The organism is Pseudovibrio sp. FO-BEG1 (assembly GCF_000236645.1).
Lineage (GTDB): Bacteria > Pseudomonadota > Alphaproteobacteria > Rhizobiales > Stappiaceae > Pseudovibrio.
This window is the reverse complement of the sequence record NC_016642.1, coordinates 3,053,101-3,110,771: the sequence shown is the minus strand read 5'-3', so window position 1 is coordinate 3,110,771 and position 57,671 is coordinate 3,053,101. Positions and strand designations below refer to the sequence as shown.

49 protein-coding genes (2 of these 49 only partly in view) are annotated in these 57,671 nt (G+C 53.2%); 25 read left to right on the top strand and 24 right to left on the bottom strand.

Going from position 1 to position 57,671, the window contains the following annotated elements:
- From PSE_RS14160 to PSE_RS14145, 4 genes are all read right to left on the bottom strand, one after another.
- On the bottom strand, window positions 1-1,510 hold the beginning of the coding sequence (locus tag PSE_RS14160) for a LysM peptidoglycan-binding domain-containing protein (protein WP_014285482.1). Its footprint begins 10,235 nt before the window's first position; only the first 1,510 of its 11,745 coding nucleotides appear in the window; the start codon lies at window positions 1,508-1,510; the stop codon falls past the left edge of the window.
- Between the two features lie 32 nt (window positions 1,511-1,542).
- Window positions 1,543-5,151, bottom strand: coding sequence for a hypothetical protein (locus PSE_RS14155; protein ID WP_014285481.1), 3,609 nt, complete (start codon window positions 5,149-5,151; stop codon window positions 1,543-1,545).
- Between the two features lie 383 nt (window positions 5,152-5,534).
- Entirely contained in the window at window positions 5,535-7,721 is a 2,187-nt protein-coding gene (locus PSE_RS14150; RefSeq protein WP_014285479.1) for a xanthine dehydrogenase family protein molybdopterin-binding subunit, read from the bottom strand.
- Between the two features lies 1 nt (window position 7,722).
- Window positions 7,723-8,184, bottom strand: coding sequence for a (2Fe-2S)-binding protein (locus PSE_RS14145; RefSeq protein ID WP_008546695.1), 462 nt, complete (start codon window positions 8,182-8,184; stop codon window positions 7,723-7,725).
- Between the two features lie 268 nt (window positions 8,185-8,452).
- Here PSE_RS14145 and PSE_RS14140 point away from each other — a divergent pair, with 268 nt between their 5' ends.
- Both PSE_RS14140 and PSE_RS14135 read left to right on the top strand, forming a co-directional pair.
- Window positions 8,453-9,478, top strand: coding sequence for an AraC family transcriptional regulator (locus PSE_RS14140; RefSeq protein WP_014285477.1), 1,026 nt, complete (start codon window positions 8,453-8,455; stop codon window positions 9,476-9,478).
- Between the two features lie 63 nt (window positions 9,479-9,541).
- Window positions 9,542-10,069: an AAA family ATPase gene (locus PSE_RS14135; RefSeq protein WP_014285476.1), complete on the top strand. Its 528-nt coding sequence runs from the start codon at window positions 9,542-9,544 to the stop codon at window positions 10,067-10,069.
- 10 nt (window positions 10,070-10,079) lie between these two features.
- Here PSE_RS14135 and PSE_RS14130 read toward each other — a convergent pair whose 3' ends face one another.
- On the bottom strand, window positions 10,080-10,985 hold the full coding sequence (locus PSE_RS14130) for a LysR family transcriptional regulator (protein WP_014285475.1): 906 nt from the start codon (window positions 10,983-10,985) through the stop codon (window positions 10,080-10,082).
- 102 nt (window positions 10,986-11,087) lie between these two features.
- Here PSE_RS14130 and PSE_RS14125 point away from each other — a divergent pair, with 102 nt between their 5' ends.
- The 6 genes from PSE_RS14125 to PSE_RS14100 all read left to right on the top strand — a co-directional run bounded on the left by PSE_RS14125 (window position 11,088) and on the right by PSE_RS14100 (window position 17,029).
- Window positions 11,088-11,447: a VOC family protein gene (locus PSE_RS14125; RefSeq protein WP_014285474.1), complete on the top strand. Its 360-nt coding sequence runs from the start codon at window positions 11,088-11,090 to the stop codon at window positions 11,445-11,447.
- Window positions 11,444-12,319, top strand: a complete 876-nt coding sequence (locus PSE_RS14120) for an SDR family oxidoreductase (protein ID WP_014285473.1) — start codon at window positions 11,444-11,446, stop codon at window positions 12,317-12,319. Before PSE_RS14125 ends, PSE_RS14120 begins: the two co-directional genes overlap by 4 nt.
- 157 nt (window positions 12,320-12,476) lie before the next feature.
- Window positions 12,477-13,145, top strand: coding sequence for a response regulator transcription factor (locus PSE_RS14115; protein WP_014285472.1), 669 nt, complete (start codon window positions 12,477-12,479; stop codon window positions 13,143-13,145).
- A complete protein-coding gene (locus tag PSE_RS14110) occupies window positions 13,142-14,452 on the top strand; it encodes an ATP-binding protein (RefSeq protein ID WP_014285471.1) in 1,311 nt (436 codons plus the stop codon). The genes PSE_RS14115 and PSE_RS14110 overlap by 4 nt, the downstream gene beginning before the upstream one ends.
- Window positions 14,453-14,656: 204 nt before the next feature.
- Window positions 14,657-15,976: a ferric reductase-like transmembrane domain-containing protein gene (locus PSE_RS14105; protein ID WP_014285470.1), complete on the top strand. Its 1,320-nt coding sequence runs from the start codon at window positions 14,657-14,659 to the stop codon at window positions 15,974-15,976.
- 180 nt (window positions 15,977-16,156) lie between these two features.
- Window positions 16,157-17,029 carry a DUF1989 domain-containing protein gene (locus tag PSE_RS14100; RefSeq protein WP_014285469.1) on the top strand — a complete coding sequence of 291 codons (873 nt, stop codon included), beginning with the start codon at window positions 16,157-16,159 and terminating at the stop codon, window positions 17,027-17,029.
- Window positions 17,030-17,061: 32 nt separating this feature from the next.
- Here the strand turns inward: PSE_RS14100 and PSE_RS14095 are convergent, their stop codons facing one another.
- Window positions 17,062-18,048 carry a zinc-dependent alcohol dehydrogenase family protein gene (locus PSE_RS14095; protein ID WP_014285468.1) on the bottom strand — a complete coding sequence of 329 codons (987 nt, stop codon included), beginning with the start codon at window positions 18,046-18,048 and terminating at the stop codon, window positions 17,062-17,064.
- Window positions 18,049-18,349: 301 nt separating this feature from the next.
- Here PSE_RS14095 and PSE_RS14090 point away from each other — a divergent pair, with 301 nt between their 5' ends.
- From PSE_RS14090 to queF, 5 genes are all read left to right on the top strand, one after another.
- Window positions 18,350-21,082 (top strand): hypothetical protein, encoded by a 2,733-nt coding sequence (locus PSE_RS14090; protein WP_014285467.1) that lies wholly within the window; start codon window positions 18,350-18,352, stop codon window positions 21,080-21,082.
- Between the two features lie 221 nt (window positions 21,083-21,303).
- Entirely contained in the window at window positions 21,304-22,002 is a 699-nt protein-coding gene (queC, locus tag PSE_RS14085; protein ID WP_014285466.1) for a 7-cyano-7-deazaguanine synthase QueC, read from the top strand.
- Window positions 22,002-22,358 carry a 6-carboxytetrahydropterin synthase QueD gene (queD, locus tag PSE_RS14080; RefSeq protein WP_008547248.1) on the top strand — a complete coding sequence of 119 codons (357 nt, stop codon included), beginning with the start codon at window positions 22,002-22,004 and terminating at the stop codon, window positions 22,356-22,358. Before queC ends, queD begins: the two co-directional genes overlap by 1 nt.
- Complete coding sequence (queE, locus tag PSE_RS14075) at window positions 22,355-23,077, top strand: 7-carboxy-7-deazaguanine synthase QueE (protein ID WP_041768507.1); 723 nt, start codon at window positions 22,355-22,357, stop codon at window positions 23,075-23,077. Before queD ends, queE begins: the two co-directional genes overlap by 4 nt.
- A gap of 41 nt (window positions 23,078-23,118) precedes the next feature.
- A complete protein-coding gene (queF, locus tag PSE_RS14070; protein WP_014285463.1) occupies window positions 23,119-23,586 on the top strand; it encodes a preQ(1) synthase in 468 nt (155 codons plus the stop codon).
- Window positions 23,587-23,683: 97 nt separating this feature from the next.
- Here the strand turns inward: queF and rbsK are convergent, their stop codons facing one another.
- The 17 genes from rbsK to PSE_RS13985 form a co-directional block, all read right to left on the bottom strand.
- Window positions 23,684-24,607 (bottom strand): ribokinase, encoded by a 924-nt coding sequence (rbsK, locus tag PSE_RS14065; protein ID WP_014285462.1) that lies wholly within the window; start codon window positions 24,605-24,607, stop codon window positions 23,684-23,686.
- Between the two features lie 9 nt (window positions 24,608-24,616).
- The gene (locus PSE_RS14060; protein WP_014285461.1) at window positions 24,617-25,612 is read right to left on the bottom strand and encodes a LacI family DNA-binding transcriptional regulator; all 996 of its coding nucleotides are present in this window, start codon (window positions 25,610-25,612) and stop codon (window positions 24,617-24,619) included.
- A gap of 69 nt (window positions 25,613-25,681) precedes the next feature.
- The gene (gene rbsB, locus PSE_RS14055) at window positions 25,682-26,563 is read right to left on the bottom strand and encodes a ribose ABC transporter substrate-binding protein RbsB (RefSeq protein WP_014285460.1); all 882 of its coding nucleotides are present in this window, start codon (window positions 26,561-26,563) and stop codon (window positions 25,682-25,684) included.
- Between the two features lie 29 nt (window positions 26,564-26,592).
- Window positions 26,593-27,537, bottom strand: a complete 945-nt coding sequence (gene rbsC, locus PSE_RS14050; protein ID WP_008546773.1) for a ribose ABC transporter permease — start codon at window positions 27,535-27,537, stop codon at window positions 26,593-26,595.
- Window positions 27,538-27,542: 5 nt separating this feature from the next.
- Complete coding sequence (locus PSE_RS14045) at window positions 27,543-29,036, bottom strand: sugar ABC transporter ATP-binding protein (RefSeq protein WP_008547234.1); 1,494 nt, start codon at window positions 29,034-29,036, stop codon at window positions 27,543-27,545.
- 43 nt (window positions 29,037-29,079) lie between these two features.
- Complete coding sequence (gene rbsD, locus PSE_RS14040; RefSeq protein ID WP_014285459.1) at window positions 29,080-29,499, bottom strand: D-ribose pyranase; 420 nt, start codon at window positions 29,497-29,499, stop codon at window positions 29,080-29,082.
- A gap of 378 nt (window positions 29,500-29,877) precedes the next feature.
- Complete coding sequence (gene kduI, locus PSE_RS14035; RefSeq protein WP_014285458.1) at window positions 29,878-30,714, bottom strand: 5-dehydro-4-deoxy-D-glucuronate isomerase; 837 nt, start codon at window positions 30,712-30,714, stop codon at window positions 29,878-29,880.
- A gap of 91 nt (window positions 30,715-30,805) precedes the next feature.
- Window positions 30,806-31,564: a 2-dehydro-3-deoxy-D-gluconate 5-dehydrogenase KduD gene (gene kduD / locus PSE_RS14030; protein ID WP_014285457.1), complete on the bottom strand. Its 759-nt coding sequence runs from the start codon at window positions 31,562-31,564 to the stop codon at window positions 30,806-30,808.
- A gap of 11 nt (window positions 31,565-31,575) precedes the next feature.
- Window positions 31,576-32,961: a glycoside hydrolase family 28 protein gene (locus PSE_RS14025; protein ID WP_014285456.1), complete on the bottom strand. Its 1,386-nt coding sequence runs from the start codon at window positions 32,959-32,961 to the stop codon at window positions 31,576-31,578.
- Window positions 32,951-34,042, bottom strand: coding sequence for a glycoside hydrolase family 105 protein (locus PSE_RS14020; protein WP_014285455.1), 1,092 nt, complete (start codon window positions 34,040-34,042; stop codon window positions 32,951-32,953). The genes PSE_RS14025 and PSE_RS14020 overlap by 11 nt, the downstream gene beginning before the upstream one ends.
- On the bottom strand, window positions 34,035-36,548 hold the full coding sequence (locus PSE_RS14015) for a hypothetical protein (RefSeq protein WP_014285454.1): 2,514 nt from the start codon (window positions 36,546-36,548) through the stop codon (window positions 34,035-34,037). Before PSE_RS14015 ends, PSE_RS14020 begins: the two co-directional genes overlap by 8 nt.
- Window positions 36,549-36,585: 37 nt before the next feature.
- Entirely contained in the window at window positions 36,586-37,821 is a 1,236-nt protein-coding gene (locus tag PSE_RS14010; protein ID WP_014285453.1) for an HAD family hydrolase, read from the bottom strand.
- Window positions 37,811-38,851 (bottom strand): ABC transporter ATP-binding protein, encoded by a 1,041-nt coding sequence (locus tag PSE_RS14005; protein ID WP_014285452.1) that lies wholly within the window; start codon window positions 38,849-38,851, stop codon window positions 37,811-37,813. Before PSE_RS14005 ends, PSE_RS14010 begins: the two co-directional genes overlap by 11 nt.
- A gap of 13 nt (window positions 38,852-38,864) precedes the next feature.
- Window positions 38,865-39,863: an ABC transporter ATP-binding protein gene (locus tag PSE_RS14000; RefSeq protein ID WP_008546906.1), complete on the bottom strand. Its 999-nt coding sequence runs from the start codon at window positions 39,861-39,863 to the stop codon at window positions 38,865-38,867.
- Between the two features lie 12 nt (window positions 39,864-39,875).
- The gene (locus PSE_RS13995; protein WP_014285451.1) at window positions 39,876-41,018 is read right to left on the bottom strand and encodes an ABC transporter permease; all 1,143 of its coding nucleotides are present in this window, start codon (window positions 41,016-41,018) and stop codon (window positions 39,876-39,878) included.
- A 6-nt stretch (window positions 41,019-41,024) separates the two neighbouring features.
- The gene (locus tag PSE_RS13990; protein WP_008546926.1) at window positions 41,025-42,011 is read right to left on the bottom strand and encodes an ABC transporter permease; all 987 of its coding nucleotides are present in this window, start codon (window positions 42,009-42,011) and stop codon (window positions 41,025-41,027) included.
- A gap of 97 nt (window positions 42,012-42,108) precedes the next feature.
- The gene (locus PSE_RS13985) at window positions 42,109-44,010 is read right to left on the bottom strand and encodes an ABC transporter substrate-binding protein (RefSeq protein ID WP_014285450.1); all 1,902 of its coding nucleotides are present in this window, start codon (window positions 44,008-44,010) and stop codon (window positions 42,109-42,111) included.
- A gap of 459 nt (window positions 44,011-44,469) precedes the next feature.
- Here PSE_RS13985 and PSE_RS13980 point away from each other — a divergent pair, with 459 nt between their 5' ends.
- From PSE_RS13980 to PSE_RS13965, 4 genes are all read left to right on the top strand, one after another.
- Window positions 44,470-45,516 (top strand): LacI family DNA-binding transcriptional regulator, encoded by a 1,047-nt coding sequence (locus tag PSE_RS13980; protein WP_014285449.1) that lies wholly within the window; start codon window positions 44,470-44,472, stop codon window positions 45,514-45,516.
- Between the two features lie 365 nt (window positions 45,517-45,881).
- Window positions 45,882-47,267, top strand: coding sequence for a cytochrome P450 (locus PSE_RS13975; RefSeq protein WP_008547119.1), 1,386 nt, complete (start codon window positions 45,882-45,884; stop codon window positions 47,265-47,267).
- A 29-nt stretch (window positions 47,268-47,296) separates the two neighbouring features.
- Complete coding sequence (locus PSE_RS13970; protein ID WP_014285448.1) at window positions 47,297-48,472, top strand: hypothetical protein; 1,176 nt, start codon at window positions 47,297-47,299, stop codon at window positions 48,470-48,472.
- 219 nt (window positions 48,473-48,691) lie between these two features.
- Entirely contained in the window at window positions 48,692-49,561 is an 870-nt protein-coding gene (locus PSE_RS13965) for a hypothetical protein (protein ID WP_014285447.1), read from the top strand.
- Here PSE_RS13965 and PSE_RS13960 read toward each other — a convergent pair.
- Window positions 49,515-50,273: a protein kinase gene (locus PSE_RS13960; protein WP_256378182.1), complete on the bottom strand. Its 759-nt coding sequence runs from the start codon at window positions 50,271-50,273 to the stop codon at window positions 49,515-49,517. The two genes, PSE_RS13965 and PSE_RS13960, sit on opposite strands and share 47 nt — an antisense overlap.
- A gap of 251 nt (window positions 50,274-50,524) precedes the next feature.
- Between PSE_RS13960 and tssA the strand changes: the two genes are divergently transcribed.
- The 8 genes from tssA to tssG all read left to right on the top strand — a co-directional run.
- Entirely contained in the window at window positions 50,525-51,571 is a 1,047-nt protein-coding gene (tssA, locus tag PSE_RS13955; protein WP_014285446.1) for a type VI secretion system protein TssA, read from the top strand.
- Window positions 51,572-51,613: 42 nt separating this feature from the next.
- Entirely contained in the window at window positions 51,614-52,147 is a 534-nt protein-coding gene (gene tssB / locus PSE_RS13950) for a type VI secretion system contractile sheath small subunit (RefSeq protein ID WP_037035899.1), read from the top strand.
- Window positions 52,140-53,645, top strand: a complete 1,506-nt coding sequence (tssC, locus tag PSE_RS13945) for a type VI secretion system contractile sheath large subunit (RefSeq protein WP_008546363.1) — start codon at window positions 52,140-52,142, stop codon at window positions 53,643-53,645. The genes tssB and tssC overlap by 8 nt, the downstream gene beginning before the upstream one ends.
- A 133-nt stretch (window positions 53,646-53,778) precedes the next feature.
- Window positions 53,779-54,309, top strand: a complete 531-nt coding sequence (locus PSE_RS13940) for a type VI secretion system tube protein Hcp (RefSeq protein ID WP_014285444.1) — start codon at window positions 53,779-53,781, stop codon at window positions 54,307-54,309.
- Window positions 54,310-54,392: 83 nt separating this feature from the next.
- Window positions 54,393-55,244, top strand: coding sequence for a type VI secretion system accessory protein TagJ (locus PSE_RS13935; protein WP_014285443.1), 852 nt, complete (start codon window positions 54,393-54,395; stop codon window positions 55,242-55,244).
- Window positions 55,237-55,743: a type VI secretion system baseplate subunit TssE gene (gene tssE, locus PSE_RS13930; RefSeq protein ID WP_014285442.1), complete on the top strand. Its 507-nt coding sequence runs from the start codon at window positions 55,237-55,239 to the stop codon at window positions 55,741-55,743. Before PSE_RS13935 ends, tssE begins: the two co-directional genes overlap by 8 nt.
- A 1-nt stretch (window position 55,744) precedes the next feature.
- On the top strand, window positions 55,745-57,622 hold the full coding sequence (gene tssF, locus PSE_RS13925; RefSeq protein WP_008546297.1) for a type VI secretion system baseplate subunit TssF: 1,878 nt from the start codon (window positions 55,745-55,747) through the stop codon (window positions 57,620-57,622).
- A protein-coding gene (tssG, locus tag PSE_RS13920; RefSeq protein ID WP_014285441.1) for a type VI secretion system baseplate subunit TssG crosses the window boundary here: on the top strand, window positions 57,619-57,671 show its 5' portion. The gene runs 1,114 nt beyond the window's last position; only the first 53 of its 1,167 coding nucleotides appear in the window; its start codon is at window positions 57,619-57,621; its stop codon lies off the right edge, out of view. The genes tssF and tssG overlap by 4 nt, the downstream gene beginning before the upstream one ends.

The window sequence follows — 57,671 nt, the reverse complement described above, 5'->3', positions numbered from 1 at the left end:
CAAGCTCGTTTGGCGGCATGGAGGCTTTGAAGCCGTCTTGAAACGCAGAAAGACCCAGGGCGATTTGGTTCTTGGAAATATCGAGCAGCGCTGCGGTTGTTGGTGATGTGCTGCTGGCTGCCTTTCCGCTGCCGTTTCCAAATGTGCTGGGGTACGGGTTTACTGTGAAATCCGTCAGCTTGAAGAATGGCTTACCCAGATTTACCGCTAGGTTAGAGGTCTTGGTGCCTTGCAGAACGCCGGGCAAAGTGGCTACGGCATACAGATGATTGATCGCTTCCGGCGGCAAGCCTTGCAATGTGGTGACGACAGTTGAACCGGGCTTCAACTTGCTCAGGAACGCTTTACCAGCCGCGCCGGATAGATCCTTGTTCAAATAGATCCCGGTGCCTGAGCCTGAGGTATTTCGGAAAAGTTGCTGCGCTTTGCAGTAAGCACTCACATTCTTTGTCAGCGCATCCTGATTGCTCGTTGTGCTTTGAATAGGCGCGTTTTTTTCTGGGAAATAGTGCTCCAGTGTTTGCCATGTGGAGCTGGAGAGGTCATCCAGAATGGCGATGACAACTGGCTTTTTTGAAAATGCCTTTTGCTTTTGCAGTAGAGTGGCGGCCGCGATCAGCTCGAAGGCGATCCCTTCTGTACTGCCAACCAGAGAGGTTTTGTTTCTTGAGGAGCTGGGCAAGCTGGCGACTGGTAGAAACTCAATGCCGCTTTGTGCTGACTTTCCAATGGCATTTGTGATGTTCGGAGCAGCACTTAGGGCCTTTTTATTGACCTTCGGGATTTTCTGAAGCGCTGTCCAGTTGGGTTTGGCGGACAGATCCTGTTTGAAGCTGCGATAGGCGAACTGATCACCCTGCAGGACGAGCTGGTCATCCAGATTTATGGAGCGCTTCAGGCCCGGAAGGATGATTTTGGAGTTGCTTGTGCTGTTTTCGGCAGTCCAGAGATAGGGTTGCAGCAGGACGAAGTAATCGCATTTTACCGCTGTTGCGATGCTTGTGTTGTCGATGTTGGGAATGTCGCCACCACCGCACAGGCAGAGAGGCATTTTGCCAGTCAGGCCGCGCACCTGGCGATGGGTGATCTTGCCGACTGTTGTTTCTTCATAGGCGAAGAATGTGATTGTGATGCCGTTTAATGTGTATGGGGCGCGGGTTACTGGATCAAAACCGGGGAGCAGTTCGGCAAGTTCCTGCAGCAGTGTTTTCTGGGCGCTGTTGTAGATCAGCTCGACATCTACCTGAAATCCATACGAAATCATTGTGCGGAGCATGTTGATTGTGTTTGCGACACTGCCGGATCTCTCATCCTGCCAAACGAAATACCGTAGCTTCTTGCCCTTCAGAACTCCTGTGAGTTTAGCGATGATACTGCTGGAGAGTGAGGTGTTCAGGTCATCGGCAGCAGACATGAATTGCTGGATGAGGTTGGTGAGGTCGGAAGACAGGGCTTCGTCCTGCGGTAGGACGGCGGGCTCGAAGGGTTCGATTGGGCTGTGCTCGTTCATCTTCCTGCACCACTGATGGTTGACGTTTCAGGCTATTTCTTTGCGGGTGTTTTGCAGTTTTCGGGCGGCTCGTTGTTGTAGACCGCGTACCAGGCCAGACCTGTAGTCTCATCAGAGCTCTTGCTGTTCTCATCAGGATCAGAGAACAGATAGAAAGACGTGGCACCGCTTGGCGGGATCTTGGCGAGGCCGAGGAACTTCAGGGCGATCTCATTGAGAACAAACATATATTGCTTGTCTGAATCGCTCTCATGCTCCTTGGGCTTGTTCGTATAGAGCAGCTGAATTGGGCCGTAGGACATGGACAGAACGTTCTGCAGGCTGATGAGCGATGCGCCGTTGGAGGAGCCCGGCATATGGATGGCGCTCTGGGATTTGTAGTTTTTGCCAGTTGAATCGGGTGACCACGCGAGCAGGAAATCTGCGGAAAGGCCCAGTTTGCCAGCAAGATCACCTGCGGTGCCGAGGCTAACTTCGAACTGCAAAGCATTCCAATCTTTTGAGAGGCCCTGCTGATTTGCGTTGGTGATGACGTCCAGATAACCCAGAGAAGCTGGCGTTCTGTCTGAACTGGTTGAGCTGACAAAACCTTTCAATTGCAATGGCATGGTATCGACCAGACTGCCGCTGCGCGGGGTGCTGTTTTTGGTGTCGAATGTCAGTTGGTCGCTGACCCAGATGATCTTTTGGCTTTCATAGGGATTGGTTTGAGAGAAGCTCATTTGCAGGGCCAGATTGCCAAAACCGAGACCTGTTTGCGTTGATATCTGCCCCTTCTCCGTTCCATAGGAAAACAGGTCAACCATTTGATCTTTATCCGCTTTCAGGATTGCAAAATCGAGAAAACCCGTAAATGCGAAGCGGATAAGTGGTTCGGTTTGGGTTTCCTGTTCCTTGTCGTGACCAGTGATGGTGTTCATTCTGGCGGAAGTGAACTCGGTTTGCTGGAGGATATTGTTGTCGACTTTGAAGAGGTAAGGCTGCGGGGCGGCCATGGTGTATGATGGGTGGCCGTTGTTGTCCTGATAGCTGGCTTTCATGATCAGGGATTTGTACTGACTACCCTTGGGCTTGGCTTTGCCTGCGGGGATAACCGGCTGCGTGCTGATGACCTCACTGCCGAATACCTTGTTCAGAGAGAGCTGAGCGAAGGAGGAGAACTTTTTGATGGCAGAGTTCTCAAAGAGTACTTTCAGGGAGAGCAGGATGAAATCGTAGGTACGGGTCGCGGAGGGAACAACTGGCTCCGGGCTTGCCGCCCCCTTTGGCACCACGAGGTCGGGGTCCTCATAGTAAATCAAGCCAAACACCGAGCTTTGCTTCTTTATTGCGATCTTCTCACCATCCGTCCCGGCCTTGATCTGGTTGATGCGGATGGCGAGGTGATGGGCATAAAACTTTGCCGGATCACGCACACCTGCGACGATCCCAGCGAGCTGCTCAGGTGGTGATTTGATACGCGCGCGTAGCATAAGCACACCAGTCCAGTTGGGATCGGCGGCCAGTTGATTGAAGTCCTCGAAGTACTCTGTGGCGGGATTATCTTGTGCGGCCTTGAAGTAGTCCTGCAGCCAGGAGGAGAGGTTGACCAGCTGGGCTGGGTTTGGTGTGGTGTCTCGTTTTGTGGTTGGCGCGGCGAAGGTTTCCTTTTGGGTCCATTTTTGCGGGTTGGAGATCAGGTTGTCTTTGGGATCACCCTTTGGATCGTAGAGTGGACCTCGAATACCTTTTATGATCAATATGTTGGCGTAGTCACCGAAGTCAGGAGAGTTGCCGACGTCGGCTTCTATCTGCCAGTCTTCGATGTCGAGGGTGTTGAGGAATGTTTTCCCCGCCTCTCCCAGTTCTGAGGGATTGGCAGCGACCAGAAAAAGCTGATTGGTTTGAAAGGCTTCGATCAGCTTTGGGCTTAACTCTTTAAAGGCGAACTCAGAACTTGTCGGCGTTTTGATCTGCGCGAGTTTGACCTCTTTCCAGTGGTTTGCGTCCGTTGGTGATTGCAGCGTTGCAATGACGCCGAGCGGGGTCGTTAAAGTGGCTTCAGCTTCTGTGCCTTGTGCCTCCGATGCGCTGGTGTTGGATTGGCCGTTGGTAAGTGCGGCGATCACCTTTCGCCGTGTGGGGGCAATGATGCTCTTCTCAAAGAGCGCCACATCACATTGAGAATACGTGGGATCGCCCTCATCCGTGCCGCTATATGGGAACATGGGGAACGCTAGCGTATCAGCTGGAGGCAAGGTGTAGGCAGGGTTGACAGTACCCAGCAAGCTTTTGTTTTCCTGCCAGATTTCATCATCGTACCCATGCAGGGCGCTACCGTGAGGCTGGGCGACGTATGTGATTGGGTCCCCTGCACTCTCTGCATCAGATCCAGCTGGAAAGACCTCCACATAGGATGTTTTGTAGCTTCCTTTCAGAGGAGCCCCTTTGGGGGCTGGGCGGCCTGTTGGGGAGGATTTGGGCAAGGGGAAGACAGGTGCATAGGCGGGCTGGTTTGGGATGAAACGCAGCCGAGCGGCGGATGCAAGGTCCTCATCATTCCCCAGCACTTCCAGAAACTCGGTTCCGCCGAGGCCGCACATGATGCGGGCTTTGGTTGTTCCCTCTCCGGCTGGGGCGCAGACGAGGAAATCTCCAAGAGGGCTGGCGATAAAGCTATGAAGTGTCGAGGGTTCTTCATAGCTGGGCGTGAGGATTATACCTGCCGGATTGCCTGTGCTTTCAAAGCTATCCCCGGTGATCGCCGTCAGGGCAACGGTGGCGCCATAGGTGGTTCGGTAGAAGCTGTTGAGGGTTGGGCCATGACCCGTTTCAGCCTCCGGGCGGAAGTAGAAAGCGCAACGGTTGGGATCGCTGCGGTTATGGGTGGGGTAGATATTCAACGCATCGGTGACGTCCACCACCAGCCGCATGGGGAGCGGTTCGCGTGCGCCGTTGTCGCCAGTTCCCAAGGCAAAGCGCTGGCCATTGAGACCGGTTTTGGTGTTGGGATCGCTTGCAACCCATTGAAATCCCAAATTCCATTGGTCGTGCAGCGCATTCCGATCAAAATCAGCATCAAAGACGATGGCCCCGCGATCCGGGCCAGAGCAGCGGATGTCTGCTTTGCTTACGGACCCTGTGTCGGGGCTCAGATATCCCCCCAACTGAATAGCGGCTTCTGAGAGCTGCAAGTTCTCTTCATCCTCGGAGACCTTGATATAGGCGGCGGAGTAGAACTCGATGGTGAGGTTTGGGGCGAGTGGGTAAGAGAGACTGCTTGTTGTCTCGGTACCAGTGGTGTTGATGGAGAAAAACGCTGGGCGTTGGTGCTGATAGCCTTCGGGAATGGGAAGCGGTGTAGAGGCTCTGGGCAGCCACATGAAACCGCGTGGGACGCGCATAGCTTCAAGGTATTCATGCAAACCGGAAACCAGCGTTTGCTGCTGGTCTTTTTTATGTGCGCAGTCCAATGGGTCTGGGCAGTAGATGAATGAACCTGAGTAAGCTTTGTTGGTGAGTGCGTCTTTTAGCGAGATGCGTTTGGGAAGTTTTACTTTGCGGGAAGCTATCTTACTGACAACAAAAGCGAAACCACCGGCATTATCGCCCGTATTTGGCGCCAGATAGAGGCTTTTGCAGGCCTGTTGATCAAAATCCATTGTGCAGCTCCCAAAAGCCTTGTCCATTACGGTATTAAGGACAGAAATCGGGAGCATTGCCCCACGCGTTTAAGGGGAACATGGAGAGCAGTCAGCTTTCAAACTGCGACAATTAACGGTTCACAATGTGAGCTGAAGAGGTTTCATGGGTTGAGTGAAATCATTTCTCACAAAATGAATGGTCGCTGATTTATTTGAAGAAACGGGATCAACAGATGCACAGCTCACATTTTGTGTTTTGTGAGGTGAAGAATGATCAGGCTGGCGTTTGCGTTGCTATGTGCGCAACTTGCGTTGATCTGCGTTTTTTACGTTTTTTCTGCGCTGAAATGCAAAAGGCGGGCCCAAACACCTTGAGCCCGCCTTTCCTGATTGTTTTGGCTTTACGCGAAGGTGACGCCAGCCTTGTTCATTGGTAACTCGGTCACACGTGGGCCCTTTGCAGCGATGGCGTTTGCCAGTGCCGGAGCAGATGGTGGTGTGCCCGGTTCACCGACACCGGTTGGGGCCTCAGTGGAGAGGACAATGTGAGTTTCGATCTCGCCGATATCCCCGATGCGGAGTGGTTCGTAGTCCGGGAAGTTTTGTTGGATAACTTCTCCGTCCTCCAGCGTGATTTCATCGCGCATGGCGTGGCCGAGGCCGTAGCCGATACCGCCTTCCATCTGTGCCTTGATCACGTCCGGGTTGACCGGGATGCCGCAATCGACAGCGCAGGTGACTTTTTCGATCTTCACGCCGTTTTCAGTATCGCCGGAAGTCTCGACCACTTCTGCTACATAGCTACCAAAGGATTTGTGTACCGCGACGCCCTGAGCACGTCCGTCTGCTGCCTTGCCCCAGCCCGCTTTTTCAGCGGCCAGTTTCAGAACGCCGGTCAGGCGTTTTTGATCTGCCGTGTCGCCCGCCAAATGCGCGAGGCGGAACTCGACCGGATCACGGCCAGCAGCAACGGCTGCAGCGTCCATCATGCTTTCCATCACATAGGCGGTGTGGGTGTGACCCACGGAGCGCCACCAGAGCACGGTTGTTGCAAGTTTGATGTCTGTCAGACCGGCGAACATGCCTGGGATGGAGTACGCCGTTGGTGTGACACCCTCTACAGAGAGGTGATCTACACCATCATGAACGGAGAACGCCTCAAACGGTGTGCCTTTGGAGATGGATTGGCCTGCGACGCGGTGATCCCAGCCGACGATGTTGCCGTCAGCATCCAGACCAACGCGGACTTTGTGTGCGAAGGCCGGGCGGTAGTAGCCACCGGTGATGTCATCTTCGCGAGACCAGACCAGTTTCACCGGACGGGTGCGATCGGTCATAACGAAGGCCAGTGCGGCTTCCACTTGATAATCCACCGTTGGTGTTGCCCGGCGACCGAAGGAGCCCCCTGCGAACATGGTTTTGATCTGCACCTTTTCCATTGGCAGTTGGAAGATCTGAGCCAGAGCTGCGTGCGGTGATGTTGGCATCTGTGCGCCATCATGCAGGATCACGCCGCCATCTTCCGTCGCTTCAATGGTACAGGTCAGCGGTTCCATTGGAGCATGCGCCAGCAGTGGGAAGTAGAAGGTCTCTTCCACCACCTTGTCGGCTTTGTCGATGTCACTGGCAATTTCAGCCTGATCGTTTTTGGTCAGGTTGTACTCCGGTGCCGTGTTTACCGCGGCCATCAGCTCTTTGTAGACATCTTCAGAACTGCGACGCTCAGCGACGGTGTTGTCGAAGGTGACGTCGAGTGCTTCGCGGGCCTGCAGAGCTGCCCAGGTGTTTTCGGCATAAACCGCAACGCCAGCTTTGTTTGGCAGAGTGGCTGCACGGATAAAGCCTTTGACGTCCTTGGCTGCGCTGTCATCAAAGGAAGCGACCGTACCACCGCGGCGGGTTGGGCGCTTGATGACCACGACCATCTGATTGTCGAGCTGCAAGTCCATGGCGTACATGGCGGTGCCGTTGATCTTTGGCGGCGTGTCCTTACGGCGGACATTGGCGTTGCCGATCAGCTTGAACTCGGATGGATCTTTCAGGCGTGGTTCTTCAGGGGCTGTCAGCGTGCTTGCGGCTGCAACGAACTCGCCAATTGGCGCTTTGTTGCCTGCCCCAGAGATCACGCCATCTTCCAGCTTGAGCTGTGCGACCGGCACATCCCACGCATGAGAAGCGGCCTGAAGCAGAACTTCACGGGCTGCAGCGCCCGCTTTGCGGTACTGCTGGAAGCTGTTGAACATGGCGGTGGAGCCGCCAGTGCCCTGAATAGGACCAAATGCGGTGTTGTTGTAAAGCTTCGGGTTGGACGGCGCGAACTCATACTCAATCGCATCCATGCTGACGCCCAGCTCTTCGGCAATCAGGGTGGTGAGGCCGGTTGCCGGTCCCTGCCCTTTTTCGAAGTGCTTGACGATGGCGGTGACGGTACCGTCAGCTGCAATCTTCACGAACGGGTTGAGCATGGTGGTGTCAGCTGCACTGCCAGCGGCCATGGCGCCGGATGGTGCAACACCGATGACGAGAACGGCTGCGGTAGAGGCTGCTGCGCCTTTGAGGAAGCCACGACGAGAGGTCAAAACGCTCATATCAAGCCTCCATGATTTCTGATGCACGAACGATGGCAGCACGGATGCGCTGGTAAGTAGCGCAGCGACAGGCGTTGCCATCCATGTAATCGTCAATTTCTTCCAGTGTTGGCTTGGCGTTTTCGCTGAGAAGACCAACGGCGGACATGATCTGGCCGGACTGGCAGTAACCGCACTGAACCACATCAAGTTCCGTCCAGGCCTGCTGAACTGCCTGAGCCGGGGTGGACTTCAGGCCCTCGATTGTGGTGATCTCTGCGTCTTCAACATCTTCAATAAAGGTTTGGCAGGAGCGAACCGGTTCGCCATCCATGTGAACGGTGCACGCCCCGCAGGAGGCAACACCACACCCGAATTTTGTGCCGGTGAGCTTGAGTTCGTCGCGGATCACCCACAGAAGCGGGGTGCCCGGTTCGGCTTCAACACTATGAGTCTGGCCATTGAGTTTTAAAGAAATTGCCATCAAAAAATTTCCTTTTTTGATCCGTAGCGGTTGGCTGGGTTCAGCAATAATCTCAGGCACTTTTGAATGGGGCAGTGTTATGTGCGCGTGCGCTTTTTCTGCTTTTTACGCCTGAAACGAATGATCGGTATTAATCCCTAGCATCGGCTCTGCTGGCTTTCATTAGCGGATCACGCCAAAATAGTGCCAAATCACGCCAAAGTACTGCCATTTCGCGCCACTATTGAATTTAGCACTGGCTTAGCTAGCAAAATTTCGAGATGAAAGAGTGGCAACAATCAATAAGACCGAGCCGAACATGACGAAACACGCACACCTTTACCCTGGCGCTGCCATGATGGCGCAAGTGATCCAATATCTTGATCTGCCTGTGGACCGGGTGATGCGTCGTGCCGGCGTTTCCATTGAGCAGCTTGGCCCGACGGCCAAGGGCATCACGCAGGCGCAGTATTTCGCACTTTGGGAGGCTCTTTATCAGGAGTATGGCGGCAATGATCTTGCAGTAAAGCTGGGCAGCACGGTCAAGCAAGGCTCGTTTGTGCCGCACCTGTTTGCGTTTTCCTGCAGCCCCAACATTGAGGAAGGCGTGAAGCGTCTGGCGCTGTTCAAACCGCTGATTGCGCCTATCCGATTGGAGGTGGAGCGGACGGACAGTACGGTCTCCATCCTGTTCACCTCCTCGGATCCAACTGAGCCTTTTCCGGAGATTCTGGCACAGTTTGAGATTTTGTATTTCACCAATTGCAGCCGCACGTTCACCGGGGAGCCGATTGTGCCGCTGAGTGTGGGCGGTCCGGTAGGTAAGCTGGACTGGTCTGCGGTTGAGGCGGAGTGCGGCGTGAAAGCCACCCCTGCTCCCGTGGCGCACATTACCCTTTCACTGGAGGACGCGACCCGCCCGCTGATCACACAGATGGAAGGCATGTGGGATACGTTTGAGGATGGCTTGCGCCAGAAGCTAAAAAGCTCCGGTTCTTCCGATGAAATGTCTCGCCGTGTGAAGAATGCCCTGCTGGAAAGTCTGCCTGCGGGTCAGAACACCATTGAAGTGATCAGCCAGCGCCTGAATGCCAGCAAGCGGACGTTGCAGCGCAAGCTGAAGGAAGAAGGCAAGAGCTTTCAGGATATCCTGAGTGAGACCCGCTCCGAGCTTTCCCAGCACTATCTGGTGCGCAGCGATCTGAGCATTCCAGAGATTTCCTATCTGCTGGGCTACAAAGATACGGGTTCGTTTTTCCGGGCGTTTCAGAGCTGGACAGGCAAGACGCCGATGGAAGTGCGCGGGATCGCCTGAGGCCAATCCGCACAGAGGTTGTGAGGAAAGCCTCGTGAAACCTTAGGCTGTTAAGAGCCTGCCATGGCTATCTTATTCGTATTTTCAGGGCTGCCGGGCGTTGGAAAGACAACACTGGCAAAGGCTCTGGCACCCCGCCTGCAGGCTGTTCATCTTCGTATCGATTCTATTGAGGCTGCGCTCAAGACCTCAGTTCTCGCCATTTCGCCTGCGGAAGACGCCGGATATGTGGTGGCTGCAGCCATTGCCAAAGATAATCTGCTCCTTGGCAACAACGTGATTGCGGATGCGGTGAACCCGATTGAGATCACCCGCAACATCTGGATGGAAGCCGCGCTGGGCGCCAGAGTGAAAGCCATGAACATCGAAGTGATCTGCTCTGATGAAGCGGAGCACAAGACACGCGTTGAGAACCGGCCCAACGACATTTCCGCCATGACCTTGCCCACATGGGATGCGGTGAAGCGGCGGCGCTATGAGCCATGGAAGAAACACCGGCTTGTGATTGATACCTTTGAAAAACCCGTCGATGACAGCGTTGATGAGATTGTCGAAGCCTTCAGCCAACTGGTGCGTTACGGCTCATACTAGGGGTCTGTTCCTAAGAGAATTGCCGGAGTTGGGGCCGGATCCTGTTGATGCAGGCCTCCAGAAACAGCCGTGCGATGCGGGACTGGTTTTCCTTGCCGGTATGCATGGCGTGCAGGTCAATTTCCGGGAATGTCCAGTCCGGCAGAACTTCCACCAGCGCACGTTTTGCCAAGGCGTCCTGACAGAGGATGGACGGCAGCTCCCCTATCCCCAAACCTGCCTTGATGGCGGATTGCATAGCTGCGTAGTCGTTGATGCCGATTTCCGGGGTGAACCTGATCACCCGTTCGTCATTCTTGCGGTTCAGACTCCAGGACACTTCAGGCTTTTGCCAGAAACCAAACCCGATCAGGGCATGTTCTGGCAGCTTATCGGGATGATCTGGCACGCCGTGTTCTGCGATGTAGGTGGGTGATGCCACCAGCACATGGCGATAGGTGGCCAGTTTGGTGAGGGTCAGGCCAGAATCCGGTTTGGGACCGACACGGAACGACAGATCCACATCATCCTCAATGAAATCGAGATTGCGCTCTGAGACAATCATCTGCACCCGGACTTCAGGGTATTGCAGGCGGAACTGGCCGATGACGGGAATGAAGAGTGCTTCGGCCAAATTGGGCGGGATCGTCACTTTGAGGTCGCCGGATAACGCCGACTGGCGCTGTTCGACCACTCTGTCAGCAGCCCTGAAAGCCTCCAGACCCGGCAGGCAGGTTTTGTAGAACTGCTCGCCAATCTCGGTCAGGCGCATGCGGCGCGTGGTGCGTTCCAGCAGTTTGGTGCCAAGCTGCGCTTCCAGCTCTGAGACTTTGCGACTGACCGTAGAAAGAGGCACGTGCAAGTTCTTTGCTGCGGCAGAAAAGCTGCCTGCTTTGGCGACTTCTGCAAAGATGGCGATCGCGTTCAGATCCTGCATTATATTCCCGTATTTGAAAATATGCTTTCCAATTGAGGCGATACTACCAAATATCCAAGAATAGTAAAATAGGTCCACTCACAGGATGAAAGGACTTATGAGATGGAACATCAGGACAAATCCATCAACTACATCGAATTTCCTCTGCTCAAGACTGAGGAGACCAAGAGCTTTTATGGTTCGGTGTTTGGCTGGCTTTTTGAGGATTGGGGACCGAACTACATCAGCTTTTCAGGTGCCGGTGTTGAAGGCGGGTTTAACGGTGAAAGCGGCACACCGGTTCAGGCGCCCGGTGTGCTGGTGGTGCTTTATGCAAAAGATCTTGCTGGCACTTTGGCAACGGTGCGCGAGGCTGGCGGGAAGATCTTACAGGAGATCTATTCCTTCCCCGGTGGGCAGCGGTTTCACTTCGCTGATCCCAATGGCAATGAACTGGCCGTTTGGACGGAGGCGTCGTCATGAGCAACAGCGTTTTGGTCACAGGCGCTAATGGCACCATTGGCACACATCTGCTCAGAGTGTTGCGGTCCACCCCATGGGACGTGCGAGCACTCATTCGCAGTGCTGAGAATGAACGGTTGGTCACCTCGCTGGGCGCCCAGGCGTATTACGGTGACTTTATGGATCAGACTTCGCTTAGTAAGGCCATGGCGGGCGTAGACACGCTTGTACTGATCACCTCGGCCAATCCTGATGCAGCACAACAGGCATCCAATGCGTTGCGGGTGGCCAAAGACTGCGGTGTCCGCAAGGTGGTGCGTGTTTCAGCAATCAAAGCTGCTCTTGATGGGCCAACGGCCAACACGGTGCTTCACGGCGAAACAGAACAGGAGATCATCAGCTCTGGTCTGGACTATCTGATCCTGCGGCCTAACCTTTTCATGCAAAATATGTTTCTGGCTGCTCAAACCATTTCCGAGCAAAACAGCTTTTTCTTTGGAACGGGAGATGCTCAGATGGGGATGGTTGATACCCGCGATGTGGCAGAATGCGCGGCGCAGTGTGTGCTTAGTAATCAGTTCGATGGAAACATTTATGAAGTGACGGGACCACAAAGCATTTCCTACTTTGATGTGGCGCAGGCGTTAAGTATGGAACTGAACCGCACCATTTCCTATATGCCGGTTTCACCGCAGGATGTTTACGAGGGAATCGTTGGTGCCGGTTGGGATGAATGGATCGCCGGGATCTCGCGGGATTATGCGCAGGCCTATCGCAGTGGCTGGGGTGATTTTACCACGGACACGGTGCAGCAGATGTGCGGACACCCGCCGAGAGGCATTGACCGGTTCATACGGGAGGTGTTGTGCGCACAGACGGCTTTGAGCGTTTAGCGTCTAACACAAGCCAGCTCGCCGGCACTTCTCCATTTACCTTGGCATTGTAACAGCCTATGCGGTTTCTTCAGGCACAATTCAGTTTCATGTTTTTTGTAGATGTGAAAGAGTTGAGGCAATTACAGGGTGCACATTACCGTGCTGGAAGGAACACATGCGCGTATTGCTGGTTGAGGACGAGCGGCTGATCGCCGACGCAATCAAAGCGTTTCTGGAACGTCATGAATTTATAGTGGACTGGGTCGATGATGGTCTTTTGGCAGAAGACGCTCTGAGAACCGGAGAGTTCGACCTGGTTATTCTGGATCTGGGCCTGCCCGGTCAGGATGGACTGGAGTTTTTGCGCGCTGTGCGCGATGACAAGGCAGACGTGCCGATTTTGATCCTGTCCGCGCGGGAGACCACCAAGAACCGTATTGATGGCCTCAACCTTGGCGCCGATGATTACTTGACCAAGCCTTTTGACATGGAAGAGCTTCTGGCTCGCTGCCGTGCACTGGTGCGGCGCTCTGTGGGGCGCACGCGCATGTTGTTGCAGCATGGAGCGTTGACGTTGGATCTGGACCAGAAGAAAGCCTGCTACAGCGGCGCTGAGGTGGTGCTGCAGCCCCTCGCCTTTCGTCTGCTGACCATATTGTTGGAGCGGCGGGGCCGTGTGGTTTCCAAATCCGACCTCATGGAAAAACTTTATGGCTGGGAAGAGAATGCGGAGAGCAATGTGCTTGAGGTATATGTCTCGCAGATCCGCCGGAAGACCACGTCCAAGCTGATCCGGACCATTCGCGGGGTGGGCTATATTGTTGATGAGGACATACCGGCATGAAACTTTCGTCGATCCGCAGTCGCATCCTCGTCTTTCTGATCCCGCTTTTGTTCGTGGTCTGGGGCGTCTTTTCCGCCATTGTCTATAATTTGACAGAGGAAGAGCTTTACGAGACCCATGATGCACAGGCCTTTCAGCTTGTCAGCGCGATTGCGCAGCTGGAGGGGGACGCCATTTCTCCCAATCTTCTGGATGATCATCATGAGCTTAATGATTACTTCGTGATCATCCGCGATGGAGACGGCAACGACATTTACAGATCATCCGACAAAATAGAGTTGCCCAAGTACCTGCGGCCCGGTGGGCAGGAAATCGAGTATGATGGCGACAGCTGGGTGGTCTGGAGTTTTCCGGGACTAAAGAGCGACAAGCAGTACATTATCGGCGTTGTGTTTGATGAGGCCCTTGAGCTGGCAGACCAGACGGTGGCCACCGTTTCCATTCCGCTGGCACTGGTGCTGGTTTTTTCTATTATTGCGACGGTGTTCATCGTCAAACGGGGTCTACGCCCCCTCACCGCACTTTCTGAAACGCTGGCGGAGCGAGAGCCGGAGAACCTTGGCAAAATCACCTCAGAGAAGCAGGCGGATGAGCTTGTGCCGATTGTGGACTCTATGAATATGCTGTTTGACCGGATTGACGAGTATCTGGCCCGAGAACAGCGGTTCATTGATGACGCGGCCCATGAAATCCGAACACCGCTGACGGTGGTGAAAGCGCAGTGTCAGGTGATTGAGCGAGACAAGCTGGATGAGCCGACCAAACTGCGGTTTGACAACATCATTGAGGGTGTTGACCGTGCCACCCATCTGGCGGCCAAGCTTCTGGAACACGCACGGGCGGGTCAGGACGCGAAAGAGCTAAAAGAACAAGATCTGCTGCCGGTGCTGCAGGAAAGTCTGGCCCAGCAGGCCCATGCCGCCCATGACAAGAACGTGGAGCTTCAGCTGCTTCAGTCCGAACACGTGGAAGCTGTGGTTGACCCTGAGGATCTGGCGACTGTGCTGAACAACCTGATCGGCAACGCCATCCGCCATACGCCAAGTGACGGGCAAGTGATTGTGGTGCTGGACCGCACTGAAGACCACATTCAGCTGAGCGTGGAAGACAGTGGGCCGGGCGTTCCTGAAGACTACCGTGAGAAGGTGTTTGAGCGGTTCTTCCGCATGCCGGGGCAGTCCAGTTCCGGGGCTGGTCTTGGCCTTTCTATTACGCAAACTCTATGTCGCCGCAATGGGATCGAGATCTCCCTTGGCAAGAGTGAACGCCTTGGCGGAGCAAGTTTTGTGCTCAAGCTGAAAAAGTAGTGTCGCAAACTTCAGGTAGGTTTCAGCTTCCTAGTGATTTTAGGGGGTGCACTCAGAAAGAAACCTACTCCGAGGCTGCGTTTACAAACAACGGCGGAGTTTTTGGGCTATGAAAGGTGCGTGATGTCCCCCAACGATATCAGTCATCTTTCATAGCTCGTTTCTTCTGAGTGCGCATCGTCAATACAGATCGAGCGTACCCGAATGAAACCCTTTGGCCTCTTCTTCATCTTTGCCAGTATCCTGCCTCCTCTGATGATCTTCTCTCAGTTTGGCGGACAGGTTGAGTATGGTGTTTTGCTGAGCCAGTACCTTGGCATGGTCTCCCTGATCTTCATGGGGCTTTTGCAGGTGATGGCAACACGCATGAAAGGTGTTGAGGCTGTGTTTGGGCCGCTCGACCGGGTCTATGTGCTGCACAAATGGCTGGCCATTCTGGCAATTGCTGCTGCTTTTCTTCATGACAGCATTGATGCAGATGCGATTTCCAAGGGTGGTGAGACTGATGGATTGGCCAAAGAGCTGGGTGAGATCGGCTTTTACGGCATTCTGATCCTGGGCCTTGGTTCTCTGGCGACGTTTATTCCCTATAACATCTGGCGCTGGACCCACCGTTTGATCGGCATCTTCTTTGCCCTTGCTGCCGCGCACTTCCTGATGATCCCGAATGTGTTTTCGTGGAGTGATCCGGTTGGGCTTTATGTGGCTGGCTTCTGTTTTGCTGGCATCGCTTCCTTCGCTTACCTGACCTACAAAGGCATGGTCGGTCGCACCAAGACCTATGAGGTGGAAGATGTGCAGATTTACGGGCGCATCACCAGTGTGACCCTGAAGCCGGAAGGCAAGCCTATTTCACATGATGCAGGACAGTTTGCTTACGTTTCTTTTGATCAGGCTGGTATGGGTGAAGTGCACCCTTACACGATTGCCTCAGCACCGCGCGAAGATGGCAAGATCCGGTTCTGTATCTCCGCGCTGGGCGATTACACCTCCCGTGTTCACCAGCTTCAGGTTGGTACCAAAGCACAGCTCAGCAAAGGGTATGGCGGGTTCCGCCGGATGGCATCAAACCGGGATCAGATCTGGATTGCTGGTGGTGTGGGTATCACCCCATTCCTGGCCTGGGCGCAGACGTTGACTGGTGAAGAAACTGGCCAGATCTACCTTTACTACGGCGTGCGCAACCGGCTCGAGAGCCCGTTTGAGGAAGAACTAGAAGAGCTGCAAAACCGTCTGCCGAACCTGCACATCCAGTGGTTTGAGTCGGACATGGGCGAGTACATCGACGGGCGGTTGCTGAAAATTCTGCAGGGTAGTTATTTCGATGTGATGCCGATTGCGTTCTGTGGGCCGGAAGTGATGCGCAAGACCCTGATGCGCGATCTGAAAGCGCTGAAGTATCCGTTACGCCAATTCCATTACGAGGAGTTTCAGATGCGCTCCGGCCTTGGTTTTCGAAAGCTTTTCAGATTTCTGTTTGAGCGCCTCACTCAGTATTCTGGAAAGTTCGCCCCGGCCAAGTAACCTTGGCCATCCTAGAGGATAGCTGCACTGTCTGCCGGTGCAGCTATCTTTTTTTGTGGTGCCGCCCCCTTCGAAAGGTTTAGGACTGAAGGGATCAATGAAATTAAATCAATATATTAATTGAGCTCCGGAGGGTTCAATCAGACCAATAATTCCTACTGGTTTTTAGGACATTGGCTTATGACAAAACTTGCCTCCCGCTCGATCTCTACAGATGTTCCTGCCCCATCTGATGACCGCCGGTCAAAAAATCCGATTGTCTGTTACGAAGTGGACCACCTGCCCGCTTTTGATGCCGAGCTTTACCAGCAGGCCAAGGAGAGCCTGGAAAAGGTGGATGAAGTTGTCGTGCCACCGCGTGATGGGGGCCACTTTCATGTGCCAGCCGGGCATTTTTTCCGCATTGTGAGTGTTGAAGGCCCGCAGGTTGGTGATCTGAACCTCTGGAACGCCAATGATCTGAACGAGCGCTTCTTTAGCGGTAAAACACGCCAACTGCATGCCTCTCACCTTTCCACTGGTGATCGTCTGTGGAGCAACATGCCTTATCTGCGTCCAATGGCAACGATCACGCAGGATACGCTGGACTGGTATGGCTGGGATGAGGATGGCGCTGGTGTCCATGATGTGATTGGCACGCGCTGTGATCCTTACACAAACCACATGCTTAAGAACGTGGATTACAACCACTGCTGCCATTCCAATCTGACCCGCGCTCTGGCCGATGCGCGCGGGTTGTCACTGGATGGGGCTGAGCCGCATGTGCATGATGTGATGAATGTCTTCATGTGCACCGGGTTCACGCGCGACACGCACCAGTATTTCATGAAGGCAAGCCCGGTGCGGCCGGGAGACTTCATCGAATTCTTTGCCGAGATCAATCTGTTGGGTGCGCTTTCCACCTGTCCGGGTGGGGACTGCGGCAGCAGCCATTCCGATGACAAGACACCGTGCTACCCACTTCTGGTGGAGATCTTCAAGCCAGCAGAGGGCTCACTAAAAGGTTGGTCATCTGCGAAACGAAGCGGATATGCGGGTGGGCACAAGGCCTAACCGAACCTGACGAGACTGGTGCAGTCTAGTGCTCATGGGATGAGGACAGCTGCACCGGATAGTCTGCCATGGCGCAGATCTTCCAGCGCCGTGTTGGCGTCCTCCAACCTATAAGGAATGCAGTGGGTTTTCACGCCTGCTTGTTTGGCGATGGGGAAGAACTCCAGTGCATCTTCTCTGGTGAGGTTGGCAACGGAGACAATTTCGCGTTCTTCCCATAGCAGCGAATAAGGCATTTGCGGGATGTCGCTCATATGAATACCGCCACAGACGATCCGCCCACCTTTACGCAGGGCTTTGAGTGCAGCTGGAACGAGCGCTCCGACCGGGGCGAAGATGATCGCGGCGTCCAGCTTTGTGGGTGGGTCTTCTTCAGAGCTTCCAGCCCATGTGGCACCCAGTTCCCGAGCGAAGTCCTGTGCTTGTGTGTCACCGCTTCTGGTGAAGGCGTAGACTTCCCGGCCCTGCCAGATGCAGATTTGCGCGATAATATGGGCGGCGGCACCAAAACCGTAGATGCCGATCTTTGTACCCTCACCTGCTTTCTTCAGTGATCTCCAGCCGATCAATCCAGCACATAACAAAGGTGCGAGCGCGACCGGGTCGGCATCCTCATCCAGCTCAAACGCGTAGTGACGATCGGCGACGGTGTGTGTGGCGAAGCCACCGTCCCGGGTGTAGCCGGTGAAGATGGGATGATCACAAAGGTTCTCCTGATGGTTCTGACAGAACGAGCAACAGCCACAGGTGTGCCCTAGCCATGGAATACCTACTCTCACACCCGGTTTCAGGTCATTGACGCCTGCTCCACAGGCGCACACTCTGCCGACGATTTCGTGGCCGGGGATCAGTGGGAGTTTCGGGTGTTTGAGATCACCATCGACCACGTGCAGGTCTGTCCGGCATACGGCACAGGCTTCTATTTCAACGAGGATTTCGCCCTCTTGCGGTGATGGCGCCGCCTCACGATGTTGCAGGGTGAGCGGTTTTCCGATCTCGGTCAGGACCATGGCTTTCACGCGGCATTCTCCTTTTCGCTCATGGCGATGATTGAGACCAGATTACACGGTCTTGGCTCATGAAAATCCTGCGATCTGAGTGGGGTTACTTTTGGCGTGCCGAGGTGGCCGAAAATAGATCAATAATAAGAGAAAACCGAACCATTTATCACAACGCATATTTCATGAAGGTTCGTCATAACGGTCTGGTGCGCGTGTGCGCGATGTTTGTTGGAGTGGAGCCCTGCGGAGATGCCGGATGCATCTGAACGCGGGTTTTCCTGTTTGACTATCTCTCGTAATTGAGGTGAGTGAACCTTCGATGCCAGAACCTGAAGCCAGAACAACCTCCCCTGAAAATCTGATGAGTTCCACTGAGGAATCCTGGGCGCTGCAGATGTATAAGGTGCTCGGCGAAGAGTTCCCCTTGATGTCACAAGCATTTGCCGATCTTTATGAGGTGGAACGGGAACGAGAGCGGACTGAAGTCGCGGAAGCTACTGCGCGGATGAGTGAACATGACCGTGTTGAGGCAGAAAAAGAAGCCCGCCGCGACGCAGCCCAAACGATGTTCTTTTACGACAGCGAGCGGCTGTATGAGCTCCAAGACGAGCTGAAACTGATGGAAAATAATCCGCTTGATGCCGTTGATATGCCAGATACCCCTGAACCCGGATATAGTGAGGTGATCACCGAGCAAATCGCCGCCTTAAAACTGAGAAAAGAAGAGCTTTTCCTTGACGTGCGTCTCTTTACCGGTCTGGAAGACGAAAAGCAGGCTTTCACAAATGCCAATCAGTTGGTGGGGCTGCTTTTAGACAAAGCGTATACCCAAAGCAGCGTTTACAACTTTGCAGCTTGCGAAGTGACACTTGAAGAAGTGGACAACAAGCTCAAAGACATGAAAAAACTGCTGTTGGATGCGCAAATCCATCCTGCGACCTATGTCATCAGCGAAGAACAGGTCGTGATTGCTCAGGACATCGGGAAGATCAAGGAAACTATCTTTAACCTGCAGGATGCCGGTTACTCCGGTCTGGGTGCCGGTTTACTTTTTGAAATGAATCAGTATCAGGATGTCATTTCACGCGCAGATGATCCTCGCTGGACGGAAGTTCTGTCCGATGCGGACGCTTGCAAAAAAGCCATCCCAGACTTGAGCAAGTCAGCCAAATATATCGAAACCCTGTGCGAGAGTATGTCTACAGCAGGGCCAACAACCGCAGCTTCCGACACGCTTGACGAACTTCGTGATTACCAAAGTGACAGCTCACGCGACCTTACCGCCACCAAGCGCGTAATCGCCAGTTTGAGTGTGAAGGCTGAACGCCGCGAACGGTGGATCAAACATGACGAATGGGCCAGCAAGCATCTGGATTCGCGTACAGAAAAGTATCGAAAACAGCTTGAGAAGTTCGTTGTGTTCGACGCAGATCATCAGGTGGTGACCAAGGAAAGCAAATCAGAAGCACGAGCGCGTGCCGTTGAAACTGAAGGGTTGGACAAAGATGTGATGGCTCAGGTTCCGAAGCGGCCCAGTGGTAAGGATGTGAAAGCCGTTCCCCGTGCAACGATTAATAAGCTTTTGGAGTCCTTGGAATTCTTAGACGAGTTGCGCTCTTCCGGCGTAACCGGGATGGAATCCATCGCCCTTGAGGAGTTCATCAAGACAGAAGACATTCTGGAAGGCATCAACACCAATCCAACAGGATACGATGACCTTCAGACCCGTACCCAAAAAATTCTCGATAAAGTCGCTGACACCAAGACAGGAAAGAAAGCGATCTACTACGTTGAAGCCAAGATGAACCTTGAAGAAGATGTTCGTCTCTTGCGTGAACAAGCGCCGGATATGAACATCAACAAGGCTTTGGGCCGGTGCAACAAGCTGGATGGATCGCGCCTGAAGCCTCTCTTGAGTCAGCTTAATGAGGCAGTCAGTTACAGAACTGTCTTTGACATGAAGCTTGATCCGATTGAAAAGATTTTCAAGCAGATTCCCCCTCTTCTCGCCAAGCTGGGTGCTGCTCGTCCCGAGCTTGCTAAAAAGTTTAAGCGGCTTTTGCAACCAAAACAGGAGAAGGTCTATCACGGTCAGCTGGAAATGGAACTGAAACAAGCCAAGGTCGTTGCCCATAACGCGTCTACCATTGACGACCTGAAAGACGCTATTTCGCAGGTAAACGCAGTCAGAGTTAAAGCTGACAAGTATCTGGCGGAGCTTAAAGCTCGGGTCGTGATTTTTGCAGAAGAAACAGATGGCCCTCACACCACACCTGAGCGGGATGAGTTCTTCAGCAAAATCGAGGCGGACTACAAAGAAGGTGTTCAGCTGGAGATAGACCGGAAGATTGCCAAAGGCAAGTTTAATGAAACGTCCGGTCCGATGAAGAATGAGCTGGAGATGCTCACGGCGAAGGCCAAGAGCTGGAAAGGTGCCAAAGCAGCTTTAAAAGGCTTCCCCCGCATTGATACGGCCAACTATGACCCAACCCGGTTCAAGGATCTGCTGGCGGAAGTGAAACTGCTGGAACAGGAATGCGCGGTGAACTCTTCCTATGAAGAGAACATGGGCCGACTGAACGAGCTGAAAGGCATGTACGATGCGATGCGCGGTGAGCTGACCGGCTTCAGGGAAGACATCGCCAAAGACGTTGTGAAAGCCACCGAGAAGGCCATTGCCCGCATGGAGACAGCGAAGACCTTTGCTGAAGGTGGTTTTATCACCGGTGTGGCTGGCAAGCAGGACGCTGGTGAAAATATCGTTGATACCAGCACTTTGAAGCGGTTCGCTGCGTGCGTTACCAAGCCGATCATACCTGGTGATTTGCGGGCGCAAGCGCAGATCATCGGCGATAAAAAGAAGTCGCTTGAGGAACGCAAGAAAGCCCGCGAAGAGGCTTTGCGCATTGTGAGACCCTTGATGGCGCGTTTGGATGGGGACAAGGCGATCAAGCTGTACCGCCGCCATCCATTCGGTTTGGATAATGACGTCAATGTCTTGCGGCCTGTTTTGGTGCAGCTGGAAGTTAAACTGCTGACGTTGGCAGCGTAGACACGCACTGCTTTTGCGGCTTTTGGATAAGGTCGCAGAAGCAAGCACTCTCAACCCTGAAGTGTTATTTGCATTTATACTCAGCAGGTTATCCATGAGATATATGCAGAGTGCGAAATAGTCCTTTTCCTTGCCCATTTAGTCTGCTAGGTACCGGCTTGCTCAGCAATGAGTGCCGGTCGCAGCCTACCCGGCAACAGCGAAAACAAGGACTAAACCTTATGAAGACTATCGTAATCTGCTCCGGCGGATTGGATTCGGTCACGCTTGCCTACAAGGTTGCGCGTGAACACGAATTGCTTGGCCTCGTCTCTTTTGACTATGGTCAGCGGCACAAGAAAGAGCTGGATTATGCAGCGCATGCTGCAAAACAGCTGGGCGTGCCGCATCATATTCTGGACATGAGCCAGATTGGAGCGCATTTGAGCGGCTCCGCTCTTACAGATGATGTTGATGTTCCTGACGGGCACTATGCCGAAGAGAACATGAAGGTCACTGTGGTTCCCAACCGAAACGCAATCATGCTGTCCATCGGCTTTGGCATTGCGGCTGCGCAGCAGGCCGATGCTGTGGCTGCGGCGGTGCACGGGGGTGATCACTTCATCTACCCGGACTGTCGCCCTGGCTTTATCAAAAGCTTTGAAGCCATGCAGAAGCTGGCTTTGGACGGCTATGCCAATGTGAGCCTTTACACGCCATTTGTAGAAATTTCCAAAGGTGCCATCGTTGCAGAAGGTGCCCGGATCAACGTGCCGTTTGAGGACACGTGGTCTTGCTACAAAGGCGGAGAGAAACACTGCGGGCGGTGCGGCACCTGTGTTGAACGGCGCGAAGCCTTTGACATTGCGGGTGTTGAGGACCCAACGGAATACGCGGATCCGGACTACTGGAAATCCGCGGTGGAACGAGCGGAACCATAATGTACAAAATCACAAAGGAATTTCACTTCTCGGCTTCGCACCAACTCTGCGAAATGCCGGAGGGACATCCTTGCGCGCGTCTGCATGGGCACAACTACATTGTGGTGGTTGAGCTTGCCAGCGAGTTTCTCAATGAATACGGCTTCGTGGTGGACTTCACCGAGCTGAAACCGCTCAAGCGTTTCATTGATGATGAGCTGGACCACCGGCACCTGAACGAGGTGTTCGGGCATGATCAGGTGACTTCCGAGTTTCTGGCCAAGACCATTTACGAGTTCTGCAAAGGCCACTGGACGGAGACCTGCGCAGTACGTGTGAGTGAAACTCCAAAAACGTGGGCGGAATACCGACCATGAGCAAACTCAGTATCAGCGAGATCTTTGGGCCGACCATTCAGGGCGAAGGCGCGTTGATTGGCGAGCCAACCGTTTTTGTGCGGGCTGGTGGCTGTGATTACCGGTGCAGCTGGTGTGACACCCTGCATGCGGTGGACAGCGCCTATCGTCATACCTGGGACCAGATGGACAGTGAGGACGTTTGGAAGAAGGTTGAGGAGCTTTCCTGCGGTCAGCCAATCACCGTTTCTCTTTCTGGCGGCAATCCTGCCATTCAGGACTTCTCAAAGCTGATCGCGCTTGGCAAAGCGAAGGGCTACAAGTTCGCGATTGAGACGCAAGGCTCTGTTGCGCGGGACTGGTTTGCGGATCTGGATACGCTGGTGCTGAGCCCTAAGCCACCTTCTTCTGGTGAAGTCGTGAACTGGGACAAGTTTGACGCTTGTCTGGATGCTGCACTCAACACTGCCACCTGTGTGATCAAAGTGGTGGTGTTTGATGATGTGGACTACGACTGGGCCAAAGACGTTAGTGAGCGCTACCCTTACCTGCCGATGTACCTGCAGCCGGGCAACCACACCCCTCCTCCACCTGAGGATGATGATGCGATCATCGACATGGACGGCATCATGGATCGTATGCACTGGCTGGTGGACAAAACTGTTTCCGATCAATGGTTTAAGCCACGCATTCTGCCGCAGCTGCATGTGCTGCTGTGGGGCAACAAACGCGGCGTTTAACGCAATATTCCTTTGAACCGACAAACGAGTTCGAGAGAGCAATGAGCAAAGACGATATCTATAAAAATCTGACCATGCTGGGCGGTGACACTGTTCAGCCGCAGTCCCCTGAAGAAGCTGTTCTGGAGAAGGTTCCAAACCCTCAGCAGGGTACGCCTTATGCGATCCGCTTTACTGCGCCGGAGTTCACCTCCCTGTGCCCGATCACCAACCAGCCTGACTTTGCGCATCTGGTGATTGATTATGTGCCAGACCAGTGGCTGGTTGAGAGCAAGTCTCTGAAACTGTTCCTGACATCCTTCCGCAACCACGGTGCGTTCCACGAAGACTGCACCGTTTCCATAGGTAAGCGTCTGGTGGACACGCTGAACCCGATCTGGCTGCGTATTGGCGGTTACTGGTATCCGCGTGGTGGTATTCCGATTGATGTGTTCTACCAGACAGGTGAAGAGCCAAAAGGCGTCTGGATTCCAGAACAGAGCGTGCCGACGTATCGCGGTCGCGGCTAAGCAATTTGGTGCGGCGCCTTCTTATCTAGCGAGGCGGCGCATGCAGTATCAGTTGGGGTTGCGAAAAGGCTGCCAACCCCAACTTTGCTTTTTCTGATCAGCCTTTAGAGCCCATTAGGGCTTCAACTTCAGCCAGTGTTGGTGCAGATGTGGCTGCGCCGTGTTTGGTGGTGGAAAGTGCACCGCAAGCAGCTGCGAAGCGGACAGCTTCTGCCAGAGTTTTACCACCAGCCAGCGCATAGGCCAGACCGCCGTTGAAGCAATCACCGGCTGCGACTGTGTCGATCGCGTTCACCTTGAACGGTTCCACGAACCCTTCACTTGTCTCATCTTTAAAGTAGACGCCGCGTGCACCCAGTTTCACGACAGCCGCAGCAACGCCCTGCTCTCTCAGCAGGTTCGCAGCATGGGCTGCTTCTTCTGCGTTGGTTGGGCGGAAGCCTGTGAGGATTTCGGTTTCAGTCTCGTTTGGCGTGACAACATCCACGTTTTGCAGGAAGCCTTCCGGCAGGCCATTGACGGGTGCAGGCGCCGGGTCAAAGATCACTTTGCCGCCAGAGGCACGGACTTTTTTAGCAGCGCTCAGGCAGGCCTCAATTGGGATCTCCAGTTGCAGGAGCAAAATCTGAGCGTGTTCCAAAACATCTGATGTGCGTTTCAGGTCACTTTCATCGATAGCCAAGTTTGCGCCACCAATCACAGTGATACTGTTTTCGGAGTTTGAATCGACACCGATCACAGCGATACCAGTGCCGTGGTCTTCGTGGGTGAGCACATGTTCTGTTGAAACACCCATGTCTTCCAAATGCCGAGCGGCAATGTCTCCAAATCCATCATTGCCGATACGCCCTACCAACTGAGCGCCTCCGCCTAGTTTGGAAACCGCAACTGCCTGATTGCAGCCTTTGCCACCCAGATTGATGGCGTAGCTGTGTCCATGCAGTGTTTCACCCGGCTGTGGCAGCCGGTCAGAACGGGTTGTGATATCAACATTGATGGAACCGACAATGACGATGGACATGAATACTTCCTAGTTAACAACAGAGCTGCGGACGACGAGCTCCGGCACCAGTTTGATCACTGGCGGCATCTCTGTCTTTTCTTCCAGATGATTGATCAGCGCTTCAGCAGCGCTCAACCCCAGCTCGAAACTGGGCTGTTTGATGGTTGTCAGCGTTGGCGCCATGTAAGAAGCGTACTCAACGTCATCGTATCCGATCACGGAGATGTCTTCTGGAATGCGCAGGCCGTGTTCTTGTATGGCTCGGTAGGCGCCCATAGCCATAAGATCGTTGAAAGCGAAGACGGCTTCTGGCTGGCTGTCAGCTTGCAGAATTTGCTTCATGCCTTCATAGCCGCCGGATGCGGTGAGATGGCCCGCAGACTGCCACTTTTCTTCTACCTGCAGGCCTGCTGCTTGCATGGCGTCTTTGAAGCCTTTGTAACGTTCAATAGAGCGCGGATGATCCTGCGGGCCCATGAGGCAGCCGATTTTGGTTAGGCCGCGATTGATCAGGTGTTCGGTTGCCAGCTTGCCGCCCAGTACGGAGTCGTCCTGCAGCGTGCAGGCGTTGGGGTGCGGGGCGGAATCCAGAATGGCTTTGGGCAACTTGCCCAGCTTGCTGAGCTGCTCGTAAAGCGCCGGGTCTGTTTTGGTAGTCATCACCATGAGGGCATCAATGCGGCGCTGTAGCAAGGTGTTGAGATTTGCCAGCTGCCTGTCGGACTGATGTCCTGAGTTACACAGGATGAGGCTGAAATTGTGTTGGTAGCAGCCCTCTTCCACACCGCGCACAACATCTGCGAAGAATGGGTTGGAGCTGCTGGAGACCAACATACCAATGATGTTGGTGCGTTTTACCTTGAGCGCGCGGGCCATCATACTTGGCTGGAAACCAAGGGACTGGATGGCTTCCTCCACTTTTTGCTTGGTCAGGGGAGCAACATAGCGTGTCTCGTTGATCACGTGAGACACTGTAGATGCGGAGACCCCCGCAACCTGTGCAACATCCTTGATACTGACCATTTCCGCTCCGGTTTAAAGAGTCGGGTCTGGCGCTTACGCCAAACCCGATTTTATTCAGATTACGTGCACTTACTTGGTTACAAGTTTCAGCGCCACTGGAGTGTACGCATCTACTTTTTCACCTTTAAGAACTTTATCCGCAGTGTCTACGCCGATGGAACCAATCATGCCAGCCTGCTGAGCAACAGTTGCCAGCATTGTGCCTTCTTCAACAGCTTTTACGCCGTCGTCGGTGCCGTCAAAGCCAACAACGAGGATGTCGCGGTTTGCAGCTTCAATCGCTTTGATTGCGCCCAGAGCCATTTCATCGTTGTGCGCGAACACTGCATCGATTTCTGGCTGTGCCTGCAGGATGTTTTCCATCACGTTCAGGCCTTTGGTGCGGTCAAAGTCAGCTGGCTGAACTGCAACCAGCTCGATGCCGGATGCGCCGTGCATTGCTTTTTTGAAGCCTGTGCCACGGTCACGTGCTGCAGAAGTCCCTGGAACACCTTCCAGTTCAACGAGCTTGCCGCTGCCGCGCAGGGTTTCAACGATCAACTCACCAGCCATTTCACCGCCAAGGATGTTGTCAGACGCAACGTGGGAAACCACTTTGCCGCGTGCTGCACCGCGGTCCAGAGTAACAACTGGAACGTCCTTGCGGTTTGCAGCGCGGATGGAGCTGGAAACTGCGTCAGAGTCGGTTGGGTTGATCATCAGCAGAGCAACGTTTTTGCTGAGAACGTCTTCCACGTTTGCCAGCTCTTTAGCCGGATCGTTCTGGCTGTCGAGCACAACGATTTTGTAGCCAAGCTCATTTGCGCGAGCTTCTGCACCTTCTTTCAAGGTCACAAAGAACGGATTGTTCAGTGTGGACACAACCAGAGCCAATGTGTCCTGTGCCATAGAAACTGCTGTGGAGCCGAGAAGAAGAGCAGCACCTGCTGCCAAACTTACTAGTTTTTTCATAGAAACCTCCCGAGGTTCAGTTTGTTTGCTCACGCGTTTGATTTGCCACGGCTGTCGACGACAACCGCCAGAAGGATAACCGCACCTTTTGCGATCATCTGGTAGTAGGATGAAACATCCATAATATTCAGTGCGTTATTCAACACACCGATGATAAGGGCACCAATAATGGTGCCGAAGATCCGGCCTTTGCCGCCAGCGAGGCTGGTGCCACCAAGAACCACCGCTGCAATCGCGTCGAGCTCGTAACCAAGACCAGCTGTTGGCTGTGCAGATTCAAGACGTGCTGTCAGGATGATGCCTGCCAGTGCTGCGAGCGCACCGCTGAGGGCGTAGACAAGAATTTTGACTTTTTTGACGTTGATGCCAGACAGGCGCGCCACGTTCTCGTTGCCGCCAATGGCGTAAACGTAACGACCGAAACGGGTCTGGCTGAGGATGAACCAGCAGATCGCAAAGATGACGACCATCAGGATCACCGGGTTCGGAATGCCGAAGATGTAACCGCCGCCAAACTGGTAGAAGCTTTCAGCCACATCGAAGTAACCGGTGGAGATCGGGCGACCTTGTGTGTAGACCAGCGTTGCGCCGCGGATCATGGTCATGCCGACTAGAGTTGCGATGAATGGCTGGACGTTGAAGTAGCTGATGATCACACCGCTGGTGGCACCGAGGCCCGCACCCACCATGATGGTGATGAACAGCGCGATCACAAGCGGTGTATCCATGCCAATCAGGCTGGCGCAGATGGCGCCTGCAAATGCCAGAATGGATCCAACCGCCAGATCGATGCCCGCTGTCAGGATCACGAAGGTCATGCCCATGGCAATGACGGCGTTGATCGAGGTTTGACGCAGGATGTTGAGCATGTTGTCAACGCCGAGGAAATTGGCGTTGGCGAAGGACACTGCGGCCATCAGGATAATCAGGCCAATCAGAGACTTATTTTCACTGATAAAGTCGTTGAGCTTCATCTGTTTTACCCGTTTGTTTGGCCAGCAACGGCGCAGCGCATAATGTTTTCTTGTGTGGCTTCGTCTCTGTCGAACGATCCGGTCAGCTTGCCGCTGGACAAGACGAGGATGCGATCAGAGATGCCCAGAAGCTCTGGCATGTCGGAGGAGATCAGCAGGATGCAAAGGCCCTCTGCCTTCAGCTTGTTGATCAGCGTGTAGATTTCGCGTTTTGCGCCAACATCCACCCCGCGTGTTGGTTCATCGAGGATGAGAACCTTTGGCTCCGGCACCAGTGACTTGGCGATGGAGACCTTCTGCTGGTTGCCACCGGACAGGTTGGAGATGATGGTGTTTGCATCTCTGGTCTTGATGGCGAAGGCTTCGATGTACTCGCTGATGGTGACAGCTTCAGAGGCTTTGTTGACGAAACCGAACGCATTGCAGAAACGGTCCAGTCCAGTGAGGGACATGTTGGTGCCCAATTCCTGAGACTGAACGAGGCCTTCCTGCTTGCGGTCTTCGGTGACATAGCCGATCTGTGCTTTCACACCGTCCTGCGGAGATCTGAGGCGGATCTCCTTGCCGTCGATTTTGACTGCACCGCTTTTGATTGGGTTGGCGCCAAAGATGGCCTTTGCCAGCTCCGTTCGCCCTGCCCCTACGAGACCAGCAAAGCCAACCACTTCACCAGCATGGGCTGTGAAGGAAATTTCCTTAGCGCCATGTGCGGTGAGCTTTTCAACTTCGATGCGTACATCGCCTGGAACAGCTGGCACGAATGGATATTGATCAGAAAGTTCGCGGCCTACCATGTGGCGGATCAGGTCGTCCTCTGTGATTTCAGAGACCGGGCCCTGATGGACCATTTCACCGTCACGCAGAATTGCGATGTCGTCACACATCTGGAAGATTTCGCCCAGACGGTGTGAGATGAAGACGAGGCCTTTTCCCTGGGCGCGCAGCTCATCGACGACTTCGAACAGGATTGCTGTTTCAATATCGGTGAGCGCATCGGTCGGCTCATCCATGATGATCACTTCAGCATTCAGCGAGAGTGCTTTTGCGATCTCAACCATCTGCTGCTGCGCGATGGAAAGCCTGCCCAATGGGGTTTTTGGATCAATATCCTGCTTCAGCTGTGCGAGGTATTTTTTGCTTTCCCGTTCGATCACATCCCACTGGATTTTGCCCAGTTTGGTCGGCTCGCGACCCAGATAGATGTTCTCCGCGACGGAGAGTTCAGGAAGAAGGTTAAGTTCTTGGTGGATAATGCCAATTCCGGCATCCATGGACTGGCGCGCGGTGGTGAATTCTACTTCCTTGCCCTTGTAGACCACTTTACCCGCATCGCGCTGATAGATGCCCGATATGATTTTCATCAGGGTTGATTTGCCGGCTCCGTTTTCACCGGCCAGAGCCACAACACGCCCGGCACGGATGGTCAGATCAACGGATTTGAGCACGTTGATCCCGGAGAAGGATTTTTCAATTCCCTGAAGTTGAAGAAGGGTTGTCACTGGGTGTCCTCTCCCAAAGCCCGAATGGTTTTGCAGACTTTCCTCAGAACGTCACGCCTGAATAGAAAATCACATTGGCGTAGGGTGTGCATTCTCCCGTGCGCACCACGGCCCGGCATTTGCCCGTTAATGCCTTAAATTCCTCATGAGAGACAGTTGTGGTCTCTACGTTGGTGCCCTGACACTTTGCGATTTCGGCAATCAGTGAGCACAAACGCAAATGATAGGCTGGTTGCTGTTCGATCAGCTCTTCAGCAATAACCACCCGCTCCACCTGCATTTCAGCTGTGATCGCGCTTGCTGTTTCCAGCATGCCCGGCAGGCCCTTTGTAATTGCAAGGTCGATGCGCTCGACATCCTTGGAAATTGGGAGCCCGGCATCTCCAACACAAAGACCATCCCCATGGCCCATATGAGAGATAATGCTAGAGACCGGAGCGTTTAAAAGTACGCCCTTCTTCATTGCAGCAAGTCCTCCGCGTTGTCTCGATTGAAGAGACGTTAACAGGCGCGCATGACTCACGCAACCGTTTGCGCAAACGTTTGCGTGAGTCATTTCCTGGAATTATTCCAGTTCATTTCAGGCATACTGAATGCATGGGCGCCTTGCTCGTTCAGCTCGAGTAGCAAAAATATCAGAGGTTATATGGATTTATTGCGGATCAGATTTCGGTCTGCAGATGACTGTAACGGCAGCTCTCAGATGTACCACTGAGACAATTTGCGCCTGTTTTATCACTCTGAGTTTTTGGGGATATGTGTTCCCTCTCCTGCCCACCCAGCAAAAAGCCCCGCTTCTTTCGAAGCGAGGCTCGTTGGTTTTCATCGGATCTACTGATGACTATTTCAGGTCAGGAACCGCGATGTGATCCATGTCGGTGAACTCCTGATTTTCACCGGTCATACCCCAGATGAAGGTGTAGGACTGGGTACCGACACCGCTATGGATGGACCAGCTTGGAGAAATCACGGCCTGTTCATTGTGAACGAACAGATGGCGGGTTTCCTGCGGCTCCCCCATCAAGTGCACAACGGCTGCGTCGTCGTTCATGTTGAAGTAGAAGTACACTTCCATACGACGATCATGGGTGTGCGCTGGCATTGTGTTCCAGATGGACCCCTGATGCAGCTTGGTCATGCCCATAAGCAGCTGGCAGGTTGGCAGCACATCCGGCACGAAGTACTTGTTGATGGTGCGCTCATTGCAGTTTTCAGCATCGCCCAGAGTGACCGGAGAAGCTTCTGCCAGCGTCACCTTCTTGTTCGGGTAAGTTTTGTGAGCCGGAGCGCAGTTGTAGTACAGTTTGGCCGGGTTCTGCTTATCGACGCTCTTGAAGGAGACGTCTTTAGCACCCATGCCGACGTAAAGCGCTTCTTCCTGTGCGATCTCAAAGTTTTCACCATCAACGGTGATGACAGCCGGACCACCCACATTGATGAAGCCGATTTCGCGGCGTTCCAGGAAGTAGGAAACGCCCAGCTTCTTGCCGTAGTCTGCTTCCAGTACCACTTCCGTGTTCACCGGCATGACACCGCCCACAATGATGCGGTCTACGTGGCTGTAGGTCATGGTGATTTCATCGGCAGCAAAAATGCTTTCGATGAGGAACTCGCGGCGCAGGCCTTCTGTGTCCAATGTCTTGGCGTGCTCGCTATGAATTGCCTGTCTGACTTCCATGATAATCTCCTAAAATTCGGCGATTGGGCGCAGGTCTCCGTGCGCCCAGTTGTTCAACTGCGCGTTCTTCGTTTTTGGTTTTGTAGTTCAGTTAGCGGGCGAGCCAGCCACCATCGACGGCCAGTGTGAAGCCGTTGACGTAGGAGGCTGCTTCAGAGGCTAGGAAGACACATGGGCCAGCCACGTCACTAGGCTCCCCCCAGCGCTCTGCCGGAATGCGTTCCAGAATGGCCTGATTGCGGTCTGCATCGGCACGCAGTGCTGCGGTGTTGTTGGTTGCCATGTAACCCGGTGCAATCGCGTTGACATTGATGCCGTGCTTTGCCCACTCATTCGCCAGCGCGCGTGTCAGGCCCAGAACAGCGCTCTTGGAGGCGGTGTAAGATGGAACGCGAATGCCGCCCTGATAGGAGAGCATGGAGGCGACGTTGATGATTTTCCCGCCGTTGCCCTGCTTAACGAACTGCTTTGCTACCAGCTGGGAGAGGAAGAAGAGCGAGCGGATGTTGAGGTTCATCACCGCATCCCAGTCGTCCTCAGAGAAATCCAGCGCATCTTCGCGGCGGATGATGCCAGCGTTGTTGACCAGAATATCGACCTTGCCAGTGGCCGCAACAGCGTCGGCGACCACACCCGGAAGAGCCTCTTTGTTGCTCAGGTTTGCGCGCAGATCAAAGAACTTGCGGCCTGTTTCGGCCATTACGGCAATTGTGTCTTTTGGCTCCACCACATTGACGCCAACGATATCGCAGCCCGCTTTGGCGAGCCCAACAGCCATCGCCTGACCAAGGCCAGTGTCACAGCCCGTTACGATTGCAGTTTTTCCATTCAAATCAAACTGATTCAGCATATGTCTTATTCCTAAACAGCACTAAGAGAACTTGCAGGTTTGCTGAAGCAAACGTTGGTTACGTGGCCGAGCTCGGTCTCCTGTTCAGACCAGCCTTTCGGCAGTGTTGCAGGCCGGTGGATGACAACATCGTTGCACGTGATGTTGTTGGCCTGATCCAACCAGAGACCCGGCAATCCGTTCGGGTACGGCTCTAGGCCGAGGATCTGACCAGCTTCGTTTTTGACCCACGCGTTGCGACGGCCCTGCTCCGGGTTATCGAGCAGATTCACGTCATGTGGGCTTGGGCGCAGGTCCAGATAGTAAGCATCCGGGAACTTGCCTGCTTCCAATGAAAGTTGGATGTTGCTGAGGGTAATATTCTCAATCTGCTGGGTTTCGTGACCAACGATGTTGATCGCTCCTTGCGCTCGGCCTGTGATGCCATCAGCAGCCACATCGCGTACATATCCCGGCACATCACCTACAACACGTGGCAGAGCGTTGATGGTGATCGCTTCACCGCTGCCCCAGAACCCATCCGGTGTCTGCTCACACTGCACAGTGCAGTTGGAGAAGCGGATGCGTTCGATATCACCGCCATCACGGGAGAAGATACCAAAGGCTCGGTTGGATTCTGTGATTGTGCAGGTGGTGAACAGCACATCCCGCACATCCTGATAGGTCTCTGTGCCGATTTTCAATGCGCAGGACTTTGAGGACAGGATGGAGTTGCTGACGATGATCCGCTCAGCCGGACCATTAAGGCTTTCATCTTCCTTGCGGCAGGTCTTCACGCAGACCGCATCATCTGCGGCGCGGATCACACAGTTGAAGATGGAAGCATCAGTACAGCTGTCGAAGTTGACGCCGTCTGTGTTTGGCATGCGCATGTCATTGAGAATGCGTAGGCTTTCCACCTTTACCTGATGGCAGGCGATCAAGTGGATGGTCCACATGGGCGCTTCTACAATGGAAATGCCGGTAAGGCTGATGTCTTTGCAGTTTTCAAAGACGACGATACGCGGGCGTAGCATCTTCGGCCAGAACGTGCCTTCAAAAAGCCCATCACGACCGCACCATTTATCGCTGTGTCCGTGGATCGTTCCGCTGCCGGAAATGGAGATGCCTTGCTGGTCACGCGCTGTGATGAAAGCACGGTCAGAATCTTCCGCAATGACGGAGACCTTACCAGCTTCGTAGTCTGCGTAGTCGGTTGAACAGGAAAGTTCGCAGCCGGTTGGCAGGTGCAGATCCACAAAGGACTTGAGTTTTAAGGCCTTTGAGACCCACTGCCCTCTTGGCAGCACGACCTGACCACCACCAGCAGCATGAACTGCGTCAATCGCTTGCTGGACGGCCTGCGTTATGTCTTTTTCGCCGTCTGTGACAGTGACATGGTGTGTGTTAAGCGACATCTTGCAAAATTTCCTTAGCAGCAAGAAGTTCAATCAAAAGAAGGCTTGCCAGAGCCTGCCCGTATGGTGTGGGGGTGTTCGGAATGTTCCGGTAGAACTCAAAATCATGCCCCATGGCCGTCCCGTCAGAGACTTCCTGAACAATCCCAGCCCCATCTATCCGCTCCAGCACAGCAGAAGCTGCTTTGAGCGCTGGTTGCAAATAGCTTTCTGGCAGAATTCCCGTCCTCACGCCGCGCAGCAGACCATAGGCAAAGCCTGCGGTCGCGGAGGTTTCTGGAGGAGAGTCTGGCTGATCCAGCAGAGTTGGCCACATGCCATCTTCCAACTGAAGCGGCAGCAGAGCTTCCACCTGACGGCGATAGAGTGCTTTGATTTGGCGAGCTGCCGGGCCATAGCGTTCGCCGACGAGCTCAAACAGTTCCGGTACAGCGATGGTGATCCACGCATTGCCGCGCGCCCAGAAGGCTTCGGCGTAGTTGTGGTTTCCGAGGAATGTCCAGCCATGATACCAGAGGCCGCTTACCGGATCTGACAGATACCGACCATGGACCAGAAACTGGTAGTAGGCTTCTTCCACCCAATCCGGGCGATCCAGCCAATCCCCGGCCACGCCCATAAACAGGCCCGCCATGAAGAGCGTGTCATCCCAGAGCTGACCGTCGTTTTCACGTTCCTTGACCAGATGCTGGAAGCCCTCATCAACGGTCTTCGGCATGTCGTTGACCAGCCATTCGGCCCAGTCAGTCACGATCTGCTTCCAGCGCTCATTGTTGGTTTCCCGCGCCAGCAAGGCCAGGCACAACATGGGCGCTGTGGAGTTGATCTGGCGCGGTGGCAGGCCGCGCGCGATCTGCATGTCGTACCAGTTGGCCAGATTGCGCTTCATGCGCTCATCGCCCGTTTTACAGGCATGCTTATAAAAGCCGTAGAGGCCGACGCCGACTTCCCAGTCCCACTCATCAAAGTGGATGGATCCATCGCCATCAAGCTCTGATGGCGCATCATTGATGCCCTTCAGGCTGCGGAACCCATCTGCTGTCAGAGCCAGCGCTTCTTCAAGTCTGGATGCTTCAAACATGAGCTGCCTCCTGAGGTGAGCACAATTGATCCAACCGTTTCAAGCCGATGCGAGGAACGGGGCTGAGGTTTTCGAAGCTAATGCACTCACCGTTGGCTTTCAGTTCCCCTTCCCAATTGAGGGAGAGAGAGCCTTGTCCTTCGATCTCAGCGCTCAGGGTCAAGGTCTCTGCATTCCAGCTGATTTTGCTGGCGAGCAGACGAGCCTTGAACTCGGCGAAGGTCTCTGTTTGCGCTGAGCCAGTTACGGTCACCCATGCGTTGCAGCGGCCTGCACTGCGGAACTCGACACCTGCGAAACAGCTGGTTTGCAGTGGTTCAATACCGTTTGCAGCGAAGAAGGCGGTGAAGCCATCTTTGACGCGGGCAAAGAGCCAGTTGCCGGTGAGTTCATGCTCATCACACACATGCAGTGGTGCATAGAGGTGGGTGAAGTCCGCCTCGTCCTTAACTCCGTTGAAAATCATCAGACCAGCTGGGCCTGATTGATCGGCGCGCGGAAGCGTTCCGTTGCCAGACCAGTAGGATGGACGTCCACTGCCCCAAACCTGCGTTTCTCCGGGATGATTAACCCAGAACCGCGCATATGGATTGCCTGCGAGCATCACATCTTGCACGTGCTGCTGATGGCCGTACTGACCGGTTTTGTGATCCACCACGGTTGAAAGCTGCGCCTCTGACGTTTTGTAGAGTTTCAGCTTGCCTGCATGCTCATGGCCCTGCGTGTAGCTGGTTTCCAGCGCGCGGCCTTGCGGCACAGACGCGTAGGCACCTGTTTCTTCCGGCGGTGTGTAATCGCTCAGCGCAATCATGGTTGAGGCGAAGTTGCCGGAGGAGACAAAACCATTACCCCATGCAAAGTGACAGAGCGTTGCCAGTTCACTGGCTGGACCGGCAAAGATATCCTTGTCGTAGCACCGCCCCATGGTGCCAGCTGGCAGGCCGGACTGGGTGTGCAGCGCCATCATCTGGAAGATGGAATCCATCAGCGCTTTGGCGCGATCACGAATATCTGCATCCGGAGCCAGATGATACAGCGCTGTCAGGCCGATGAAGTCGATTGGGTAGTATGGAATGGAGTTCCATTCTGCCAAACCATCCCGCTCAACGGTTTCAAACCACTTCAACAGCCGCTCATAACCAACCTGCTTTTGTTGCTGGCCTTTACGACCAGAACAGAGGAACAGCTCTTCCGGGAACATTGATCCCGCCAGATACTGAGATGCGTGGAAGCAGAGTGTGTGGTTTTCACTCCAGAACCACATGGCATCATTGCCCGGCTCATCGAACCAATAGCGGAAGCCAAGGATGGTGGAACGGACACGGCGCCAGGTTTGCTCTGAAAGCTGTGTCCAAGCGTGGTCTTTCCAGATCCAAAGCAGTGGTAGGAAGGCAAAGTCTGCACAATCCTCGCGGCGGGAGATCTTGCTCAGAGCTTCTAAAAGCAGTCTCTCAGAAGTTTCCAGATCAGAGCCCATATGTAGCTTTGACAGGGCGTGGGAGAGATGGCTTCCCCCAGTCTGCGCACTGGATGCCAAGAGCTCTACACGGCGTTCTTCCAGCGTTGTGCCAAAGCCTTGCTGCAGATCTTTGAGGCATACGACGCCGACTTCACGGGCAACGCCAAGCCCTTGCGTGACAAGGGTCACCCGCACGAGGTTGGTGGCTGGAGCCAGCTCATCAACACTTGGGCCGATCAGGCGATTGGAGCCTTTTGGCAGGGTATAGGTGTTCTTGCTGCCTGCCAGCGTTGGCTTGAGCAATGGCAGCGTTTCAACGTGGATCTGCGCCTCTTCCGGCAAGGCGCCGTCGAACTGAAGCTCTACATGGCCTTCAGAATAGTAGAGCTTATCCGGCTGGACGCTGGAGATGAATGCTTCAGCTTCTTTGAGCGCCTTTGCATCATAGGAGGCGCTAAGACCAACTTGAAGATCAGCGTCTGTTGCCTCAGAGCCTTCATAGATAAGCTCCAGGGAGTAGACAGTATCGCGCTCAGCGATGTCTTCCAGATGCACGAGAATCTCGTTAGCACCTTCAGACAGGGCCAGCGTTTCGATGCTCTCCTGCGGTTTGTTGCGCACCAAGGGCTCAAACGCGAAGCCAAGCTTCCCATTAGCCCAGACACGCACACCACCAGCGGTACGAACACGGAACTGATAATTGCCCGCAATCGGGGCATTGACCACACAGCGCAAAACGCGTTGCAGGTGGGTTGGGCAGAACCAGAATCCGCTAAAATCCAGCACAGATTGGGAAGGCTGAATGCGGGTTTCAGGGAGTTCAACACCCGCGGGGCATGGCACTTGCCTGCCCTTCATGTCATTCCAGAAGGCAATGCGGCATGGCAGGTCGCCCACATCCGTAAAGCCGTTGATGTAGGTGTAGTTCACCTTATCCGGCAGGGTATCTGCCTCACCAGCAAAGGGCGTCTCCGTCAGTCCAGAGACCTCCCAATAGCTTAAGGGCTCACCCTTTTTGATTTGCCAGGGGAATTGTGTCTTTGGCACAAAACCACTCCTTGTAAATGGGGTATTTCTCGGGATTTCAGGAGAGCGAGAGTTCGATCTGCTCGATACAGCTCACCAGCTCATGAAGGGAGGCGATGGTGCGGGTTGGCTCTTCACTGACATCCGTCGGCACCACGTTGCGGCGCTGCGTCCACTTATGGAAGATGCTCTTGTGGCCTGCTCCGTTCGCGCCTTTGATGTCGCGCTCAAGGTTGTTGCCCACCATGACGATGTTCGGTGCATCAACTTCGCTCAGTCCGAGTGATGTCATTGCTGCTCCAAACATTTGGAAGTCAGGCTTCAGCACACCTACATCACCTGAAATGGTGTGGCTTTCAAAGTGATCCCAAAGATCGTGCTGTCCCAGAATGTTCTCGAAGGTTGCACGAGGGCCATCTGCTACGAGGGCTAAGCGATAGCCGCGGGAGACTAACGTATTCAGCGCTTCGCGGGCATGTGGCAACAGCTCAGCGCCATAAGCAACATCGCTGCCTTCCTTTTTGATTTCAGTGCCTTCATCGATGAGTGTGTCGCCACAATCCAGGAAGATGGCTTTGAAATGCGGAAGGGTTTCACTCAGGTCGCTGATGAGGTGCTTTACACGCTCGGGAATCCAGCTCTCTACACGAGCCCACGACAGCAAATCGCCTTCAGCACAATCCCAGCGCAGTGTTTCACCGTAGGATGGCTCCAGCACCAAACGCTGCATTTGCAGGCGTGCGAGGCGGTGTTCATATGGAGTGACCTCACCAAACTCCTGCGAGAATGGATTCCCCATATGAACACCATGTAGCCCCGCCCCCAACGAGCACTCGTAACGGGTGTGTGCTTCACGTTCCTTCATGGCATCACGGGATGCAAAATGGGCGTGTTTGCCAGGTTCTGCCCAAAGCGTTACGCGGCCATTTTCAAGCGGCAGAGCGTCGCCGTTTTTCATTTCAACACGCTTGCCATGCTGAGATGCTTCAACAGCGATAACCTGATCCTCTGCATTCAGATGAACCCAGACGTGCTCCAGATCGTACAAATGCTGGATGTCGTAGTCCCAAAAGATCGCATATTCGATGACGCGGTCAGCTTTGGGTGCAATTTCAAACTTGCTGCTTGGGGATTTGCCCGCTTTGACGAAGACAGTGAAGCCGATCGCGGTTGGACGCCATGGTTCGGATCTGTCCAGTCGCAGGACTGGTGCAAACTTACGTGCAAGACTGAGTTCGTCAGTTTCCTGAAGACCCTGCCTCAAGGCAATGAGGCTTCCGTTCTTATTGGTCATAGTTGGCCCCTTGTAGCTTCAGGTCAGCAGAATGGTGGCAGCGTACGAACCGGCCTTCTGCTGTTTCGGTCAATTCCGGATTGGACATGTGGCAGAGCTCGGATGCGTGCGGGCACCGGCTTGCAAATGCGCAGCCCACTGGCAGGTTCGCCGGATCGGCCACCTCCCCTTTGACGAGGCCACGCTTTTTGGCGCGGGCGCGTTTTGGATCAGGGATCGGGATCGCAGACAGCAGCGCTTCAGAGTATGGATGCAGCGGCTGTTCAAAGAAGCTGACCGTATCTGCCACTTCCACCAGTCGGCCTGCGTACATGACGCCGATGCGATCACTGATGTGCTCCACCATACTCAGATCATGGGTGATGAAGAGATAGGTCAACCCCATCTGCTCCTGCAAATCCTGCAGCAGATTGATGGTTTGCGCGGCGATGGATACATCCAGCGCGGACACTGACTCATCGGCTGCGATAAAGGTCGGGTTCAGAGCCAAAGCGCGGGCAATGCCGATACGCTGTCGCTGACCGCCACTGAAGGCGTGCGGGTAGCGGGTCATGTTTTCCGGACGCAAACCCACTTTGATGAGCAAGTCGGCAACGCGATCTTCCAGCTCACTTTTATTGGTGATGCCGTTGTTGACCAACGGCTCGCTGACCAGCTGCAGCAGCGTCATGCGCGGGTTGAGTGAGGCATAAGGATCCTGAAAGATCATCTGCATGTACTGACGGAGCTGGCGCATTTCTGCTTCGCTCTTGTGGGTCAGGTCATGCCAATTGCCTTCTGGGTCCTTGAAGCGGATTGTGCCGCCGGTTGGCTCATAGGCTCGCAGCAAGGCGCGTGCCGTGGTGGATTTGCCGGAGCCACTTTCGCCCACGATGCCCAGGGTCTCGCCTTTTCTGATGTAAAACGACACATCATCAACGGCTTTAACAGCGCCTAACTCACGGCCCAGAAAACCCTTTTTGATGGGAAAATGCATCTGCAGCTTTTCAACGCTGATCAGAGCATCATCAGGTATATGAAAATTAGTCATGGGAGTATCGCTCTTATGCCTGATGGAGATGACAGCGGGCCATCTGATCGTTTTCAAAATGCGTCAGCTCAGGGATCTGGCTTGTGCATTTGCCTGCCATTTTCTCAGCACAGCGGGTATGGAACACGCAGCCTGTTGGCAGGTTGAACGGATCCGGCACCATGCCTTCGATGGTTTGCAGACGGCGGCGTTTTTGCCCATCCAGACGCGGAATGGATTGCAACAGCGCACGGGTGTACGGATGTTTAGGATGATAGAAGATGTCATCCACCGAAGCCGTTTCCACCGCATTGCCCAGATACATAACCGAGACGCGATCTGCGATTTCTGCCACCACACCGAAATTATGGGTGATGAAGATCACCGCCATGTTCAACTCATCTTGCAAGGACATGATGAGATCGAGGATCTGCGCTTCTGTGGTTACATCCAGCGCTGTCGTCGGCTCATCCGCCAGCAGCAGGCTTGGGTTACAGGACAGAGCCATGGCAATCATGGCACGCTGGCGCATACCGCCGGAGAGCTGGTGTGGGTACTTTTTCAGCATCTCCATTGGCTTTGGCATCTGCACCATAGCCAGCAGTTCTGCTGCCCGTTCCACCTGCGCTTTCTTGGAAAGGTCCGTGTGCAGGTTCAGCGTTGTCATGATCTGCTTGCCAATGGAATGCACCGGGCTGAGGGCTGTCATAGGCTCCTGGAAGATCATGCCTATGTGACCGCCACGCAGCTCACGCATCTTTCGGCTTTCGCGTTTTTCAGCGAGGATGTCGACGACTTCACCGTCATTTTTGCGGAACTTCACGGAGCCGTTGGTGACCGTTGCGTTGCGGGGCAGCAGGTTCATGATGGAGCGTGCACTCAAAGACTTGCCACTGCCACTTTCACCAACGATGCCAAGCACTTCACCCGGTTTTACCGAGAAGGTGACGCCATTTACGGCATTGACGGTTCCCTCACGCATCTCAAAGCAGATATTGAGATCATTAATTTCGAGAATGGTTTCATCCTGCATGATCCGTTCTCCTTATTTTTGGTAGGGATCGGCAGCGTCACGCAAGCCATCGCCAAGGAAGTTGAAAGCAAGGATTGTCACAACAATCGCCACGCCCGGAATGAGGAGCCACGGAGCCAGTGCGATTGAGCGCAGGTTCTGTGCATCCTGCAGCAACACACCCCAACTGATGACCGGAGGACGCAGGCCCAGACCAAGGAAGCTCAGCGCTGTCTCACCAAGGATCATCTCAGGGATCGCCAGAGAGATCGCTGCGATCACATAGGATGTCATGGATGGCAGCATGTGACGGGTCACGATGCGGGTCTTGGTTGCGCCAGACAGGCGGGCCGCCAGCACGAAGTCCTGATTGCGGATGGTCATAAAGTGACCGCGCACAACACGTGCCAGGTTGGTCCAGCCAATAAGTGCCAGAATGACTGTGATGAGCAGATAGACAAGGATCGGATCCCAGTTCACCGGCAGCGCAGCGGCCAGACCAAGCCAGAGTGGGATGGTTGGGATAGAGCGGACAAGCTCTGCCATGCGCTGGATGATAGTGTCGACAGTTCCGCCAATGAGACCTGCAAGACTGCCAAGCGTAATGCCGATCACGAAGGAAAAGAACACACCGATGAGGCCGACAGAGAGCGTGACACGTGCGCCGTAGACCAGACGGGAGAACAGATCACGTCCAAGCTTGTCTGTGCCAAGGATGTAAATACGATTGCGCTTTCCTTCGACGCCAAACAAGTGCAGCTTGGTTGGGATGAAACCCCAGAAGTTATACTTGTCACCTTCCACGAAGAAACGGATGCGGTTGATCTTGCTGGTGTCTTCCTCAAAGGACAGACGAGCGGTGTTCGGATCGCGCTGACGCTTGAGGCCATAAACAAACGGGCCCTGGAACGTGCCATCTTCACTGAAGAAGTGGATGGACTGGGGTGGAACGAACGGATGCAGCCGGTTGTGTTTGAATGGATCATACGGTGCCAGGAAGCCTGCAAAAGCAGCGACCAGATACAGTACGATAATGACGCCCAGAGACCACAGGGCCAGTTTGTGTTTTTTGAAGCGCCACCACATCAACGTCAGCGGCTTGGCGGTGTAAGAGGAGTTTTCCTTCACCTCTACAGCAGGTTCAACAGCGGTATCGCTAAGAGTTTGCTCTGACATAGTGCCTCACGAATGACGAATGCGCGGATCGGTCAGCACCAGCAGGATGTCTGAAAGCAACGTGCCAATGATGGTGAAGACGCTAAGTATGAGAATGAAGCCACCGGCCAGATACATGTCCTGGTTCTGCAAGGAGCGCAGAAGAAGTGGACCAGTTGTCGGCAGGTTCAACACCACAGCGGTGATCACATCACCGGAAATGAGTGCTGGCAGTGCCCAGCCAACGGTTGAGATGAACGGATTGAGCGCAACGCGAACCGGATAGCGCCAGACAACCTGTCGCTCGCTGAGGCCCTGCGCATAGGCGGTTTCAACGTAAGGTTTGCCGAGCTCTTCGAGCATGTTGGCGCGCATGATACGCAGCAGGCCAGCAGCACCACCGGTGGAGAGTACCAGAACCGGCACCCAGAGGTGGGAGAGCAAATCAACAAACTTGGCAATGGACCATGGAGCGTTTTCAAACTCAGGAGAGAACAAGCCGCCAACATGGAAATTGAAGTAGAGGAAGCCCATCCACATCAGCACCAAGGCCAGCAGGAAGTCTGGAATACCGCGACCAAGGAAGCCGAGAACCGTGAAGAGATGATCAAAGAAAGAGTACTGACGGGTCGCAGAATAGACACCAATCGGAATAGCGATCGCCCATGTCATCAGCAATGAAAGCACGGAGATCATCAATGTGAGGCCGATACGGTCCCAGATCAGTTCGGAAACCGGGAGTTTCCAGTCAAGAGACAGTCCGAAGTCACCATGGAGCAGAATACCGCCAATCCAGGTCAGGAACTGCTCATACATTGGGCGATCCAGACCAAACTCATGACGAATGTGAGCAGCTGTTTCCGCATCAATAACTTCGCCAGTTTCCACCAGTTCAGCAATGTATGCCGTTACATAATCTCCAGGTGGAAGCTGAATGATAACGAATGTGGCAATCGTAATAACGATCAATGTCGGGATCGACCACAAAAGGCGATGCGCAATATAACCTGCCATTTCCCTTTTCCGTTTTGTTGTACTTGCAAGGAAGCTTTGAAGTATTGAGCCGGTGGCGGCATCGGGAGCGCCGCCACCAACTCAACCGCAAGGCAGTTTAATCTTGGGAGAAATAGAGCTGCTGCGGATATGCGAGGCCAACGCCGCGTAACGCGTCGTCGTGGACGAACCCCGCAGGGAAGTTTTTCAAGCTGTTCTTGCGCACGTAGACCGCTGGGGTTTCACCCACGAGTCCCACATGCCAGCCGTACTGTTTATGCAAGCTCACCATCTCCTGAGCGTAGGCATTTGCCTCTTCCAGGCTGTGCGCGGTCTGGGCATTCTCCCATGCCTTCCAGACGTCACGGATCGGGTGATCTTTTGGTGGCTCCTCACCTGACTTGCCGTTGGTGCTCCACCAGTTGAAGTAGCTTGGTGCGAAGCCATAACGACCGAGGAAGCGGAGCGGGTCAGCAGTGATGACAGAGGAGCGATCGAACGTGTCGAGCACCATGTCGAAGTCAGCGGTATCAACGTGCTGCTGATAGAGCGTACGATCGATGATGCGAACGAGTACTTCGATACCAACGTCCTGCCAGTAGGTGCGAACCACTTCCAAAAGCTCGCCCTGAATGTCCCAGCGCGTTTCCAGTACGAGGCTGAGACGGCGACCGTCAGACATCAGGCGGAACCCATCATCGTCACGTTCTGTGAGACCGATTGCGTCAAGAAGTTCAGCGGCTTTATCCGGATCGTATTCGGTCCAGCGGATTTCCGCTTCTTCATCGTAGAAAGGAGAACCAGAGATTGGGGAGGCCTGACGGGATTCACCAAGGCCTGAGAACGCCAGCTCGTTGATGGTTTCGCGGTCCACGGAGATGTTCAGAGCTTCACGGAAACGAATATCCTCAAACAGTGCCTGCTTCACTTTATCGGCGGAGTTGAGGTTCGGAATGATCGACCATGTGAGCGCCTTGGTCCATTTCTCAATGGTGTAGTCGCCCTTGGCTTCGTTCTCTTTGAGGAGCGTGAAGTCGGCCACGTTGATGTGGCGGTTCTGAAGGTCGATTTCGCCCTGAATGGCCATGAAGTTGATGGCTTCCGGGTCCTGGAACAGGCGGTGCTCGATCTGGTCAATGTAAGGAAGCTGATTTCCTTCTGCATCGACACCGTAATAGTAAGGGTTGCGCTCCATCACCACAGTGTCAGATGGTGGCGGTGTTTTCACGCGCCATGCGGTCAGGACTGGCATATCCGGGTTGAACCACCATGCCTGGATCTGGCCTTTGGAATCCCAGAGATCAGTCCATTTCTTGGCACCATGTTTGGCAATAGCCGCGTCCAGCTTGGCTGGATCAGCGTAGGTTGGGTGGTAGTCCTTGAGGTAGTGGAACGGCTCAATGAAGCCCGGACGATCGAGACCCGGACGGCCTGTGCTTTCCTTGGCCAGAACGGTCAGGAACAGCGGATATGGCTTTTCAAAGGAGACGGTGAAAGTGTAATCGTCGGCAAAAGACAGCTTCATTGGCACACCGTTGGAGGTGTAAAGCGCCTTGATGGATGGCATCAGGTCTTCGTTAAGGAACACATCTTCATACCAGAAGCGCACATCACGAGTGGTGACAGGAGCCCCATCAGACCAGCGCAGGCCTTCGCGGATTGTAAAGGTGAACTCGCGGGCATCTTCACTCACGGAGTATTCGCCGATCCAGCCCGGAACCAGAGACAGGTTCTTCTCGCCGTCCATGTAGGTTTCCACCACACGCTCTTCCATGAGCTTGGTTGGCCCCCAGCGGTCGCTTGGGCCTTTGAAGGCACGCTTCAGGACACCGCCATAGGTGCCGATGCTGTCGTAGACCGGGATGACGCGTGGATTTTTCGGCAGGCGCTCTTCAACCGGTGGCAATTGACCGGCTTCGACCAGCTGCTTGAGCATTGGTGCCTCATTATAGGCCCAGCCATTGGCGGCCAGAAACGGCAGCGTCAAAGCAGCAATCGACGTGAGTGTAACGCTCTTCATCAAATTCTCCCCCAACTCGCCTTCCCAGATCCTCCCTGGCAAAACGAGTTACTTCCATATATGCAACAAGCCCGCTCCACTGCCCCTGGCAGCCCGAATACGGCCTTTATTGACAATCAGTTACCCGGCAAAGATGACAGGAGCACCGTTTGACAACAAGGCAACTTTATGAAAATTTTTTCATGATTAGCTTTCGAGGCGACTTTTGAGTAATAGCTCAATCCTCTTCAACATCAGCACAAAGTAGCTCCACTCCACTTATATTATTTATTATCAATATGTTACGGTCTTCAAATATGTGATTTGACCTCTGATTTGAGCCTAAATTGATTTATTGGATAAGGTGACTTCATCAATTACTTAGTGTCAGTGATACACAACAGCGCGCACGTAGGCGTTGCACATGAAAACTTTTTCATTCAATAATTGCCTGTCTAATTGATGTATGGTGGAAGTCTCGTGGCAACGGGTATCAAGCAGATTGCGAAGCTCGCAAATGTCTCAATCAGTACGGTGTCTCATGTTTTAAACGCCTCTGCTCCCATAGGAAATGAGGTGCAGGAGCGCGTGCTGAGCATTGCGCGGGAGACAGGGTATCTGGCCAAGAGACGGCGCAAAGCTTCCATCTCCCTGCTCTCAACCGTCCTGCTTGTTGGCACTAAAAAGGCCTTCCCCAAATCTGATCGAAACTTCGTGGCTTGGACCATGCTGAATGCATTCAGAAAGGAATGCCAAAGCCGTGGTGTTCGCCTTATTCCGCAGATTGAGGAAGAGGATGAGATCAATCCGGACAACATAATTCAGGCTGTTGCCAAGCATCGGCCACAAGGCATCGCAGTGATGCAAGATGACCGGCAATGTCTGATCGACATGCTCTACAAACTGCCGTCTGCTGCCGTGATCCTGAGTGGTCAGGACCAGTCCATGCGCGTGGACACCGTGGCACCAAGTAACCGCTTTGGCGCTAAGCTTGCTACTGATCATCTGCTGCAGCTAGGCCACAAACGGATTGCTTTGCTGACCTGGGGCAACCGGCGTGTTGCCAAGCAGCGTATGGAAGGTTTTCTGGACGCTTATCGGCAGGCGGGACTTGAAGCCCCCCTTTCAGACATCATTGATGTGGGCGATTATCAGCAGGATGTGGTGGAAGAAAACTTCAGCCGCTGGCTGAGTGATCACAAAGGCCCAGCCCCCTACTCTGCCTTCTTCTGTTCAGCTGATAACGTTGCGCTTGGGGCAATGAAGGCCTTGCAGAACCTTGGGTATTCCATTCCCAATGATGTTTCTGTTATGGGCTTTGACAATGCACTATTCGGAGAGCTTTCAAGCCCTTCTCTCTCAACCATTCATGTGCCTATGGAAGAGATCGGCCACGTCGCTCTTAACCTTCTGGAAGAAGCTTTGACCTTGCCTGACGGCGAACGGAGCGCGCGCCGTGTAGAGCTCGGCTGCCGCCTGATTTTGCGGAACAGCACTGCAGCTCCAAATCCAGCATATTCTGAGTAACCCTGTGCTTTTGCTGCCTGCTTTTAGATTCAGGTAAGGCTACAAGACATTTCCTAGCGTCACCTTCTGGCAGTTTCCACTGTGCTTTCGTGCTACTTCCAATAGCGCTAAGGCCCTATGGCGCTTGCTTTTACGGGTGCAGCTCAGAGGGCCAAACCCATTGGTTACTCAGAGTATTTTCTCTTGATTAGTAATCAAACAAAATTTACAGAGTCCCGAAAGCAAATCTCTAAGAGGGCTGTTCTATATTCCCGCAAAGCACTATTGCGCATGGGTTCTCACCTACTTCTCCTGTCGGCTCGCGCTGATGATGTTGGGAAATGTGCGGAAGTATTCCAATTTCCGCCGCAACATGAATGTAGATAATGGAAAACAAGATTTCATTATATCGACCACCAGCACCCTATCCGGGAGAAGCCGCAGAAGGCTGGAGAAACTTCAGCAATTATTTGAGCTCAGACCCTCTTGGCGTCATTCCTAAGGAGCTCTACGAGTGCGCGATTTTTCAGTTCGATGATGATGATCCACGTAAGTTCCTTGTGAACGAGCCTAAGCTGCTGTCCAGAGTTTTAGAAGAACAACAAGCTATTTTCCCCAAAGGCGGCGGAATTGCTGAGCTTTTGAAGCCTATCCTACATAACGGTCTTGTTTCAGCCGAGGGCGTTGACTGGCAGGATCAGCATGAGATGGTTGCGCCGATTTTCTCCAACTCCAGCGTTCGGATTTCATTCGGCTATTTGCAGGAAGCGCTAAGTTCCTTCGTGGAACGGCTGCTGACCTATTCTGAAACCGGCCAGACCATCAAACTGGCTGAGGAAATCAACTTCCTTGTGGCTGACGTCAATTTTCGCTGCGTGTTCTCCAAGCCTATTGAGATTCAGCTGGAGCATCAGTGCTTCAATTCCATTATGAAGTATGAGGAGGAAGTTGCGGGGACTGCGTTGGATCTGAAACGCTTTTCCGGCGGTGGTCAGCCGGCCTTTACTGAGGCTGCTTTGAAGACTGCTGAGAACGTTCGTGCGGTGATTTCCCAAATCATCGACGAGCATATGTACAACAAGCCACCAAACACTCAAAACTTCTTTCAGATCTTCCAGGAAGCGCGTGTTCCCTCCACTGGTAAGCGTTTTACGAAGTCACAACTTGTTGATCAGGTCGCGAGCATTTTCCTCTCCAGCCACGAAACAACGTCCGCTGCGCTGTGCTGGTCAGTCTATATTCTTGCGCAATGTCCAGAGATTGTGGAGCGCATCCGAACCGAAGTGCAGCTGGTAACCGCTTGTGGTCGTATCTCCTACGAGCATTTGCCGCGCCTTCGTTTCACACGCGATGTGTTTAAAGAGGTTCTGCGTCTTTATCCGCCTGTTCTGTATCTCTCTCGCATAGCCCGTGAAGACACCACGCTTGGTGATACGCTCATCCCTAAGGAATCCATGGTGATTATCAGCCCATGGGTTGTCCATCGCCACCGCTCCTTCTGGGAAAACCCGGATATGTTTGATCCGGATCGCTTTTCTCGCGGGGAAGCGAAGGCAACGCTGGGAAGTTATTTTCCGTTCGGATTAGGACCAAGGATGTGTACGGGCGCCAGCTACGTCACCTTCCTTGGCATCAAAGTAATCGCAAGATTGTGTAGTATGTTTGATTTTGAAACGGTCAATACAGATGAAGTACGCCCGGACAGTACTCTTTATTTAAAACCGTCGAGACCAGTTTTATGTAAAGTACACAAAAGGAAGTTTAGTAAGTAGGTCGGAAGGTCAAACACCGAGGTCACCCAATGGACGCTAAAGAACTACAACAGCTCAAAGCAGGCATTCAGAAGGCTCGCAAGCAAGAAGTCAACTTTGCGTATTCTCCAAACAAGAATCCAAAGGAAGACGATGCATTGATTATTCACCCGCGCAAAAAGCCAAAGATGCTTTTGGTTGCGGTGAAGAAGCAAACTCAGAACCCCAAGAGCATGTGCGGGGTTGTGACCATTAAAAGTAAGGAAATGACCATCGAATGTATTGGTAAGCCGCCGACCCAAGGCCTTATCAAGATGATGCGTAAGTTCCTTATCAGCCAGAAGTTAAACTTCAAAATCCATGTGAAGGATGAAGACGGCAATACGGTTCACAATGATTATGCTGAGGAAGAAGGTGCGGAGACTCCAGATCATCTGCTGGATACTTTCTCTCATGAAACCGATGAGGTTCAAGATTCAAGCAGCGATGAAGCCTTCACCGACGAAGAGTTGGCTGCCAGCGGCGAAAATCTTGAAGATACTGAAGAGGACGAGGATACTTCTGCAGAAGATGCAGCAGCCGCTGCTGCTGAAGATGCTGCTCAGGAAGAAATCCTTCGCGATAAGCTGACTGCAATCCTGGCGGCGCTCACCCATAAGGTTGAGAGAGCGCTCGGCAAGGACGATGAGTATGACGTCGCCCTGAGACAACAGCTTGGTGTCATTGAGAACGCCGTAAATGCACTCGATGACAAAGGAACACAAGCTGGTGTAAAGGCTATCTTAGCACTCATCGCACAACAGCCAGCTACCAAGAAAGTTGACCAGAAAGAAGTTGCTGCGGCAATCAAGCAGTTGACAATCCAGCGAACAACCGCTGAGTCGAATATAAGCAACCTCATGTCAAGCTTGAAGAACCACCCCGACCCCCGCATGCGTCTCATCGCAGCAAAGGGGCCAAGCGCAGCATTACTAGGCAACGCAAGCCTACTTCAGGGGAATCTCGATTTGGTTCTCAGAGACCTGAAAGCCTGGGGTGGAGCTCCAACTGACAAACGCCCTGCTGCTGCGAAGAAGCTTTCCGCTAGCATCGCTACTCTCAACAGCCATATGGACTCAGATAACCTGATTAACTTGCTCGAGAAAAATCCGCTTGGTGTGTCAGTTTCGATCAAGAAACCCATCGCTCTAGCATTGAAAGATCTCGAACAGAAAATTTCTATCTGATCGAAACGCCCTATGTTGCACGTGATGTAACATGGGGCAACCTTTGTTTCGGGAACAAGCCGAAGGAGCCTCCCATTGCCTTGCTTCTGTTTTTGCCCAGACATCATTCCAGATTTAAATCTGAACTTGTTGGTGCCATTGGCACTCAAAGCAGGTGAGGCAACAGCGCTCCCCCGTATCAAAGGGCCCTCCCTTCGAGTTACTCCTGCTCATCTTTTTATGCGGTTTCGCCCTTTCAACTTTCTCAGCCTCGCACAATTGTTGGCGCTGAATGCCAGCATCAATCACCGCCTGACTGCCGCAGCTGATCTGGCGCTTCGTGTCACTGAATCTGCTACTCTGCCAGCAGCGAAGATAAAGCTGAAAAAGCTCGCGCAAACGACCGCAAAGTTTGCGCTTCCGCTCGGACTACAGCTTGGGAAATTGCCTGGGCACATCCTTGCAAGACTAGGGCTTGCTGCTCAGCTTATTTTGCAGATCAAAGGACTGGGGCTGAACCCGTTTAATCTAAATCTTGGACGATTGAATCTCGTGCTCCCTAAAGCGAGGATCAATCTGCCATTACTGGGGCTGGTCGATCTGGGCTTGAAACAAAATCTGAACATGCACGCTCAGGCTGACGTGAAAGCTCTTGCCAAGATGCTCGCAGATTTTGGTCGCTGGAATCTTGGATTTAAGTTCGATCTGAAAGCAGCTTTCAAAATTCTCGCCGCGCTAAACATCATTGGTCTTCTTCAGCTGGCATTTGGTGAAAGTCTTTTCTCAGGAAACGTCAAGGCTTGGGCACGCATCACAGCAAAATTGGCTCTCTTCTCCAGATTGCTTCCTCAGCTCAATCTGAAACTTCCAACTGCGAAGGTTGACTTGAGTGATTTGGATCTGAACATCGGTCAGGCTGACTGGCTGCGGAATGCCAATCGCATTTCTGTCAGGGCATCCGCACGTGCATCACTACGAGCCTCCGCCCGATTGAATGCCGGATTGTTTGCCAGAACGGAGGCTGCTATCGGGCTTGCCTATGCCCTTTCAGCTGCCCTTAACATCAAGCCGACGACCCGGTGCTGTAGTCGCTGTGCGTTAATATTCTGACACGTTCACCTGGTGGAAATTTCAGTAGCTGAGTAACCATTTGCAGCCAGTCAGGCGGCAATTTGCTATGATCAGAGCTGCACCGACGAAACTCGATCGCATCATTGTAATTGTCTTTTACATGATCCTGATATCCGAAGACTTCACGAATGATCAGGCCCAAAGCATACAGATCAACCTTATCAGAAATCATATTGGATCCGAGTCCCAACTGCTCTGGTGCGGCATAGTTCAAATGACCGGCAAAGCTGCTGCGTGGACGCATGAAGGGCAGCTCCTCTGCAAAAGCGCAGTAGGCAAAATCTAGGAGCACTATACCATACGCGCTCTGGTTGCTGAGTATGATGTTGTTTGGAGCCAGATCCAGATGTGCAATTCCACTGCTGTGAAGCTGATTGATTGTCTTTATCAGGCTGCGGCAAAGATTGGCAAGTTCATCGGAAGAAAGTGTTGTTTCATTCAGCACGCGAGACAGGGTTTCCCCTTCCACTTTCTCCATGATCAAGCTGAGTTCACCCTCCTCTTCTTTCAGCTCAATGAAGGTCGGAGCGATCGATCCGGAAAGGTGCTGTAGCGCCTTCCCTTCACGCATCAAAAGTTGCTGTGGCGCCGTTTTTGAGATGAGTTTCTTTTCCGCCAACATGCGATTTGACCTGGGACACTTGTAAAACCTGACAGTGCTGGTTGATGTGCGCTTTGCAGGTTCGTTCACGATATCCTCTTATGTCTCAAGGCCTTCCGGTTGCAGAGATATTTTTCTCCATCAAGTCAACCAGTTAATAACGATATTACCAGTTCCTCAAGTACCGTACACACAATGAAATGACCTTGCGGAATAATATGGTTGTATCTGGAGTGGGCTAGCCACTCTTTTGGCAACCTCTACCAATATTATGCGCAAATACTTGGTAGTTTTAGGACTTCCAGTCCCATAAAGCAGTAGCAGAGCGGGATAGATTTCGAATGGATCCAACGGCTTCCCTTCAACCTATTGAGGAGAACGCACCTTGCGGGCCGGATCTTGAGTACGATCCTGACTTCCTGACGATGGAAACTGCTGCCAGTGGCACCCAGGATCACCAGATCGGGGAAGCCATTATCAAGGGTGAAGAGCCCGACTGGAAGGAAGCGCTCCGTCTTTCAACGCAGCTGCTCACCAGAACCTATGATCTTCGGGTTGCCATAATCCATGCACAGTCACTAATTGCAATCGAAGGCTTTCCAGGTTTCGCCAAAAGCATGGAATTCATTGCACAAATGCTGGATACCTTCTGGGATACTCTGCACCCGGAATTAGATCCGGCTGAGGGGCATGACCCCATCATGCGTGCCAATGTCTTGTCTGCTCTCAATGACAGGCGCACAACCCTCACGTTGCTCCGAAACACTGCCTTGGTGCAGTCGCGCATCTTCGGGACTTGGTCACTCAACGAAATTGCGATCGCACGCGGTGAGACAGAATTGCCTGAAGGTCGCGACCGACCAGATATCGCTTCCTATGATGCAGCCCTCAGGGAGACAGATCGCGAAAACATTGCAGAGGTCGTTAATGCAATCGAAACCGCGATCAAAACATCTGAGCACGTTCGCGATTTCTTCGCCCAACATGGTGGCCTGATCCTTGATGATCTACTGCGAGAGTTGCGGCAGGCCCAGTTTTTATTGGCTCCAGCCTTGGAGTTGGAAGAGGAGGAGGACGAAGAAGACGAGGAATCTTCCTCTGAGGAAGAAGGTGCAGTTAAAGCCCGTTCCGGCAAGAAAAGCGCAAGTTTTACCGGAACAGTTATAAACCGAACTGACGTGTTAAGGGCTCTTGATGAAGTTTGTGCGTATTACAAGCGTAGTGAACCTTCAAGTCCGGTTCCTCTTCTACTGGGTCGGGCCCGACGTCTCGTTGATCTCGACTTCTATTCCATCATCAAGGACCTCGCTCCTGATGGGGAGGCACAAGTTTTGAATATCCGAGGGTCACGTCCCGAGGACGATGACGAGCACGGTTCAATCGACTAACCCAGGTCCGAATAAGAACAAAAGTACCGGGAACACGATCACATGGCAAAACAAAGTAGTCAGAAATTTATAGCGAGGAACAGAGCCCCTCGAGTTCAGATTGAATACGATGTTGAACTGTATGGCGCGGAAAAAACAATCCAGCTTCCATTTGTGGCTGGCGTTATGGCTGACCTTTCAGGCAAGCCAGAAGATCCGCTTCCTCCTGTAGGAGATCGAAAAGCTCTCGAAATTGACGTAGACAATTTTGATGAACGTATGAAGTCTATGAAGCCGCGTGTTGCGTTCCGTGTTCCCAACACACTTACGGGTGAAGGCAATCTCAGCGTTGATCTGACATTTGAGAGCATGGACGATTTCTCGCCCGCAGCGGTCGCACGCAAAGTTGATGCCTTACGCACTCTACTTGAAGCCCGCACACAGCTCGCAAACCTGATGACCTATATGGACGGCAAGTCCGGTGCCGAGGAGTTGATCGGCAAGGTTTTGAATGATCCTGCCCTTTTGCAAACACTAGCAGCCGCACCGAAGGAAGGTGATGCTGCTGCTGAAGAGAAGGACGAGAATAATGGCTGAAGCTGAAAAACAACCGGAAGTCGAAGCCGAAGAGGCGCAGGTTGAAGCTATTGATCCCAATAACTTTGAATCTCTTCTCAAACAGGAATTCAAGCCAAAATCAGACAGTGCTAAAGAAGCCGTAGAAGGCGCAGTGGCAACGCTGGCCGAACAGGCTTTGGCAAACACAACACTGATTTCGGATGATACGCTTAAGTCGATTGAAGCAATCGTTGCTGAGATAGACAAGAAACTCTCTGAGCAGATGCAGCAAATCCTTCACCACGAAGATTTCCAGAGCCTGGAAGGTACGTGGCGCGGTCTGCATTATCTCGTCAACAACACTGAAACTGACGAGATGCTGAAGATCCGGGTGATGAACATCTCAAAGAAAGACCTCAGCAAAACCCTGAAGAAGTATAAGGGTACTGCTTGGGACCAGAGCCCGGTCTTCAAGAAGATCTACGAAGAAGAATATGGCCAGTTTGGCGGCGAACCTTATGGCGTGCTGATCGGTGATTACTATTTCGATCACACCCCGCCAGATGTGGCTCTTCTCAATGAGATGGCTGAGATTGCTGCGGCGGCACATGCTCCCTTCATTGCCGGTGCCAGCCCTACTCTCTTCCAGATGGAATCCTGGCAAGAACTTTCCAACCCTCGCGATCTCACCAAAATCTTCCAGACACCAGAATATGCCGCATGGCGGTCCCTGCGTGAAGCCGAAGACTCTCGCTATATTGGCCTTGCAATGCCGCGTTTCCTGGCTCGTTTGCCTTATGGGCCAAATACGGAGCCGGTGGAAGAATTCGACTTTGAAGAAGACACCTCAGGTGCTGATTCAAAGAAATACGTCTGGTCCAATTCAGCGTTTGCGATGGCGACCAACATCACAAGATCCTTCAAGATGTATGGCTGGTGTTCCCGTATCCGCGGTGTTGAATCTGGTGGTGCTGTTGAAGGACTGCCTGCTCACACCTTCCCAACGGATGATGGCGGCGTGGACATGAAGTGTCCAACCGAGATTGCGATCACTGACCGACGCGAGGCGGAGCTTGCAAAGAATGGCATGATGCCATTGCTACACCGCAAGAATTCGGACCTAGCTGCGTTCATCGGCGCACAGTCTTTGCAAAAACCTGCAGAGTATACAGATCCGGATGCGACAGCAAATGCCAACCTTGCAGCTAGGTTACCTTACTTATTTGCAAGTTGTCGGTTCGCTCACTATCTAAAATGTATTGTTCGGGACAAGATTGGCTCGTTCAAAGAACGTCAGGATTTACAGAACTGGCTTCAGGATTGGATCATGCGTTACGTAGATGGCGATCCTGCAGGTTCCAGTGAACAGACCAAGGCAGAAAAACCCTTGGCATCGGCTGAAGTAGTCGTTGAAGCAGACGATTCAAACCCAGGCTACTACAGCGCGAAGTTCTTCCTGCGTCCGCATTACCAGCTGGAAGGACTGACTGTGTCCTTGCGACTGGTTTCAAAACTTCCGTCAGCCAAGGGAGGTTAAGTCCTAGGCTGACGAGAAGGACGACAGCGTTTTTCATAGTACCCATCCAAAACGCTGTTCATCGGCACTACGCCTCATGCGGCAAGCCGTTTAGTGCCACAACAAAAAAGAAACCTAAAGTGGAGCAAGCGTCATGGCAATTGATGCATATGTAATCTTCGAGGGGCCCGGTGCCGGTGCTATCGCCATTGAAGGCGAAACACAAGATGACGAAATGGCCAAGAAAAAGGCTTTCGAAATCACCACTTTCAGCATGGGTGCTGAAAACACTATGGACATCGGTTCCATGCGTGGTGGTTCTGGTGCCGGCCGCGTGAAGTTTAAAGAATTCCAGATTGAAAAGAAAAGTGATCGCGGTTCGCCTGGGCTCTTCCTCGCTTGTTGTAACGGCGGTATCTACAAAACGGTTACCTTAATTCTCCGTCGTTCAGGTGGTGCATCCGGTAAGTCAGGTGTGATCTTCCTCACCTTCACCATGAAGCTGGTTGCTATCAAAGAAATCAGCTGGGAAGGCAACGACGAAGAGTGTAAAGAATCCATCCAGATGGAATATGGTGCCGTAGAGATAAATTACACCATGATGGATACCACTGGTGCGATGGGCAAGACACTTACAGAAAAGTGGAGCCGCATCAAGAATACTCGCGACCTCGCCGTGGAATAGTCGAGTATTTTTCTTCCCCCTTGTGTGTTTGCCGGGGCTCCCCCGGCAAACTTTCAATGCGCCCTAGTCCGGAGTGATCCCGTATGCCTGCGAAGGAACATCTAGCCACAGGTAACCTGAAAGAAGCACTCGAAATCACTCAGGAGCAAGTGCGAAAAAATCCTGAGGACGTCAAAGAGCGTATCCTCCTCTTCCAGCTCTATTGTGTGAACGGAGACTGGTTGAAGGCTAAAAAACAACTTCCAATCATTCGACAGTTTGATGATAGCGCCATTCCTATGGTGGAGACATACTCTCGTTTACTCGATATGGAGCAACTGCGTGAGGAAGTCTTTGCAGGTGTAAAGACCCCTCTTCTGTTTGGCGAACCCAAAGAGTGGCTTTCCTTTCTTATCCAGGCGCTGAAGTTCGACGTTGAAAAGAACGAACAAGCCGCCGTAGAGCTTCGTGATCAGGCTTTTGAGGAAGCAGAAGCGATCTCAGGGACCATCAACGGCGAAAAGTTTGAATGGCTCGCTGACGCCGATCCCCGTTTAGGTCCAGTTTTAGAGCTCATGATGAGCAATGCCTATTATTGGGTTCCTTACTCAGCCATCAAATCCATCCGAATTCCTGAGCCACGTGACTTAAGAGATATGTGCTGGACACCAGTCAATCTCCTCTGGGTCAACGGCGGACCTGCAAATGGTTTCATTCCAACACGTTACGTGGAAACCGTGCATTCCGATGATGCCAATCTGAAACTTTCTCGCCTTACCTCATGGGACGGAGACAGACCAATTGGGCAGCGCATGTTTGCGCATGAGACATCCGAAATCCCACTTCTTGAGGTCCGTTCAATCAACTTTGACACTCAAGTAGACGTTCACAAGGACATTGGTCCTGTCGTGGGTAGCGGCGATACTACTACTTCAACGGAGGGCGGCCATGGCTGAACGGCCACTTGCTGATCGGTTGGTCCCGTCTTTGCTGGACCGTCTAACAGATGACAACCCGTTTCAGCAGGTAGAGCCCCGTGAAGCCCGCGTCACCAGCTCGGTTAATCTTCGGTATTCCATTCAGCGTGATTTGGAGTGGCTTTTTAACACAACGCGACTTGGCTCCGACATCAATCTAACACCTTACCCTGAAGTCCAGTCCTCCGTCTTAAACTTTGGAATTCCAGACCTTGGTGCGATGACAACCAAAAGTGCCGAGGAAATTGAAGACATCCTGCACGAAGCCATCGTCAACTTCGAGCCTCGCGTTATCGAAGAAAGTCTGCTGGTTTCCATCGTTGAACCAAACAAGCCACGTCGTTCCAACCGTCTGGATTTTCAGATTGAAGGGCAGCTGTGGTCTCAACCTTTGCCACAAGCTTTGTATCTGCGCACTGAGTTCGATCTTGATGTGCATGCAGTGCAGATAGCTAAACCGCGCCAGCGAGGTTCCTGACATGAAGCCTTGGCTGCTTCCTTATTACAACAGAGAATTACAGCACATACGCGAAAGTGCCTCAGAATTTGCAGAGGCATATCCCAAGGTTGCAGGCCGTCTCGGGCTGAGTGGCTTTGACTGTGCAGACCCTTACGTGGAGCGGTTACTAGAGGGCTTTGCGTTTCTGACAGCGCGCGTTCAATACAAGCTGGATGCTCAGTTCCCTCAGTTTACGCAGCATCTTCTTGAGATGGTGTATCCGCATTTTCTGGCGCCCGTGCCATCCATGTTGATTGCCAGCCTTGAGCCAGACATGACACAGGGCTCATTGAAGGAAGGCTATCTGGTTCCTCGCGGAACTCAATTGCGCAGCCGGAAAAGTGCACGCGGAGCAACGCCTTGTACCTACAAGACGGCTCACGACACGACCTTATGGCCTGTCAGCGTAGAAGCAGTCGACTATCTTGCGAGCCCGAGTGAACTGGCGGCACAGAAGGTTGAAGTGCGCAACGGTGCAAAGGCTGGACTTCGCATACGGCTGAAGACCGTTGGCAACATTCCCTTCAATGAATTGGCGCTGGATGAACTCCCTCTCTATTTGCGAGGTGGCGGTTCACAGCCGGTGAAGCTCTACGAGCAGATTATCGGTAACTGTGCGGGCGTTGCCATTCGCCCGACAAGCCTGCCGACACCATGGGAAATCAATCTCCCCTCTGAAATCGTGAACACACGCGGTTATGGAGATGAAGATGCTCTGCTCCCCTACGGCCCTCAATCTTTCAGCGGATATCGTTTGCTGCAGGAGTACTTTGCTTTTCCCCATAGGTTCCTGTTTGCAGAACTGACGAATCTACAACCAGCTGTTCGCCAATGTGAAACCGATGAGATGGATGTTTTCCTGCTCTTCAATCGGGTTGACAGGGATCTGGAGCGCGCCGTTGATCGCGCTAATATTGCGTTGTTTTGTACGCCAGCCATCAATCTGTTCTCCACGCGACTGGATCGCTTGCACATAAACGACAGGCGCAGCGATCACCATGTGGTGCCGGATCGTTCCAAGCCGCTGGACTATGAGATCTATCAGCTGGAAGAAGTGGAAGGCTACAGCTCTCAGGGTGATGCGCCGCAGATCTTCAAGCCATTTTACAGCCTCTCAAGTTCTCAGGATATTCGCAGTGAGAGCGCCTATTACACAGTTCATCGAAAACAACGCCTAGCAACCGCTAAGCGGAAGATTACGGGCGGTCGTAGTAACTATCTGGGCACCGAGATCTTCATCAGTCTCGTAGATGCGAAAGATGCGCCGTATAATCTATCGCTCAATCAGCTGGGCATTCGCGCTCTTTGCACAAACCGCGACTTGCCGTTGATGATGCCGATTGGCGCAGGCAAATCAGACTTTTCGCTTCCAGAAGGTGGTCCAGTTAATGCGGTGAAGTGTATTGACGGACCAAGCCGCCCTCGTCCCTCCAACATCTTTGGTGAAACGGCATGGCGGTTCATCAACCATTTGTCACTGAACTACCTCAGCATTGCGGATAATAACGACACCGATGGAGCACAAGCCTTGCGTTCCATTCTGCATCTTTATGCGCCGCTGGGAGATACCTCTACGACGCAGCAGATAGATGGTGTTCGATCTATCAAATCTACCCGAGCAGTGCGTCGTCTCCCTGGGCGTGGCCTCTCTTCTGTTGCCCGTGGTCTGGAGCTGAACATTACGCTCGATGAAGCCGCGTTTGAAGGCACGGGTGTGTTTCTCTTGGGAGCGGTGCTCAACGAGTTCTTCGCGCGTTACGTATCGATCAACAGCTTCACGGAAACCGTGGTGAGATCGAGCGTTCGTGGTGAAGTGATGCGTTGGCCATGTCAGATTGGGAGGCGTCATAGGCTATGACTGGTTCCCAGACACCTCCTCCCTCTATTGGTCCGCCGCCAAAACCGAC

Bases quoted from the DNA above. Each gene is read 5' to 3' on its own strand.
- PSE_RS14110 (WP_014285471.1), top strand. From the start codon at position 13,142: ATGAAACTTTCGTCGATCCGCAGTCGCATCCTCGTCTTTCTGATCCCG.
- PSE_RS13975 (WP_008547119.1), top strand. From the start codon at position 45,882: ATGGAAAACAAGATTTCATTATATCGACCACCAGCACCCTATCCGGGA.
- PSE_RS13970 (WP_014285448.1), top strand. From the start codon at position 47,297: ATGGACGCTAAAGAACTACAACAGCTCAAAGCAGGCATTCAGAAGGCT.
- PSE_RS13935 (WP_014285443.1), top strand. From the start codon at position 54,393: ATGCCTGCGAAGGAACATCTAGCCACAGGTAACCTGAAAGAAGCACTC.
- PSE_RS14005 (WP_014285452.1), bottom strand. From the start codon at position 38,851: ATGACTAATTTTCATATACCTGATGATGCTCTGATCAGCGTTGAAAAG.
- tssF (WP_008546297.1), top strand. From the start codon at position 55,745: ATGAAGCCTTGGCTGCTTCCTTATTACAACAGAGAATTACAGCACATA.
- PSE_RS14120 (WP_014285473.1), top strand. From the start codon at position 11,444: ATGAGCAACAGCGTTTTGGTCACAGGCGCTAATGGCACCATTGGCACA.
- queD (WP_008547248.1), top strand. From the start codon at position 22,002: ATGTACAAAATCACAAAGGAATTTCACTTCTCGGCTTCGCACCAACTC.
- PSE_RS14090 (WP_014285467.1), top strand. From the start codon at position 18,350: ATGCCAGAACCTGAAGCCAGAACAACCTCCCCTGAAAATCTGATGAGT.
- PSE_RS14000 (WP_008546906.1), bottom strand. From the start codon at position 39,863: ATGCAGGATGAAACCATTCTCGAAATTAATGATCTCAATATCTGCTTT.
- queE (WP_041768507.1), top strand. From the start codon at position 22,355: ATGAGCAAACTCAGTATCAGCGAGATCTTTGGGCCGACCATTCAGGGC.
- PSE_RS14010 (WP_014285453.1), bottom strand. From the start codon at position 37,821: ATGACCAATAAGAACGGAAGCCTCATTGCCTTGAGGCAGGGTCTTCAG.
- PSE_RS14145 (WP_008546695.1), bottom strand. From the start codon at position 8,184: ATGGCAATTTCTTTAAAACTCAATGGCCAGACTCATAGTGTTGAAGCC.
- PSE_RS14155 (WP_014285481.1), bottom strand. From the start codon at position 5,151: ATGGATTTTGATCAACAGGCCTGCAAAAGCCTCTATCTGGCGCCAAAT.
- tssC (WP_008546363.1), top strand. From the start codon at position 52,140: ATGGCTGAAGCTGAAAAACAACCGGAAGTCGAAGCCGAAGAGGCGCAG.
- PSE_RS13985 (WP_014285450.1), bottom strand. From the start codon at position 44,010: ATGAAGAGCGTTACACTCACGTCGATTGCTGCTTTGACGCTGCCGTTT.
- queC (WP_014285466.1), top strand. From the start codon at position 21,304: ATGAAGACTATCGTAATCTGCTCCGGCGGATTGGATTCGGTCACGCTT.
- queF (WP_014285463.1), top strand. From the start codon at position 23,119: ATGAGCAAAGACGATATCTATAAAAATCTGACCATGCTGGGCGGTGAC.
- tssE (WP_014285442.1), top strand. From the start codon at position 55,237: ATGGCTGAACGGCCACTTGCTGATCGGTTGGTCCCGTCTTTGCTGGAC.
- PSE_RS14025 (WP_014285456.1), bottom strand. From the start codon at position 32,961: ATGTCGCTTAACACACACCATGTCACTGTCACAGACGGCGAAAAAGAC.
- tssA (WP_014285446.1), top strand. From the start codon at position 50,525: ATGGATCCAACGGCTTCCCTTCAACCTATTGAGGAGAACGCACCTTGC.
- kduI (WP_014285458.1), bottom strand. From the start codon at position 30,714: ATGGAAGTCAGACAGGCAATTCATAGCGAGCACGCCAAGACATTGGAC.
- PSE_RS14130 (WP_014285475.1), bottom strand. From the start codon at position 10,985: ATGCAGGATCTGAACGCGATCGCCATCTTTGCAGAAGTCGCCAAAGCA.
- PSE_RS14115 (WP_014285472.1), top strand. From the start codon at position 12,477: ATGCGCGTATTGCTGGTTGAGGACGAGCGGCTGATCGCCGACGCAATC.
- PSE_RS14150 (WP_014285479.1), bottom strand. From the start codon at position 7,721: ATGAGCGTTTTGACCTCTCGTCGTGGCTTCCTCAAAGGCGCAGCAGCC.
- PSE_RS13990 (WP_008546926.1), bottom strand. From the start codon at position 42,011: ATGGCAGGTTATATTGCGCATCGCCTTTTGTGGTCGATCCCGACATTG.
- PSE_RS14135 (WP_014285476.1), top strand. From the start codon at position 9,542: ATGGCTATCTTATTCGTATTTTCAGGGCTGCCGGGCGTTGGAAAGACA.
- PSE_RS14020 (WP_014285455.1), bottom strand. From the start codon at position 34,042: ATGTTTGAAGCATCCAGACTTGAAGAAGCGCTGGCTCTGACAGCAGAT.
- PSE_RS14100 (WP_014285469.1), top strand. From the start codon at position 16,157: ATGACAAAACTTGCCTCCCGCTCGATCTCTACAGATGTTCCTGCCCCA.
- rbsK (WP_014285462.1), bottom strand. From the start codon at position 24,607: ATGTCCATCGTCATTGTCGGTTCCATCAATGTTGATATCACAACCCGT.
- PSE_RS14060 (WP_014285461.1), bottom strand. From the start codon at position 25,612: ATGGTCAGTATCAAGGATGTTGCACAGGTTGCGGGGGTCTCCGCATCT.
- rbsB (WP_014285460.1), bottom strand. From the start codon at position 26,563: ATGAAAAAACTAGTAAGTTTGGCAGCAGGTGCTGCTCTTCTTCTCGGC.
- PSE_RS14105 (WP_014285470.1), top strand. From the start codon at position 14,657: ATGAAACCCTTTGGCCTCTTCTTCATCTTTGCCAGTATCCTGCCTCCT.
- PSE_RS14125 (WP_014285474.1), top strand. From the start codon at position 11,088: ATGGAACATCAGGACAAATCCATCAACTACATCGAATTTCCTCTGCTC.
- rbsD (WP_014285459.1), bottom strand. From the start codon at position 29,499: ATGAAGAAGGGCGTACTTTTAAACGCTCCGGTCTCTAGCATTATCTCT.
- rbsC (WP_008546773.1), bottom strand. From the start codon at position 27,537: ATGAAGCTCAACGACTTTATCAGTGAAAATAAGTCTCTGATTGGCCTG.
- PSE_RS13940 (WP_014285444.1), top strand. From the start codon at position 53,779: ATGGCAATTGATGCATATGTAATCTTCGAGGGGCCCGGTGCCGGTGCT.
- tssB (WP_037035899.1), top strand. From the start codon at position 51,614: ATGGCAAAACAAAGTAGTCAGAAATTTATAGCGAGGAACAGAGCCCCT.
- PSE_RS13995 (WP_014285451.1), bottom strand. From the start codon at position 41,018: ATGTCAGAGCAAACTCTTAGCGATACCGCTGTTGAACCTGCTGTAGAG.
- kduD (WP_014285457.1), bottom strand. From the start codon at position 31,564: ATGCTGAATCAGTTTGATTTGAATGGAAAAACTGCAATCGTAACGGGC.
- PSE_RS13965 (WP_014285447.1), top strand. From the start codon at position 48,692: ATGCGGTTTCGCCCTTTCAACTTTCTCAGCCTCGCACAATTGTTGGCG.